Annotated in this window: 58 protein-coding genes (1 of these 58 cut by a window edge); 21 read left to right on the top strand and 37 right to left on the bottom strand. The window is 70.2% G+C overall.

The window, feature by feature from the left end; translation table 11 throughout:
- Window positions 1-124 carry the 5' portion of a hybrid sensor histidine kinase/response regulator gene (locus IE246_RS24060; protein WP_189994504.1) on the bottom strand. The gene continues 1,784 nt to the left of window position 1, outside the view, so only the first 124 of its 1,908 coding nucleotides appear in the window; its start codon is at window positions 122-124; its stop codon lies off the left edge, out of view.
- A gap of 214 nt (window positions 125-338) precedes the next feature.
- Here IE246_RS24060 and IE246_RS24055 point away from each other — a divergent pair, with 214 nt between their 5' ends.
- Together IE246_RS24055 and IE246_RS24050 are read left to right on the top strand one after the other, a co-directional pair.
- Window positions 339-1,988 carry a thiamine pyrophosphate-dependent enzyme gene (locus IE246_RS24055; RefSeq protein ID WP_189994502.1) on the top strand — a complete coding sequence of 550 codons (1,650 nt, stop codon included), beginning with the start codon at window positions 339-341 and terminating at the stop codon, window positions 1,986-1,988.
- A gap of 3 nt (window positions 1,989-1,991) precedes the next feature.
- The gene (locus IE246_RS24050; RefSeq protein WP_189994500.1) at window positions 1,992-2,690 is read left to right on the top strand and encodes an SDR family NAD(P)-dependent oxidoreductase; all 699 of its coding nucleotides are present in this window, start codon (window positions 1,992-1,994) and stop codon (window positions 2,688-2,690) included.
- 110 nt (window positions 2,691-2,800) lie between these two features.
- Here IE246_RS24050 and IE246_RS24045 read toward each other — a convergent pair whose 3' ends face one another.
- From IE246_RS24045 to dctP, 3 genes are all read right to left on the bottom strand, one after another.
- Window positions 2,801-3,835 carry an FkbM family methyltransferase gene (locus tag IE246_RS24045; protein ID WP_189994498.1) on the bottom strand — a complete coding sequence of 345 codons (1,035 nt, stop codon included), beginning with the start codon at window positions 3,833-3,835 and terminating at the stop codon, window positions 2,801-2,803.
- Between the two features lie 18 nt (window positions 3,836-3,853).
- Window positions 3,854-4,888, bottom strand: a complete 1,035-nt coding sequence (locus IE246_RS24040) for an FkbM family methyltransferase (protein WP_189994495.1) — start codon at window positions 4,886-4,888, stop codon at window positions 3,854-3,856.
- A gap of 70 nt (window positions 4,889-4,958) precedes the next feature.
- Complete coding sequence (gene dctP, locus IE246_RS24035) at window positions 4,959-5,864, bottom strand: TRAP transporter substrate-binding protein DctP (RefSeq protein WP_189994493.1); 906 nt, start codon at window positions 5,862-5,864, stop codon at window positions 4,959-4,961.
- A 328-nt stretch (window positions 5,865-6,192) separates the two neighbouring features.
- Between dctP and IE246_RS24030 the strand changes: the two genes are divergently transcribed.
- From IE246_RS24030 to IE246_RS24015, 4 genes are all read left to right on the top strand, one after another.
- Window positions 6,193-6,399, top strand: a complete 207-nt coding sequence (locus IE246_RS24030; RefSeq protein WP_189994491.1) for a cold-shock protein — start codon at window positions 6,193-6,195, stop codon at window positions 6,397-6,399.
- A 147-nt stretch (window positions 6,400-6,546) separates the two neighbouring features.
- Window positions 6,547-7,104 carry a PadR family transcriptional regulator gene (locus tag IE246_RS24025; protein WP_189994489.1) on the top strand — a complete coding sequence of 186 codons (558 nt, stop codon included), beginning with the start codon at window positions 6,547-6,549 and terminating at the stop codon, window positions 7,102-7,104.
- A gap of 22 nt (window positions 7,105-7,126) precedes the next feature.
- Complete coding sequence (locus tag IE246_RS24020) at window positions 7,127-8,224, top strand: efflux RND transporter periplasmic adaptor subunit (protein ID WP_189994487.1); 1,098 nt, start codon at window positions 7,127-7,129, stop codon at window positions 8,222-8,224.
- Window positions 8,221-11,427, top strand: coding sequence for an efflux RND transporter permease subunit (locus IE246_RS24015; RefSeq protein ID WP_189994485.1), 3,207 nt, complete (start codon window positions 8,221-8,223; stop codon window positions 11,425-11,427). The genes IE246_RS24020 and IE246_RS24015 overlap by 4 nt, the downstream gene beginning before the upstream one ends.
- Window positions 11,428-11,475: 48 nt before the next feature.
- Here IE246_RS24015 and IE246_RS24010 read toward each other — a convergent pair whose 3' ends face one another.
- A complete protein-coding gene (locus IE246_RS24010; RefSeq protein WP_189994483.1) occupies window positions 11,476-11,874 on the bottom strand; it encodes a MerR family transcriptional regulator in 399 nt (132 codons plus the stop codon).
- A 65-nt stretch (window positions 11,875-11,939) separates the two neighbouring features.
- On the opposite strand from IE246_RS24010, the gene IE246_RS24005 reads away from it, so the two are divergent.
- The gene (locus tag IE246_RS24005) at window positions 11,940-12,617 is read left to right on the top strand and encodes a cation efflux transmembrane domain-containing protein (protein WP_189994481.1); all 678 of its coding nucleotides are present in this window, start codon (window positions 11,940-11,942) and stop codon (window positions 12,615-12,617) included.
- 21 nt (window positions 12,618-12,638) lie between these two features.
- On the opposite strand, the gene IE246_RS24000 is transcribed toward IE246_RS24005, so the two are convergent.
- The 4 genes from IE246_RS24000 to IE246_RS23985 are packed head-to-tail and all read right to left on the bottom strand — an operon-like array spanning window position 12,639 to window position 16,580.
- Window positions 12,639-13,244: a CDP-alcohol phosphatidyltransferase family protein gene (locus IE246_RS24000; protein WP_189994479.1), complete on the bottom strand. Its 606-nt coding sequence runs from the start codon at window positions 13,242-13,244 to the stop codon at window positions 12,639-12,641.
- Between the two features lie 13 nt (window positions 13,245-13,257).
- Window positions 13,258-14,118, bottom strand: a complete 861-nt coding sequence (locus IE246_RS23995; RefSeq protein ID WP_189994477.1) for a CDP-alcohol phosphatidyltransferase family protein — start codon at window positions 14,116-14,118, stop codon at window positions 13,258-13,260.
- Entirely contained in the window at window positions 14,115-14,801 is a 687-nt protein-coding gene (locus tag IE246_RS23990; RefSeq protein WP_189994475.1) for a phosphatidylserine decarboxylase, read from the bottom strand. Before IE246_RS23990 ends, IE246_RS23995 begins: the two co-directional genes overlap by 4 nt.
- A 15-nt stretch (window positions 14,802-14,816) precedes the next feature.
- Window positions 14,817-16,580, bottom strand: a complete 1,764-nt coding sequence (locus IE246_RS23985) for a LysM peptidoglycan-binding domain-containing protein (protein ID WP_189994473.1) — start codon at window positions 16,578-16,580, stop codon at window positions 14,817-14,819.
- Between the two features lie 172 nt (window positions 16,581-16,752).
- Between IE246_RS23985 and IE246_RS23980 the strand changes: the two genes are divergently transcribed.
- The 4 genes from IE246_RS23980 (at window position 16,753) to IE246_RS23965 (ending at window position 19,992) form a co-directional block, all read left to right on the top strand.
- Entirely contained in the window at window positions 16,753-17,316 is a 564-nt protein-coding gene (locus IE246_RS23980; protein ID WP_229837467.1) for an LOG family protein, read from the top strand.
- Window positions 17,317-17,423: 107 nt separating this feature from the next.
- Window positions 17,424-18,638, top strand: a complete 1,215-nt coding sequence (locus IE246_RS23975; protein ID WP_189994469.1) for an NADP-dependent isocitrate dehydrogenase — start codon at window positions 17,424-17,426, stop codon at window positions 18,636-18,638.
- Window positions 18,639-18,651: 13 nt separating this feature from the next.
- Window positions 18,652-19,119, top strand: coding sequence for an RNase A-like domain-containing protein (locus tag IE246_RS23970; protein ID WP_189994467.1), 468 nt, complete (start codon window positions 18,652-18,654; stop codon window positions 19,117-19,119).
- Window positions 19,120-19,236: 117 nt separating this feature from the next.
- Window positions 19,237-19,992, top strand: coding sequence for a sulfite exporter TauE/SafE family protein (locus IE246_RS23965; RefSeq protein WP_189994465.1), 756 nt, complete (start codon window positions 19,237-19,239; stop codon window positions 19,990-19,992).
- A 21-nt stretch (window positions 19,993-20,013) separates the two neighbouring features.
- On the opposite strand, the gene IE246_RS23960 is transcribed toward IE246_RS23965, so the two are convergent.
- Both IE246_RS23960 and IE246_RS23955 read right to left on the bottom strand, forming a co-directional pair.
- Entirely contained in the window at window positions 20,014-20,283 is a 270-nt protein-coding gene (locus IE246_RS23960) for a hypothetical protein (protein WP_189994463.1), read from the bottom strand.
- Between the two features lie 176 nt (window positions 20,284-20,459).
- Window positions 20,460-21,656 (bottom strand): pyridoxal phosphate-dependent aminotransferase, encoded by a 1,197-nt coding sequence (locus tag IE246_RS23955; RefSeq protein ID WP_189994461.1) that lies wholly within the window; start codon window positions 21,654-21,656, stop codon window positions 20,460-20,462.
- Window positions 21,657-21,751: 95 nt separating this feature from the next.
- Between IE246_RS23955 and IE246_RS23950 the strand changes: the two genes are divergently transcribed.
- Complete coding sequence (locus IE246_RS23950) at window positions 21,752-22,384, top strand: histidine phosphatase family protein (RefSeq protein WP_189994459.1); 633 nt, start codon at window positions 21,752-21,754, stop codon at window positions 22,382-22,384.
- A gap of 7 nt (window positions 22,385-22,391) precedes the next feature.
- Here IE246_RS23950 and IE246_RS23945 read toward each other — a convergent pair whose 3' ends face one another.
- The 16 genes from IE246_RS23945 to flgB all read right to left on the bottom strand — a co-directional run bounded on the left by IE246_RS23945 (window position 22,392) and on the right by flgB (window position 38,281).
- Entirely contained in the window at window positions 22,392-23,249 is an 858-nt protein-coding gene (locus tag IE246_RS23945) for a hypothetical protein (protein ID WP_189994457.1), read from the bottom strand.
- Window positions 23,246-23,635 carry a DUF1841 domain-containing protein gene (locus IE246_RS23940; protein WP_189994455.1) on the bottom strand — a complete coding sequence of 130 codons (390 nt, stop codon included), beginning with the start codon at window positions 23,633-23,635 and terminating at the stop codon, window positions 23,246-23,248. Before IE246_RS23940 ends, IE246_RS23945 begins: the two co-directional genes overlap by 4 nt.
- Before the next feature lie 25 nt (window positions 23,636-23,660).
- Window positions 23,661-24,548 carry a C40 family peptidase gene (locus tag IE246_RS23935; protein ID WP_189994453.1) on the bottom strand — a complete coding sequence of 296 codons (888 nt, stop codon included), beginning with the start codon at window positions 24,546-24,548 and terminating at the stop codon, window positions 23,661-23,663.
- Window positions 24,545-25,723, bottom strand: coding sequence for a vWA domain-containing protein (locus IE246_RS23930; RefSeq protein WP_189994451.1), 1,179 nt, complete (start codon window positions 25,721-25,723; stop codon window positions 24,545-24,547). Before IE246_RS23930 ends, IE246_RS23935 begins: the two co-directional genes overlap by 4 nt.
- 206 nt (window positions 25,724-25,929) lie before the next feature.
- Window positions 25,930-26,307: a hypothetical protein gene (locus tag IE246_RS23925; RefSeq protein WP_189994449.1), complete on the bottom strand. Its 378-nt coding sequence runs from the start codon at window positions 26,305-26,307 to the stop codon at window positions 25,930-25,932.
- On the bottom strand, window positions 26,304-27,197 hold the full coding sequence (locus tag IE246_RS23920) for an AAA family ATPase (protein WP_189994447.1): 894 nt from the start codon (window positions 27,195-27,197) through the stop codon (window positions 26,304-26,306). The genes IE246_RS23925 and IE246_RS23920 overlap by 4 nt, the downstream gene beginning before the upstream one ends.
- Window positions 27,197-28,483, bottom strand: coding sequence for a M24 family metallopeptidase (locus tag IE246_RS23915; RefSeq protein WP_189994445.1), 1,287 nt, complete (start codon window positions 28,481-28,483; stop codon window positions 27,197-27,199). The genes IE246_RS23920 and IE246_RS23915 overlap by 1 nt, the downstream gene beginning before the upstream one ends.
- Before the next feature lie 121 nt (window positions 28,484-28,604).
- Window positions 28,605-31,265 carry an alanine--tRNA ligase gene (alaS, locus tag IE246_RS23910; RefSeq protein WP_189994443.1) on the bottom strand — a complete coding sequence of 887 codons (2,661 nt, stop codon included), beginning with the start codon at window positions 31,263-31,265 and terminating at the stop codon, window positions 28,605-28,607.
- Window positions 31,266-31,455: 190 nt separating this feature from the next.
- A complete protein-coding gene (gene recA / locus IE246_RS23905) occupies window positions 31,456-32,538 on the bottom strand; it encodes a recombinase RecA (RefSeq protein ID WP_189994441.1) in 1,083 nt (360 codons plus the stop codon).
- Window positions 32,539-32,728: 190 nt separating this feature from the next.
- Complete coding sequence (locus IE246_RS23900; RefSeq protein ID WP_189994439.1) at window positions 32,729-34,693, bottom strand: ATP-binding protein; 1,965 nt, start codon at window positions 34,691-34,693, stop codon at window positions 32,729-32,731.
- A 10-nt stretch (window positions 34,694-34,703) separates the two neighbouring features.
- Window positions 34,704-35,780: a flagellar biosynthesis protein FlhB gene (flhB, locus tag IE246_RS23895; RefSeq protein ID WP_189994437.1), complete on the bottom strand. Its 1,077-nt coding sequence runs from the start codon at window positions 35,778-35,780 to the stop codon at window positions 34,704-34,706.
- A 12-nt stretch (window positions 35,781-35,792) separates the two neighbouring features.
- A complete protein-coding gene (fliR, locus tag IE246_RS23890) occupies window positions 35,793-36,560 on the bottom strand; it encodes a flagellar biosynthetic protein FliR (RefSeq protein WP_189994435.1) in 768 nt (255 codons plus the stop codon).
- Between the two features lie 91 nt (window positions 36,561-36,651).
- Window positions 36,652-36,918 carry a flagellar biosynthesis protein FliQ gene (fliQ, locus tag IE246_RS23885; RefSeq protein WP_189994433.1) on the bottom strand — a complete coding sequence of 89 codons (267 nt, stop codon included), beginning with the start codon at window positions 36,916-36,918 and terminating at the stop codon, window positions 36,652-36,654.
- A 111-nt stretch (window positions 36,919-37,029) separates the two neighbouring features.
- Window positions 37,030-37,320, bottom strand: coding sequence for a flagellar hook-basal body complex protein FliE (fliE, locus tag IE246_RS23880; RefSeq protein ID WP_506054837.1), 291 nt, complete (start codon window positions 37,318-37,320; stop codon window positions 37,030-37,032).
- A 107-nt stretch (window positions 37,321-37,427) separates the two neighbouring features.
- On the bottom strand, window positions 37,428-37,838 hold the full coding sequence (gene flgC, locus IE246_RS23875; protein WP_189994430.1) for a flagellar basal body rod protein FlgC: 411 nt from the start codon (window positions 37,836-37,838) through the stop codon (window positions 37,428-37,430).
- A 29-nt stretch (window positions 37,839-37,867) separates the two neighbouring features.
- A complete protein-coding gene (flgB, locus tag IE246_RS23870) occupies window positions 37,868-38,281 on the bottom strand; it encodes a flagellar basal body rod protein FlgB (protein ID WP_189994428.1) in 414 nt (137 codons plus the stop codon).
- 186 nt (window positions 38,282-38,467) lie between these two features.
- Between flgB and IE246_RS23865 the strand changes: the two genes are divergently transcribed.
- The 4 genes from IE246_RS23865 to fliP all read left to right on the top strand — a co-directional run bounded on the left by IE246_RS23865 (window position 38,468) and on the right by fliP (window position 40,351).
- Window positions 38,468-38,815, top strand: coding sequence for an EscU/YscU/HrcU family type III secretion system export apparatus switch protein (locus IE246_RS23865; RefSeq protein ID WP_189994426.1), 348 nt, complete (start codon window positions 38,468-38,470; stop codon window positions 38,813-38,815).
- Entirely contained in the window at window positions 38,812-39,168 is a 357-nt protein-coding gene (locus tag IE246_RS23860; protein ID WP_189994423.1) for a hypothetical protein, read from the top strand. The genes IE246_RS23865 and IE246_RS23860 overlap by 4 nt, the downstream gene beginning before the upstream one ends.
- Before the next feature lie 53 nt (window positions 39,169-39,221).
- Window positions 39,222-39,542 carry a FliO/MopB family protein gene (locus IE246_RS23855; protein ID WP_189994420.1) on the top strand — a complete coding sequence of 107 codons (321 nt, stop codon included), beginning with the start codon at window positions 39,222-39,224 and terminating at the stop codon, window positions 39,540-39,542.
- Between the two features lie 71 nt (window positions 39,543-39,613).
- Window positions 39,614-40,351 (top strand): flagellar type III secretion system pore protein FliP, encoded by a 738-nt coding sequence (gene fliP / locus IE246_RS23850; RefSeq protein ID WP_189994569.1) that lies wholly within the window; start codon window positions 39,614-39,616, stop codon window positions 40,349-40,351.
- Between the two features lie 16 nt (window positions 40,352-40,367).
- On the opposite strand, the gene IE246_RS23845 is transcribed toward fliP, so the two are convergent.
- Complete coding sequence (locus IE246_RS23845) at window positions 40,368-40,751, bottom strand: RidA family protein (protein ID WP_189994418.1); 384 nt, start codon at window positions 40,749-40,751, stop codon at window positions 40,368-40,370.
- 81 nt (window positions 40,752-40,832) lie between these two features.
- Here IE246_RS23845 and IE246_RS23840 point away from each other — a divergent pair, with 81 nt between their 5' ends.
- On the top strand, window positions 40,833-41,576 hold the full coding sequence (locus IE246_RS23840; protein ID WP_189994416.1) for a GntR family transcriptional regulator: 744 nt from the start codon (window positions 40,833-40,835) through the stop codon (window positions 41,574-41,576).
- A 13-nt stretch (window positions 41,577-41,589) separates the two neighbouring features.
- Here the strand turns inward: IE246_RS23840 and IE246_RS23835 are convergent, their stop codons facing one another.
- The 9 genes from IE246_RS23835 to IE246_RS23795 form a co-directional block, all read right to left on the bottom strand.
- Window positions 41,590-45,201, bottom strand: a complete 3,612-nt coding sequence (locus IE246_RS23835) for a tetratricopeptide repeat protein (RefSeq protein WP_189994414.1) — start codon at window positions 45,199-45,201, stop codon at window positions 41,590-41,592.
- The gene (locus IE246_RS23830; RefSeq protein WP_189994413.1) at window positions 45,198-45,956 is read right to left on the bottom strand and encodes an OmpA/MotB family protein; all 759 of its coding nucleotides are present in this window, start codon (window positions 45,954-45,956) and stop codon (window positions 45,198-45,200) included. Before IE246_RS23830 ends, IE246_RS23835 begins: the two co-directional genes overlap by 4 nt.
- A 3-nt stretch (window positions 45,957-45,959) precedes the next feature.
- Window positions 45,960-46,613, bottom strand: a complete 654-nt coding sequence (locus tag IE246_RS23825; RefSeq protein ID WP_189994412.1) for a hypothetical protein — start codon at window positions 46,611-46,613, stop codon at window positions 45,960-45,962.
- Window positions 46,614-46,619: 6 nt separating this feature from the next.
- Window positions 46,620-47,051, bottom strand: coding sequence for a hypothetical protein (locus tag IE246_RS23820; protein ID WP_189994411.1), 432 nt, complete (start codon window positions 47,049-47,051; stop codon window positions 46,620-46,622).
- Between the two features lie 22 nt (window positions 47,052-47,073).
- Entirely contained in the window at window positions 47,074-47,460 is a 387-nt protein-coding gene (locus tag IE246_RS23815) for a response regulator (protein WP_189994410.1), read from the bottom strand.
- Window positions 47,461-47,571: 111 nt separating this feature from the next.
- Window positions 47,572-48,444 (bottom strand): MotE family protein, encoded by an 873-nt coding sequence (locus IE246_RS23810; RefSeq protein ID WP_189994409.1) that lies wholly within the window; start codon window positions 48,442-48,444, stop codon window positions 47,572-47,574.
- Between the two features lies 1 nt (window position 48,445).
- Window positions 48,446-48,955, bottom strand: coding sequence for a DUF6468 domain-containing protein (locus IE246_RS23805; protein WP_189994408.1), 510 nt, complete (start codon window positions 48,953-48,955; stop codon window positions 48,446-48,448).
- Window positions 48,956-49,000: 45 nt separating this feature from the next.
- On the bottom strand, window positions 49,001-50,026 hold the full coding sequence (gene fliM, locus IE246_RS23800) for a flagellar motor switch protein FliM (RefSeq protein WP_189994406.1): 1,026 nt from the start codon (window positions 50,024-50,026) through the stop codon (window positions 49,001-49,003).
- 10 nt (window positions 50,027-50,036) lie between these two features.
- Window positions 50,037-50,573: a flagellar basal body-associated FliL family protein gene (locus tag IE246_RS23795; protein WP_189994404.1), complete on the bottom strand. Its 537-nt coding sequence runs from the start codon at window positions 50,571-50,573 to the stop codon at window positions 50,037-50,039.
- A gap of 392 nt (window positions 50,574-50,965) precedes the next feature.
- On the opposite strand from IE246_RS23795, the gene flgF reads away from it, so the two are divergent.
- The 4 genes from flgF (at window position 50,966) to flgH (ending at window position 54,400) form a co-directional block, all read left to right on the top strand.
- A complete protein-coding gene (flgF, locus tag IE246_RS23790) occupies window positions 50,966-51,694 on the top strand; it encodes a flagellar basal-body rod protein FlgF (RefSeq protein ID WP_189994402.1) in 729 nt (242 codons plus the stop codon).
- A gap of 100 nt (window positions 51,695-51,794) precedes the next feature.
- Window positions 51,795-52,580: a flagellar basal-body rod protein FlgG gene (gene flgG / locus IE246_RS23785; RefSeq protein WP_189994400.1), complete on the top strand. Its 786-nt coding sequence runs from the start codon at window positions 51,795-51,797 to the stop codon at window positions 52,578-52,580.
- 40 nt (window positions 52,581-52,620) lie between these two features.
- On the top strand, window positions 52,621-53,589 hold the full coding sequence (gene flgA / locus IE246_RS23780) for a flagellar basal body P-ring formation chaperone FlgA (RefSeq protein WP_189994398.1): 969 nt from the start codon (window positions 52,621-52,623) through the stop codon (window positions 53,587-53,589).
- Between the two features lie 37 nt (window positions 53,590-53,626).
- Entirely contained in the window at window positions 53,627-54,400 is a 774-nt protein-coding gene (gene flgH, locus IE246_RS23775) for a flagellar basal body L-ring protein FlgH (protein WP_189994396.1), read from the top strand.
- Window positions 54,401-54,454 lie beyond the last annotated feature (54 nt).

Below are 54,454 nucleotides of genomic sequence, written 5' to 3'. Positions count from 1 at the left end.
TGGTCCAGATCAGGATCGTGCCGTCCGGCGCCCGGACGAACGCCGGGACGTAGTCGAGAGCATGCGCGTACTCCCGAAGCTTCTCGGAGGCGATCTCCAGCCGAATCTCGATATCTCTGTTCATCGGCGGGGTGCAGCGGCTCGATCGGAAGGACGGCGAGGACCAGTCCCGGTATTCAATCACACGCCGGCGGGCGGACCAACCCGTCGCCCGCCGCCTGCGGCGCTGGCCGCCCCCTGCCGATGGCCGAACGGTGTCGTGACGCATCGCCTCGGCTGGCTGCTTGCCCTCCCCGGTTCGGGGCGCCAGCATAGCGGTCCGTCCATCGGAGAGCGTCATGACATCAGCATCCAACATCACCGGCGGTGAAGCCGTCGTGCGATCCCTGATCGCCCACGGGATCGACACCGTCTTCGGCCTGCCGGGCATCCAGCTCGACCACTTCTTCAACGCCCTGCACGATCACGGAAACGAGGTTCGGGTGCTGAACGCCCGGCACGAGCAGGGCACTGCCTACATGGCGTTCGGCTGGGCCCAGTCGACCGGCCGCATCGGCGCGTATGCGGTGGTGCCGGGGCCGGGCATCCTGAACACCACGGCGGCGCTGTCCACCGCCTACGGCTGCAGCGCCCGGGTGCTCGCCCTGACCGGGCAGATCCCGTCCGACACCATCGGCCGCGGCCTCGGGATGCTGCACGAGATCCCCGACCAGCTCGGCATCCTGGAGCGGCTGACCAAGCACGCCGCCCGCATCAACCATCCGACAGAGGCGCCGCGTGCCGTCGCCGAGGCGTTCCGGCAGCTCCGGAGCGGCCGCCCCCGGCCGGTCGCTCTCGAGGTGCCGATGGACATCCTCGCGATGAAGGCGCCGGTCGGCGAGCCGATCCTCGGCGAGCCGGACCCGGCGCCGGCGCTCGACCCGGACCAGATCGAGGAGGCCGCGCGCATCCTGGGCGGCGCAGACCGGCCGATGATCTTCGTCGGCGGCGGCGCCTACGAGGCGGCGGAAGAGATCCGCGAGCTGTCGGCCATGCTGCAGGCGCCGGTGGTCTCGTACCAGAACGGCCGCGGCATCGTCGACGAGCGCGAACCCTATGCACTGAACCATCCCGCCGCCAACGAGTACTGGGGCGATTGCGACGCCGCCCTGGCGATCGGCTGCCGGATGCAGGTCGAGCGCACGTTCTGGGGCCTCGACGACAGCGTGAAGGTGGTGCACGTCGACCTCGACCCGACCGAGATCAACCGGGTCGCCAGACCGGCCGTCGGGATCGTCGCCGACGCCGCCCAGGCCGGCCGCGCGCTGATCGACGCTATCGCCAGGCACAACCGCAAGCGCACCTCCCGTGCCGATGAATTGGCCGACCTGCGGGCCCGGCATCAGGCCCGGGCCGAGAGCATCGTCGGGCCGCAGATGGCGTTCCTGGGCGCGTTGCGGCGGGCGCTGCCCGAGGACGGATTCTTCGTCGACGAATTCACCCAGGTCGCCTACGTCGCCCGCATCGGCTTCCCGGTCTATTCGCCGCGCACCATGGTGACCCCCGGCTACCAGGGCACGCTCGGCTACGGCTACGCGACGTCGCTCGGCGTGCAGGCCGCCAACCCGGACCGCCCGGTGCTGTCGGTCAACGGCGACGGCGGCTTCCTGTTCACCGCCAGCGAGATCGCCAGCGCGGTGCATCACAAGCTGCCGGTGGTGGCGGTGGTGTTCGCCGACGGCGCCTACGGCAACGTGCTGCGCATGCAGAAGGAGCTGCACGACGGCCGGGTGATCGGCTCGCAGTTCACCAACCCGGACTTCGCCAAGCTCGCCGAGGCCTACGGCGCCGACGGCCGCCGGGCCCGGACGCCCGACGAACTGGAGGTCCAGGTCCGCGAGGCGTTCACAGCCCGGCGGCCGACCGTCATCGAGGTGCCGGTCGGCGAGATGCCGGAGCCATGGCCGGTGATCCGCCCGGCGCCGAGCAAACCCAAGCGAAGGGAGTAGGCCATGCCCGAGGGGAAGGAGACCGCCCTGATCGTCGGTGCCGGCGCCGGCCTGAGCGCCTCGGTCGCCCGGCTGTTCGCGCGCGAGGGGATGGCCGTGGCGCTGGCCGGCCGTTCGCCCGACAAGCTCGACGCCCTGGTCGCCGAGATCGGGGCCCGGGCCTACCGCTGCGACGTCGCCGACCCGGCGAGCGTCGAAGGCCTGTTCGCGGCGGTCGATTCCGATCTCGGCGAACCCGACGTGGTGGTCTTCAACCCCTCGGCGCGGGTCCGCGGGCCGGTCCAGGACCTGGATCCGGCGGCGGTTCGCGACGCCCTGATGGTGGCGCCGTACGGCGGCTTCCTGGTCGCCCAGCAGGCGGTCCGCCGGATGCTGCCGAAGGGCCGCGGCACCATCCTGGTCACCGGCGCCTCGGCGTCGGTGAAGGGCTACGCCAACTCGTCGTGCTTCGCGATGGGCAAGTTCGGGCTGCGCGGCCTCTGCCAGTCGCTGGCGCGCGAGCTTCAACCGAAGGGCATCCACGTCGCGCACTTCGTGATCGACGGCGGCATCGCCGGGCCGCGTCGCGCCGAAGGGCCGCGGACCCCGGACGCGCTGCTGGAGCCGGATGCGATCGCCCAGACCTATCTGCACGTGCTTCGCCAGCACCGCAGCGCCTGGACCTGGGAGGTCGAGCTGCGGCCCTGGGTCGAGACGTTCTAGAGCCTGATCCGATCGCATCGAATCGATGCGATCGGTGAATCAGTCTCTAAAGCATTGAAGATAGAGCAGCTTCACGCGATCGGATGGTTCCATCCCGGTCGCGATCTGCTCTAGCCGCGCGGCTCGAACAGCACCGGCGCGTTGTGGACGTGGCCGGCGACCGGGCCCGCGGGGTCGAGAAACGCCTCGCGGGTCAGCGGCTCGCGACCGTCGGCGGTCAGCATCGCCATCGTCCAGCGGTCCGGATCGAACGGCGCCACCAGGTCGGCCAGCGAGTTGCCGAAGCCGGCCAGCTGCTGCGCGTGGACCTCGACGACGAAGCGGGTCTCGCCAGCCCGGATCATCTGGCCGGCTCCCGCCAGGACCCGACCCTCCGCCCCCTCGACGTCGACCTTGACGATCGCCGGCGGCGGCCGGCCGGTGAACAGCGCGTCGAGGGTCAGCCGGGGAATGCTGTCGTGATTGGGGCTGGTCGCCGGATACTCGCTCTCCGCCACCTCGCCGACGCTGCCGCGCATGCCGGGCGACGGGTTCACCCGCAGGGTCGTGGCGATGCCCATGCGGTCGCCGATCTCGACGCAGAACGGATGGACGGTCCACAGGTCGTTCAGCGCGGCGTTGAGCTGGATCATCGGGATCAGCGTCGGCTGGATCTCGGCCGCGAACACCACCGCCCCGAGCGCCGCCGCCACGCACGAGACGTAGCCGACATGGGCACCGATATCGACCAGCACGTCGCCGGGCTGCACGGTTTCCTTCAGATAGCGGACCAGTTCCGGCTCGTGCACCCCGACCTTCGGCAGCACCCGGCTCATGAACATCTCGGCCGCCGGCTGGTCGGCGGCGAACCGCAGGCTGAGGCCGTCGCCGAAATCGATCTCGCGGGTCCGCCCCGTCTTCGGCAGGACGCTGCGCCGGTACTCCCGGCCGAACTCCAGGCGCTTGCCGCGCGCGACCAGCTGCCGGGTCCGCGGCGACGGGTCGACGCAGGCCTGCCATCGCAGCAGCTTGAGCAGCGTGTCGGGCAGCAGGCCGGCGATCGCCTCGCGCAGGACCTCCCCGGTCACCGCCACGGCGGCCGGCGCGCCGAGCATCCGGCGCCGCATCGCCCGAAGCTCAGCCCCCGGGCCGGACGTCTCGGTCATGTCGAGCTCCCTGCAGGATCAGCCGGACCGCGGCTCGAACAGCACCGGCGCGTTGTGGGCGTGCCGGGCGATCGGTCCCTCGGGGTCCACGAAGGCCTCGCGCGTCAGCGGCCGCAGCCCGTCGGTCGTCAGCATCGACAGCGTCCAGCCATCCGCCTCGAACGGCGCCAACAGATCGGGCAGTCTGGTGCCGTATTTCGGCAGCAGGTGGGCGTGCACCTCGACCATGAAGCGGGTCTGCCGCTTCCGGATCAGGTCGCCGGCGCCGGCGAGCACACGGCCTTCGGCGCCCTCGACATCGACCTTGACCAGAGACGGCAGCTCCGGGCCGGGAAACAGGCTGTCGAGCGTCAGGCACGGAATGCAGTCGTGATTGACGCTGCCGAACGGGAATTTCGAGGTCTCCCAGTGCCAGACCGCCGACTGCGTGCCCGGGCTGGGGTTGATCCGGTAGGTCGGCACCATGCCGTTCCGGTCGCCGATCGCGGCACACAGCGGATGCACGCTCCACAGGTCGTTCAGCGCGGCGTTGAGCTGGATCATCGGGATCAGCGTCGGCTGCATCTCGACCGCGATCACGGTCGCGCCCAGGGCCGCGGCAACGCACGACACGTAGCCGGTGTGTGCGCCGATATCGACGACGACATCCCGGTGTCGCAGCGTGCGCTTGAGGTACTCGACCAGCTCCGGCTCGTGCACCCCGTCCTTCGGCAGGACTCGCGTCATGAAGTACTCGGCGGCCGGATGCCGGGCGAACCGCAGGGCCAGCCCGTCGCCGAAGTCGACGGTACGGGCCGACGGGGCCCGCGGCAGAACCCCGAGGCGGGCCCGGCGACCGTAGTCCAGGCGCCCCACGATCAACACCTGATGCTCGTTCTGCGGGGTCGGCCGGAAGCAGGCCTGCATCTTCGCCATCCGCGTGAGCACGCCGGGGGCAACGGCCTCCATCGCGTAGTCGAAGTTCGCCTTGTTCAGATCGACCGCCGCCGGATCGGCGAGCATGCGCCGCCACATGGCCTTGAAGGCCTGCTCGGCATCCCGTTGGTCGGTCATTCGGTGCTCCGCCACGTCGAGGAGACGGTCTCCTACCATCGTAGCGGCGGCAGCGGTAGCCCGGCCCGCGTCAGTCGCTCGCGGCGGGATAGACCCGAAGGACCGGCACGAACTCCGGAACCGAGCGCAGTTCGTCCCAGGCCCGCCGCAGCGCCGCGACCGTCGCCGGCGACGGGGCCGAGACCGAGACCCCCGCGGCGGCGATCCGATCCAGCGCCGCCGCGTTCGTCTCACGGTTGGCGCCCTCGGCGAACGCCGCCGTCGCCCGGCAGGCCTCCTCCAACGTGACGCGGGCCTCCGGCTCGAGCCGCTGCCAGCGGTCGCGGTTGATCACCACGTCGAGCAGCGTCGCCGGCTGCAGCGGGCTCGGATACAGGTAGATCGGCGCCACCTCGTGCAACCCATAGGCGAAGTCGGCGACCGGGACGCCGACCTCGGCGCCGTCGAACGCGCCGGTCGCCAGCCCGATCGTCAGGTCGGCGCCGAAGGCGAAGGCGGTGGTGGCCCCGAGACCGTCCAGGATGCGGGCGGCCAGGCCGAACGCGCGCATGCGCAGGCCGCGGAACGGCGCCGTGTCGTCGAGCGGTTGCCGCAGCCAGGCCAGCCCGTCCGGGCCGACCGCCGCACAAGGCACGCCGATCACCCCGAAGCGCGCGTACAGCGCGTTGTAGAGCGGCCGCCCGGCCCCGTCCCGGATCCATGCGAGATGCTCGACCGGGCCCAGGCCGAACGGCACGCCGGTGAACAGCACGGCTTCGGGGGCGCGGCCGGCCAGCACCGCCGGGGTACCCCAGGCCGCGTCGATCGCGCCCTGGGCGACCGCGTCGAGATACCCGAACCGCGGCACGATGGCGCCCGGCTCGTGCGGCCGCAGCCGCAGCCGGCCGGCCGAGCGCTCGCCGACCTCCGCCACGAAGCGCTCGGCAAGTGCCCCGTAGAGCGGCGTCCGTTGCCCGAATGCCAGATGCAGGTTCAATCGTTCGCGGGCGAATGCCGCATCAGAACACAGCAGCCCAACCACCAGAGCGAAAACAACAATCCGCATGTCTCGACTGTGCCGCGCAGGCGTGCCCGATGGACTCGTTAACGATCGTTACCATGAACCCCGTCGACATAGAACCCGAGTCGGCGTATGGGTTGTGATGCGGTTCCGACGTTCGGAACCGGCATCGTCTGAGGAGTCGGGCGAGACGTCGCCCTGCGCCGGAGTGGCCGAGTTCGCGAGCAGCGGCGGCACCCGAGCGTCCTGAGGAGGTGATATCTGCAATGTCCGGCGGACGCGTCGCGTTTGGAGTGCGTATCGAATGCCGACTGGTACGGTGAAGTGGTTCAACACCACGAAGGGTTACGGGTTCATCAAGCCGGATGACGGCGGTGCCGACGTGTTTGTTCACATCACTGCGGTGCAGCGCTCCGGACTGCAGGGCCTCAACGAAGGCCAGGCGATCATGTACGAGATGAAGCCGCAGCGGAACGGCAAGATGGCGGCCGAGGACCTGAAGCCGGTCTGACGCTTTCCTCGACCCCGGCGAAAGAACATATGAGCGGCGGCGCAGCACGGAGGCGCCGCCGCTTTTATTTCCGGGATCCCTTGAAGGCCTATATCGAATAGATATATATCGCGGCGATAGTGTCCCGATACGACGGGAAGTTCCGCGATGGACGTGAAGACGCTCTGCCTCGCCGTGCTGTCGCAAGGCGAGGCGACCGGCTACGAGATCAAGAAGGCGTTCGAGGAAGGGCCGTTCGCGCACTTCCAGCGCGCCAGCTTCGGGTCGATCTACCCGGCCCTGTCGAAGCTGCTGGCCGAGGGGCTGGCCGAAGCCGAGGCCCGCGAGCAGGACGGCCGCCCCGACAAGAAGGTCTACCGCCTGACCGCGGCCGGCCGGGCGGCGTTCCACCGGGCGATCGGCCAGGAGCCGGAACCCGACCAGCTGCGCTCCGACGTCCTGTTCCTGCTGTACTTCGCGCGCGAACTGCCGAAGGAGCGGGTCGAGGCGCTGATCGACGGATACATCGCCTCCTATCGCGCCCAGGCGGACCGCATCGAGGGTTGCCGGGCCGAGCGCGCGGCAGCGGGCGCCGAAATCGACCCCGGCAAATGGTTGGTCTCGGGATTCGGGGTCGCCGTATACCGGGCTGCGGCCGACTACCTTGCGAGCAATCGCGACGCCCTGCTCCGCGGCCTCGAGCGTCCCCTGGAGGCCGCCGAATGACCGCCGTTCGAGGAATGTGTCAATGCGCGTGAACCTGTCCGTCATCCTGGCCACCGCCATCGCCATCGGCGCTGCCGGCTGGATCCTTTCCGGCCAGGTCGCCGATCAGCCGGCGACTGCCGCCGTCGACGGCCCGCTCGCCCCGCAGGCGACGACCGCTCCGCAGCCGCCCCGGGTCCGGGTATTGACCTCCCAGGCCCGCGACTACGTCGCCGTGGTTCGGGCGTCCGGACAGACCCTCGCCAAGCGCTCGGTCGAGATCCGGGCGGAGACCGCCGGGCGGGTCGCCTCGGTGGGGGCGCCGCGCGGGTCCATGGTCGACGCCGGACAGTTGATCGTGCAACTGGACGAGGCCGACCGTCGCGCCCAGCTCGAGCGCGCCAAGGCCCGGGTCCAGCACCGCCGGATCGAATACGACGCCGCCCGGCAGCTGGCCGCCAAGGGCTACCAGGCAGAGACCAAGCGGGCGCAGGCGCTGGCCGATCTGGAAGAGGCGCGAGCCGATCAGGCGCACATCCAGGTCGACCTGGAGCGCACCCGCATCGTCGCCCCCTTCCGGGCGGTGCTCGACCGCCGTCCCATGGAAGTCGGCGACTATCTCCAGGTCGGCGATCCGGTCGCCACCCTGGTCGAGTTGGACCCGATGCGGGCGGTCGCCAACATCCCGGAACAGGAGGCCCCGGCCCTGGTCGAAGGCATGCCGGCGACCGTCCGCCTGTCGTCCGGCGCCGACTTCCCGGCCGTCGTCACCTACACCGCCGCGGCAGCCGACAGCGCGACCAGGACGTTCCGGATCGAGGCCGAGTTCGCCAATCCGGAGGGCCGCATCGGCGAGGGCATGACGGCCGAGCTGCAGATCCCGCTGCCGGCGACCCGCGCCCATCACGTGTCGCCGGCGGTGTTCCTGCTCGACGACCAGGGCAAGATCGGGGTCATGACCGTCGATTCCGGAGACGTCGCCCGTTTCCGGCGGATCGCGGTGCTGGGCTCCGACGACCGCGGCGCCTGGATCACCGGCCTGCCGGAGACCGCCCGGATCGTCACCGTGGGGCAGCAGCTGGTGACCGACGGCCAGGCCGTCACCCCGGTCGAGGTCGGGGCCGGAGCGCCGCAGTCATGAAGGCGCTGATCGACGCGGCTCTCGAACGCAGCCGGACGACGCTATCCGCCCTGCTGCTGATCCTGATCGCCGGGACGGTGGCGTATATCGAGATCCCGAAGGAGGCGGATCCCGACATCGCGATCCCCCTCGTCTACTCGGTGATCAAGTACGAGGGAATCTCGCCGGAGGACGCCGAGCGCCTGCTGCTGCGGCCGATCGAGCAGGAGGTGCGCTCGATCGAGGGCGTCAAGGAGATGCGGTCGCGGGCCTACGAGGGCGGCGCCTCGATCGTGCTCGAGTTCGACGCCGGGTTCGACGCCGACACCGCGCTCGCCGACGTGCGAGAGAAGATCGACACCGCCAAGGCCGATCTCCCCGACGGCACCGAGGAGCCGGAGGTCCACGAGGTCAACTTCTCGCTGTTCCCGGTCCTGATCGTTACCCTGTCGGGCGAGACGCCGGAGCGCCAGCTGCTGCACATGGCGCGCGACGTGCGGGACGCCATCAAGGGCCTGCCGGACGTGCTCGACGCCAAGCTGACCGGCGAGCGCGAGGAGCTGGTGGAGGTCGTGGTCGACCCGCTCAAGCTCGAGAGCTACGGCCTGCAGGCCGGCAACGTGCTGGAAGCGGTCAGCCGGTCCAACCAGCTGATCGCCGCCGGTACGCTCGACAACGGGACCGGCCGGTTCCCGATCAAGGTCCCGGGCCTGTACGAGGGCGTCCAGGACATCCTGGAGCAGCCGATCAAGGTGAACGGCGACGCGGTGGTGCGCATCCGCGACATCGCCAACGTCCAGCGCACCTTCAAGGACCGCTCCGGCTACGCCCGGCTCGACGGCCAGCCGGCGATCGGCATCGAGGTGACAAAGCGCACCGGCGCCAACATCATCGACACCATCGCCGACGTCCGCGCCACGGTCGCCGAGGCGACGCGGGGCTTCCCGGACAACATCCAGGTGACCTTCAGCCAGGACAAGTCCGACCAGATCGCGTTGATGCTGCTGGACCTGCAGAACAACGTCACCAGCGCCATCCTGCTGGTGATGATCGTGGTCGTCGGCGCCATGGGCATCCGGTCCGCCGGCCTGGTCGGCCTGGCGATTCCCGGCTCGTTCATGCTGGGCATGCTGGTGCTGTCGACGCTCGGGCTGACCATCAACATCGTGGTGCTGTTCAGCCTGATCCTGGCGGTCGGCATGATGGTCGACGGCGCGATCGTGGTCACCGAGTTCGCCGACCGCAAGATGGCCGAAGGCCGCTCCCGCAAGCAGGCCTACGCCGAGGCCGGCAAGCGCATGGCCTGGCCGATCATCGCTTCGACGGCGACGACCCTCGCGGCGTTCTTCCCGCTGCTGTTCTGGCCCGGCGTGGTCGGCGAGTTCATGAAGTTCCTGCCGATCACCCTGCTGATCACCCTGACCGCGTCGCTGCTGATGGCCCTGGTCTTCATTCCGGCGCTCGGGGCGCTGATCGGCAAGGCGAGCGCGCCGGACGAGCGGGCCCGCAGGCAGCTGGCCGCCGCCGAGACCGGCGACATCGACGAGGTCGGCGGATTCACGGGCGGCTATCTGCGCGTCCTGAAGGGGGCCCTGCGCCATCCCGGCCTGGTGCTCGCCACCGCCTTCGGGATCCTGTTCGGGGTGCAGTACTACTACGCGAACCACGGCAACGGGATCGAGTTCTTCCCGGACATCGAGCCGGACATCGCGCTGGTCTACGTCCACGCCCGCGGCGATCTCTCGGTCGAGGAGAAGCGGGCCCTGGTGCTGCCGGTCGAGCACGAGGTTCTCGCGGTCGGCGGGTTCGCGTCGGTCTACACCTTCATCGGCCAACGCTCCGACGGCTCGTCCTCCGGCGGCGGCGAAGAGGTCGCCGAGGACGTGATCGGCACCATCCAGGTCGAGTTCAAGGACTGGACCGAGCGCCGGCCGGCGAGCGAGATTCTCGCCGACATCGTCGAGCGGACCCGCGATTTCCCGGGCATCTACGTGGAGCCGCGCGAGGAGGAGGCCGGACCGCCGACCGGCAAGGCCGTGCAGATCCAGCTGCGCGGCCGCGACCGGGAGAAGCTGGATGCGGCGGCCGACGTGGTCATGGCGAAGTTCCGGGCGACTCCCGGCCTGAAGGACGTCGACGACACCCGCGACGTACCGGGCATCGAATGGCGGCTCAGCGTCGACCGCGCCCAGGCCGCGAAGTTCGGTGCCGACGTCAGCCTGATCGGCCGCTACGTCCAGCTGGTCACCAAGGGCATGAAGATCACCGACTACCGGCCGGACGACAGCGACGAGGAGGTCGACGTGGTGGTCCGCTACCCGGCCGCGCTGCGCACCCTGGCCCAGCTCGACCGGATCCGGATGGAGACGACCCAAGGGCTGGTGTCGATCGGCAATTTCGTCCGGATGACCCCGGAGCCTAAGACCGGTATCATCCGGCGGGTCGACGGGCTGCCGGCGATCACCGTCCGGGCCGACGTCGTCGAGGGCGTGCTGCCCGACAACAAGGTCCGCGAGCTGCGGGCCTGGCTGCCGGACGCCGGGCTGCCGAAGGACATCGAGGTCACGTTCAAGGGCGAGGACAAGGAGCAGCGCGAGGCCCAGGCGTTCCTGGTCAAGGCGTTCGGCGTCGCCCTGTTCATCATGGCGATCATCCTGGTGACCCAGTTCAACAGCTTCTACTCGGCGCTGCTGATCCTGTCGGCGGTGATCATGTCGACCATCGGCGTGATGATCGGCCTGATCGTGACCGGCAACCCGTTCGGGATCGTGATGACCGGGATCGGCGTGATCGCGCTGGCCGGCATCGTCGTGAACAACAACATCGTGCTGATCGACACCTTCGACACCCTGAAGAAGGAGTGCGCCGACGTCCGCGAGGCGATCCTGCGGACCGGCGCCCAGCGCCTGCGCCCGGTGATGCTCACGACCGTCACCACGATCCTCGGCCTGATGCCGATGGTGCTGCAGACCAACATCGACTTCGTCACCCGCGAGGTGAGCGTCGGCGCGCCGTCGACCCAGTGGTGGGTGTCGCTGTCGACCGCCATCGTGTTCGGCCTGGCGTTCGCGACCGTACTGACCCTGCTGGTCACGCCGGCGGCGTTGATGCTGAAGCACAACGTCGGTGCGGCGCTGCAGCGGCGGCGGGAACGGCGGGCCGAGCGCCGAGCCGGCAAGGCCGGCCCGGCCGCCGCACCCGAGGTGCCGCACGCCGCCGAGTGACGGCCCGCCGGCGCACCGTGCCGGCAGGCACCGGGCGGGGGGCCGCGGTCAGCCGGACAGCGCCTCGATGACCCGGCACTCGGCGACCCGGCCGCCGCGGCACTGCTCGAGAACGTGCGCCAGCTCGGCCTCGAGGCGCTGCAACGCGCGGATCCGGTCGCGAACCTCCTCCAGCTGCGCCGTGCACAGGCGGTCGGCCGCGGCGCAGTCCTGGTTCGGGCGATCGGCGAGCGCCAGAAGCTCTCGGATCGCCTCGAGCGGGAATCCGAGGGCTCGGCCCTGCCGCACGAACCGAAGGCGACGAACGTCGGCATCCCCGTAGCGCCGATAGCCCGAGGCACGGCGCGCGGCCGGCGGCAGCAGCCTGATCCGCTCGTAGTACCGGATCGTCTCGGCCTTGCAGCCGCTGGCCCGTGCCAGCTCGCCGATCGAATACCCGTCGCTCATGACCTTGACCTTGTAGTCGCTACAGGCCCCACCTTAGGGACTGGCGACAACGGAGGGAAACAGCGATGAGTGCCGCCTGCTGCGCGACGAAACCGGTCGAGGCCGCGCCGGATCCGCGGCTTCGCCGCATTCTGTGGACCGTGCTGGCAGTCAATGCCGGCGGCTTCCTGATCGAGATCGCCGCCGGTCTCGCCGCCGGGTCGGCCGCCCTGCAGGCCGATGCGCTGGATTTCCTGGCCGACGCCGGCAACTACGCGATCAGCCTGCTGGTGTTCGGGCTGGCGCTGCGCTGGCGGTCCCTGGCGGCGCTCGCCAAGGGAGCGTCGATGGGAGTCTTCGGCCTGTGGGTCGCCGGCAGCACCATCCGGTACGCCTGGCTCGGCGAAGTGCCGGCGGCGGAGGTGATGGGCGGCGTCGGGGTCGTGGCGCTGCTGCTGAACCTCGGCTGCCTGCTGCTGCTGACGGGCTTCCGGCGCGGCGACGCCAACATGCGCTCGGTCTGGGTCTGCAGCCGCAACGACGTCATCGGCAACCTGGCGGTTGTGGCCGCAGCCCTCGGGGTGTTCGGGACCGGCACCGGCTGGCCGGATCTCGCGGTGGCCGCGATCATGTCGACCCTGGCCGTCTGGGGTGCCGCGCAGGTGATCCGGCAGGCGCTGGCCGAGCTTCGGCCGGGCGTGGCGCCGGACGTGCCGGCAGGCGCCCCCGACCTGCGGCCCGATCCGGCCGCATCGGGTCGATGAGATCGGTGGATCGGTCCCGGGCTAGTCGCCGAACGCCCGCACCGCCTGCCCGATCCGGCTCGCCGTGGTGATCCAGCACATCGCGCCGAACACCCCGGCGATCCAGGGGAACGCGTCCGGCAGCAGGCAGATCAGGACGAAGGCGATCACGGTCTCGCTGCCCTCCGCCAGTCCGCCCAGGTAGTAGATGCTCTTGCGCCCGCGGGTGGCGGTCGTCACCCCGCGCTTGGCCGCCACGATGGCGTAGGCCAGGAACGACGAGCCGGTGCCGACGAAGCTGAAGATCAGGAACGCGGCCCAGACCGCGTGCTCCGGCCGGCCGAGGGCCACCCCGAACACCACTGCGCTGTAGAACAGGAAATCGAGCACGATGTCGAGGTAGCCGCCGAGGTCGCTCGGGCCGACGGCACGGGCGATGGCCCCGTCAAGCCCGTCGGCCAGCCGGTTCGCCAGGATCGCCGCCAGCGCCAGGTCGTGCCGGCCGGTCGCCAGCGCCGGGATCGCCAGCATCCCGACCGCGAACCCGGCGACGGTCACGGCGTTGGCGGCCACGCCGCGCCGCGCCAGCCATCGGCCGGCGGTGTCGAGCGGCGGATCGATCACCCGGCGCAGCGCGGCGTCGAGCATCGGCTGGTGCCGGCTAGTGGAGTTTGGCGGGCCGCCCGTCGGCGTCGGCCCCGGCCACCGGGCCGCCGGCCACTTCCTGCGGCTTGTCGCGTGCCGGCTCGGCGGCCGCCATCTGCTCGGCCTCGCGCAGCAGCCGGCGATAGGCGGCGACCGACAGCGGGATCGAGACCAGATAGGCGATGATCAGCAGCGCCAGCATGAACCACGGCGCGCTCACCACGCCGGTGATGATCAGCCCGGCGACGATCAGGATCGGCAGCACCATGCGGTGCGGAACCTTCATGCGCTTGAACGAGAAGGTCGGCAGCTGGCTGACCATCAGCAGGCCGACCATGACCAGCCAGATCGCCACCGCCGGCGGGAAGGCGTTGAGGTCGAAGCCGGTCTGGAAAGCCAGCATCATCGGCAGTAGGGCGAGCCCCGCCCCGGCGGGCGCCGGCACGCCGGTGAAATAGTTGTAGGCGAAGGACGGCTTCTCGTCGTCCAGCCGGCTGTTGAAGCGGGCCAGCCGCAGCATGCAGCAGGTGGCGAAGAACAGCGCGGCCATCCAGCCGAAACTGCCCATCGGCTGCAGCGCCCACAGGTACATGATGACGCCGGGGGCGACGCCGAAGCTGACGAAGTCGGACAGCGAGTCGAGCTCGGCGCCGAACTTCGACTGCGCCCGCAGCAGGCGCGCCATGCGGCCGTCGAGGGCGTCGAACACCGCCGCCAGGACGATCATGCCGACGGCGAACTCCCACTTGCCGTTCAGCGCGAAGCGCAGTCCCGACAGCCCGAAGCACACCGCCAGGACGGTGATCAGGTTCGGGATCAGCTTGTTGAACGACTGTCCGCTGAAGCGCGGACTGCGTCGCCGCCGGAATCGCCTCATCGCACCGCTCCGTTGCGCGCCGGCTCGGCGGAACTCAGGTCCGCCAGCACGGTCTCCGCCGCTACGCACCGCTGGCCCTCGACGACCAGCGGCGCCACCCCGGCCGGCAGGTAGACGTCGACCCGGCTGCCGAACCGGATCATCCCCATGCGCTCGCCGGCCAGCACGGGCTGTCCCTCGGTGAGGTGGCAAACGATCCGGCGGGCGACAAGGCCGGCGATCTGCACGAACGCGAGAGGCCGGCCGTCGCCGGTCTCCATCGCCACGCACTGCCGCTCGTTCTGCTCGCTGGCCTTGTCGAACGAGGCGTTGACGAACGCCCCCGGCACGTAGGCCAGCTTGGTCACGCGGCCGTCGACCGGGATCCGGTTCACGTGCACGTCGAATACGTTCATGAAGATGCCGATGCGCGTGGCCTCGCCCTCGCCCATCGCCAGTTCCTTCGGCCACGGCACCGACGCGATCGAGACGACGCGACCGTCTGCCGGGCTGATCACCAGCCCGTCGCGGGTCGGGGTGACGCGGTGCGGATCCCGGAAGAAATAGACACACCAGGCGGTCAGGACGACACCGGGCACCAGCAGCCAGTCGGCGAGCAGGCCGAGCAGCAGGGTGACGACGGCGAACGCGGCGATGAACGGTCGCCCCTCGCGGGCGATCGGAACCAGAACGGTGTCGAGCAATGAAGCCTCTTCGGATCAGTTCACGCGGGGCAGGCCGAATACCTGGCCCGGGTAGATGAGGTCCGGGTCGAGGATCTGATCCTTGTTGGCATCGAAGATCTCGACGTACCGGAAGCCCGAGCCGTAGACCCTGGTGGCGATCCGCCAGAGGTTGTTGCCCGGCTGGATGACGACAAGGCGGTTGTTCGGCAGGTCGGTCAGCGGATCGGCCCGGACGAACGGGAAGGCCACCCGGGCCTGTACCGTCCCGGACGGCGCCACCTTGTCGACCCGCAGCTGATACGACCCCGGCGCCACCGGCTCGGCCGGACGCATCGTCCACCGCCCCTCGGTGTCGGCCCCGGTGTCCCCGACCTTGCGGTCGTCGATGAACACCTCGACCCGCGAGCCCGGCTCGGCACGGCCGCTGAACACCACGTCGCCCTTGTCGTCATAGTCGATGACGTCGACCGCCACCGCCTTCCCGGCCTCCGCAGCGGCGTCGGCCGGAGCCGTCGGCCCGGCCTCGGGATAGGCCGAGACGACCGGCGCCGCCGAGGCGAGCTGCGACGGCTCGGCGGGCCCGGCGGTCGGCTCGGGGGCAGCCGCAGGCGCCGCCGATGGCGCCGTTGCCGGGCCCGGAACGACGGCTGCCGGGGCGGCGCCCGGCGACGGGGCCGCTTCGAGACGGACGGATCCCGGCGCGGATCGGGCAGCCGAGGAGGCGACGGCCGAGGCGGCCGATCCGGTCGCCGCCGGCCCGCCCGGCTGCCGGGACGGAGCGGCATCGCCGGCCACGCCCCCGGCGGCCGTGCCGCCGGTCTGAACGCCGGATGGGGAGCCGGATGCGACACCGGGCGATGGCTGGCCGGCCGGCGACGGGATCGTGGAGGCGATATCGGGCGGCGCGCCCGCCTTGCCGGTTCCCGGCGCTGCCGCCGCAGCGGTCGACGAAGCGGTGCCGGACGGCTGTAGCGCGGTCGGCGGCGGTGACGCGGTCGGCGGTGAAGCGGTCGGCGGTGACACGGTCGGCTCGGCCGCGGCAAGCCCGCCGGCGGACGCCTCGGTCCCGGCGCTGCGCGTCGCCGCGGGCCCGGCCGGCTGCGACGCCCCTGCCGACGCCGACGCCGGGGCCGCGGCGGTATCAAGCGGTCCGGCCGCCGGCGCCTGCAGCACCCGGGCTGCGACCCGCCGACCGTCGCCCTCCTCCTTTGGTACCACGACCGCCAGCGGCACGCCCGGTTCGGCCGCCGGGCGGCCGGCGATGTCCTTGCCCTTCTCGGGGATGACCAGCACCACGGCTTCCGAGGATTCCGCCTTGCCGTCGCCGAGTTCCCTGAGGGACAGGACCCGCTGCCCGGGCGACAGCTTGGAAGGCGGCACGAACACCCATTCGCCGCGGTCGTCGCTGGTGACACGGCCGATCTCCCGGTCGCCGTCGACGATGGCGATCTCGGTGTTGGGCGTGCCGCGGCCGGCGATCACGGTGTTGCCGTCGGGGTCGACGCGGACCACGTCGAAGCTCGGTCTCGGCGGCGTCTCCGCCACGGCGGGCGGCGCGGATGGCGCTGCCGATCCGGCCGGCTCCGCCGGTCCGGCGGCCTTGCCGGCATCTCCGGCGGCGGCCGGCCGCTCCACCTTGTCGGGCTGCCTGGGCGGGGCCGTCGGCGGTGCCACGGGGGCCGCGACCTTGGTCGCAGGCTCGGTCTCCTCGCCCGGCAGGACGAAGTAGTTCAGCACAAGGGCGGACGCCAGGACGATGACCCCGACGACGCCGACGGTGACCGGTTTCGCGACCATTGATCCGCAAGCCGTGACTTGATCGGCAGACCATAAACCCCCTGCGCTTCCGATACAATCGGACCGCCGGACCGGACACGCGTCCGCAGCCCTGTTGACCGGCCGCCCGGCCGGTGCGAAAGACGGCGCCATGACAACGCACCGTGCTTCCTCCGAACCGCGACGCATCTGTGTGTTCTGCGGATCCTCCTCGCGCGTCGACGCGCGCTACCGTGACGCCGCCGCCGAGTTCGGCCGCCTGATCGCCGAGCGCGGCGCCGAGCTGGTCTACGGCGGCGGCCGGGTCGGCCTGATGGGCCTGGTGGCCGACGCCGCGCTCGAGGGCGGCGCCCGGGTGACCGGCGTCATTCCGCGCTTCCTGATGGACCTCGAGGTCGGCCACGGCTCGGTCAGCGAGTTGGTGGTCACCGACAGCATGCACGAGCGCAAGGCCGAGATGTACGACCGGGCCGGCGCCTTCGTGGTGCTGCCGGGCGGCCTCGGCACCCTCGACGAGACCCTCGAGGTCCTGACCTGGTCGCAGCTCAAGCTCTCGACCAAGCCGGTGATCCTGGTCGACATCGACGGGTTCTGGCAGCCGCTGCTGGCGCTGATCGAGCACACCATCGAGCGCGGCTTCACCCGCCCTGCCAACCGGGACCTGTACCGGGTGGTGCCGTCGGTCGAGGCGGTGTTCGAGGCGATCGACGAATTCGAGATACCGGCCGGCGGCGACGTCTCTTCCAAGTGGCTGTGACGCGCCGGCCGCCGTGCCCTCGGGCGGCTTGCGTCGGCCGTCCCCGATGATATTGTGCCGCGCCCGCCGGTCCTGCGGGCGACTTCGTGTGTGACTGGGAGCTTTCGATGGCCAAGATCAAGGTGGCGAACCCGATCGTCGAGCTCGACGGCGACGAGATGACCCGCATCATCTGGCAGATGATCAAGGACAAGCTGATCCTGCCGTACCTCGACGTCGACCTGAAGTACTACGACCTCGGGATGGAGTCGCGCGACAAGACCGACGACCAGATCACCATCGACTCCGCCAACGCCATCAAGCAGTACGGCGTCGGCGTGAAGTGCGCGACCATCACGCCGGACGAGGCGCGGGTCGAGGAGTTCAAGCTCAAGAAGATGTGGAAGTCGCCGAACGGCACGATCCGCAACATCCTGGGCGGCACCGTCTTCCGCCAGCCGATCATCTGCAAGAACGTGCCGCGCCTGGTGCCGGGCTGGACCCAGCCGATCGTGATCGGCCGCCACGCCTTCGGCGACCAGTACCGCGCCACCGACTTCGTGGTCCCGGGCAAGGGCAAGCTGACCCTGACCTTCCAGCCGGAGGGCGGCGGCGAGCCGATGTCCTACGAGGTGTTCGACTTCCCGGGCGGCGGCGTGGCCATGGCCATGTACAACCTCGACGAGTCGATCATCGGCTTCGCGCGGGCCTGCTTCAACTACGGGCTCGACCTCGGCTGGCCGGTCTACCTGTCGACCAAGAACACGATCATGAAGGCCTATGACGGCCGCTTCAAAGACCTGTTCCAGCAGGTCTTCGAGGAGGAGTTCGCCGACAAGTTCAAGGCCAAGGGGATCGTCTACGAGCACCGGCTGATCGACGACATGGTCGCCTCGGCGCTGAAGTGGTCGGGCGCCTTCGTGTGGGCCTGCAAGAACTACGACGGCGACGTCCAGTCCGACACCGTGGCCCAGGGCTTCGGCTCGCTCGGCCTGATGACCTCGGTGCTGATGACCCCGGACGGCAAGACCGTCGAGGCCGAGGCCGCGCACGGCACGGTCACCCGCCACTACCGCCAGCACCAGGCCGGCAAGGAGACCTCGACCAACCCGATCGCGTCGATCTTCGCCTGGACCCGTGGCCTGGCCTATCGCGCCAAGTTCGACGACACCCCCGAGGTCGGCCGGTTCGCCGAGACCCTCGAGAAAGTCTGCATCGACACCGTCGAATCCGGCCACATGACCAAGGACCTCGCGCTGCTTATCAGCCCGGATCAACCGTGGCTGACAACCCAGCAGTTTCTTGGCAAACTGGACGAGAATTTGCAGAAGGCGATGAACTGACCGAGAGGGTTACATGCGGCGACGGGGTGGCGGCGCGCTGGTGATCGGCGCGCTGATGCTGGCGGCGGGGTCCGCCGACGCAAAATGCGTTCCCAGCACGTTCAAGGACGGCTGGCTGCAGGAACAGGAACGGCTCGGCGGCGACACCATGGACCGGCACGTCGGTCGCACCGCCACCGAGTTGGCCGCGCGCCTGGCGAAGGAGCCGGCCAGCAAGGCCTCCAGCTCGTTTCCGGACCGCCACACCGCGCGGCAGGTGATCTCGGCCGCCCTGCGCCCGGACGAGGATGCCTACGACAGCTGGGCCGCCGGCGCCAAGGCCGGCGAACGGGCCGAGGTGCGGATGGCGTTCGAACAGCCGATCGGCGTGTGGGTGGAACGCGGCAACGCCTCGGCGGTTCCCGCGCACGGCATCACCGTCGTCCTGGAGGCGATGGGAAAGGGTGCCTGCCGGCTGGTCACCGCCTTCCCGACCAAGTGATCCGAGACGGAGCCGGTTCGGCCGCGGCCAAGCCGGCTCCAGCCTCGGGTCGGCCCGGCGCGCGGCGCCGTTCGTCCGCCGGCCGGCCTGCTTCCCGCCCGATACGACGGTTCTGACGTGCCGGCCGACCCGCTGTTGTTGCTGGTCGTCGCCGGCGGCGCCCTGCTCGGTGCGACCGCCAGCGGCCTCGCCGGTTTCGCCTTCGCCGCCACGACCCTCGGGCTGTACGCCCATTTCCTGCCCCACACCGCGGTGTCGCCGCTGATCGTCGCCGCGTCGCTGACGGTGCAGTTGATCGTGATGCCGATGATCTGGCGCCGGCTCGACTGGCGGGCCGCCCTGCCGTTCCTGCTCGGCGGAGTGTGCGGCGTGCCGTTCGGCGCCGCCCTTCTGGCGGTGCTGTCGGCCGACACCTTCCGGCACTTCGCCGGCGCGTTGCTGGTTCTGTACGCCGGCTCGGTGCTGCTGACCGGACGGCTGCCGGCCCTGCGCTTCGAGAGCCGGCTGGCCGACGCGGCCGTCGGCTTCGGTGGCGGCGTGCTCGGTGGCTTCGCCGGCCTGTCGGGTGTCCTGCCGACCATCTGGTGCTCGCTGCGGCGCTGGCCGAAGGACCGGCAGCGCAGCGTGTTCCAGCTGTTCAACACCACCATGCACACCGTCACGCTCACGACCTACGCGGTGCAGGGTCGGCTGACGGCCGAGGTCGGCGGGCTGTTCCTGGCGGCCCTGCCGGCGGTCGGGTTGGGGGCGTGGCTCGGCTTCACCCTGTACCGCCGGATCGACGACAAGGCGTTCGCCCGGATCCTGCTGGTGCTGCTCGGGGTATCCGGGCTCGGCCTGCTGGCGCCGCTGGCCGGCGAACTGCTGGGCTGAGCCTCGGCGCTTCCCAAGCCTTCAGATCAGCATGTTCAGATAACTGCCCGGCGGCGCGTCGGGATCGATGTTGTCGTTGGCGATCAAGTTCATCAGCCGCTGGATCTGCCGCTCGATGTCGTGCGGCGAGGTGGCTGTCTTGAGCCTGAAGCCGCGGTCCGGGCGCGGCCTTGCCGGCGCCTCGGCCGGAACCGGGGTCGCGGCCGGGGTCGCCCGGGCCGGCGTTCCGGCCGGCCGGGTCCGGTTCGCCGGGACCCGCGGATCGCCGGGACCGGTCGGTGTCAGCGCCATGGCGAGGCTCCGTGCGTCATCCGGTCAGGATACACGGTTTCGCGAGCCGGGGCATCTCGGTCCCGGCTCGCCGCTTCGCTGAGGCCGGGATGAGGACATGGGGCATTGTCCTCCCCCCCTCATCCCGGCCGCAGCGGCAAAGCCGCGGAGAACCGGGGCCCACAACGCGAGAGACGTCAGGCCGACCGGCGCTGGTCGGCGCCGGCGCCGAGGATCGGCTCCAGGGCATCCAGGCCACGGGCCAGGGTCGCTTCGCTGGCCGCGAAGCACAGCCGCAGATAGCCCTCGCCGGCCGGCCCGAAGGCCGAGCCCGGCGCCAGCCCGACATTGGCCTCGTCGATGATCTTCTTGGCGAACTCGACGCTGTCGGTCATGCCGTCGACCGCGAAGAACGCGTAGAACGCCGCCTTCGGCCGGGCCAGCTTCAGCTTGGGCCAGGCTTCCAGCCGGTCGAACACCAGGTCGCGGCCGGCCTTGCAGCGCGCCCGCAGGTCGCGGATCACCCAGTCGCCGTCCTCGATCGCGGCGATCGCCGCGCGCTGCAGGAACTGCGGCACGCCGGAGGTGGTGATCTGCACCAGCTTGGCGATGGTCGGGGCCAGCGCCGCCGGATGGGTCAGCCAGCCGAGCCGCCAGCCGGTCATCAGCCAGGACTTGGAGAACGAGTTGACCACCAGCAGCTTGTCGTCGCGCTCGGCGACCTGCAGGAACGACGGCGCCACCTCGCGGTCGAACACCAGCTGGTGGTAGACCTCGTCGGCGATCACCCAGACGCCGCGGGCGCGCGCGAACTCCATCAGCGCCCGCTGCTCGTCGCTCTCCATCATCCAGCCGGTCGGATTGCCGGGCGAGTTCACGAAGATCGCCTTGGTCTTGTCGTTCGCCAGCGCGAACAGCCGGTCGAGGTCGAGGCGCCAATCGCCGTCGACCAGCTCGATCGAGGCGTGCCGGACGACCCCGCCGTGGATCTCGACCGTCGAGTAGATGTTCGGCCAGACCGGGCCGATCGCGATCACCTCGTCGCCCGGCTCGATCAGCATGTCCATGGCGAGGTACAGCGCCGACATGCCGGCGGTCACCAGGCTGACCTCGTCGGTGCCGACGTCGACGCCGAAGGTCCGCTTGGTGTACGCCGCCAGCGCCTGGCGCAGCGGCAGGATCCCGCGCTGGTCGGTGTAGAACGTCTCGCCCTTGCGCATCGCCTCGGCGGCGGCGTCGCAGATGAACGCCGGGGTCGGCTGGTCGCCCTCGCCGAACCACATCGGGATCAGCCCGGGCTTGTCCCAGCCGTGCTGGGCCACCTGGACGATGCCGGTCTCCGCCAGCTCCGCCACGTCGCGCCGCAGATCGTCGAGAATCGCGTTCCCGCTCATGCCGTCCTCCAGGTTCGGATGCCCCGGACATAACGGAAACAGGGCACTGGTGATAGGGCCTTTTTCCGGTTCCGGACTTGGGCTAATCGATGTCCATGTCCGCGACCATCTACCTCCTGCGACATGGCGAGACCACCTGGAACCGGGCCGGCCGGCTGCAGGGTCAGCTCGACGCGCCGCTGACCCGGCTCGGCCTGGCCCAGGTCGACGCCGCCGGCCGCACCTTGGCTTCGCTGCTGAACGGGACCGGCTTCCGGCTGGTGGCGAGCCCGCTGGGCCGCACCCGGCAGTCGGCCACGATCGTCGCCGAGCATCTCGGTGTCGACTACGACGCGATCGAGTGGGACGAGCGGCTGAAGGAGATCACGCTCGGCGACTGGGACGGCTATCACGGCTGGGGCGCCTTGGACCGCGACTTCCCGCACGAGGCCGAGCGCCGCAACGCCGATCCCTGGAACTACCGCTACCCGAACGGCGAGAGCAGCCAGGACGTGCAGGACCGGGTGCGGCCGTTCCTGGCCGAGTGCCACGCCGCCGGCGGCGTCCACGTGGTGGTGGCGCACGGCGTCGTCAACAAGGTGATGCGCGGCCTGTATCTCGGCCTGACGCGCGAGCAGACCTTCGCCCTCGACCGCCCGCAGGACGCCTTCCACCGCTTGGAGTCCGGCACCGAGGCCCGGATCGACGTCGCGGTGGCGGCGAGCGTGCAGGCGGAATGGGCGATGTGAGCCCCGGCTACGACGGCGCCGTCGGCGCACTCACCTTCCGCCAGGCCGCCACGCATTGCCGGCGGAACTCCAGGTCGCCCTGGCGGCCCTCCGTCACGTAGCCTTCGACGAACGCCACCGGGTCCCCGTCGCCGGCCAGCAGCGGCTCATCGCCGGCCCGACGCGCCAGCGCCTCCGCGACAGTCGCCGGCGCGTCCGGAAATGTCTCCAGCGCATCGAGCGACGGCCGGAACCCGGCCCGGCGGGTCAGCTCGGTGACCTGGTCGGAGCCCACCGCCGGTTCCGCCGCCCCGGTCGGGTAGACCACGATCAGCGGAAAGTACGCGGCCAGCCGCGGAAACACCGCGTTGCGGTAGACCTCGGCGCCCCAGTAGCGCCGCGCGACGTCGGCGAAATGCCGGTAGTCGCGGACCGCCACCATGCCGGCCTCGCCGGCCGGCAGCACCTCGACCGGCGGCTTGCTCGCCACCACGGTGTCGTTGGCCACGTCGACGTACCAGCCGCCGAACTGCAGGGCGTTCTGGAAGTAGCTGTCGCGCAGCACGCCCCAGGTCTTCTTGCCGATGCCGCCGCTGCGCAGGAACACCGAGAGCGCCGCGTCCATCGGCTCGCGCGGGGCGTTCACCCGTTCCAGGAGCAAAGCCAGCACGGCGTCGCGGATCTCCCGGCATCGCCCCAAGGGGTACGGCTTGCCGGCAAACTCGGGGAGACGGGCGAGCAGTCCGGGATCGACCGCGCGGCGCAGGCCCTCGAAGTAGCGGGTCAGGGCAACCGGGTCGCCGATGTGCTCCGCCGTCAGCGCCGCCTGGCGGTCGTCGACCGGCGCCGGCGCCTGCGGCAGCAGCGACGCCCCGGAGGCGTTCAATCCGGTTCTCCGAAGTCGCTCCGCCAGCTCTCGACAGTCAGGGTCTCGAGGCGGGCACAGTAGAGCGGCGTATTGAACTCGGCCGAAGAGCCGTCCTGCATGAGGGCGGAGAGTTGCTCCATCAGGATGCAGCCGACCGCATGCACGGCCTCGTGGCGATCCAGCCCTTCCCCGATCAGTCGCTCGATCGTGCGGCGGACCGGCAGTTCCTCGCCGAGTGCCGCCTGATTCTCGACGATGACGTGGGTGGCGGCATGCAGGTCCCGCTGCGGGACCCGAATGCGCTTCTGGCGGTGATAGTCGGCCACCATGGCCAGACGCTTCGCCTCGTCGAGGGCCAGCCAGCCCTCCGGATCAGGTGCAACGTTCGGATCGTATCGCTTCATCTGCGCACCTCCGATCGGCTGATAGTCACGCAGTCGGCCGTCGCACCGCCCTCACCTCGCCGACCTTCTCCAGGGTGCGGGCCCGGAAGTCGGCGAGCTTCTCCTCGGCGACCGCCATGTGGAAGCCGTTGGCGTGCAGGATCTTCGCACCGCCGACCAGGAACGCCACGTGGCCGGGCCAGCACAGCACGTCGCCCGGGCGCGCCGCCTCGACCCCGCCTTCGACCGCCTCGCCCAGCCCGGCCGCCTGCATGTCGCTGTCTCGCGGTGCGGCGATGCCGGCCCGCGCCAGCGCCAACTGGACCAGCGCCGAGCAGTCGAGCCCGATCGACGACCGCCCGCCCCAGGCATAGGGCGCGCCGAGGAACCGCCGGGCGGTGGCGATCCAGTCGCGGGCGGTGGCCCGCAGCGGTACCAGATGCCGGGCCCAGACGTAACCGCCCGGTCCCTCCGGAGTGTCGGCCAGCCGCGACCAGCCGTCGTCGCGGGTCTCGGCGACCGCGACCGGGCTGGTCAGGTGCAGCAGGTCGCGCGGCGCCAGTTTCAGGTCCGGCCCGTCGAACAGGTAGCTGCGCAGGGCCGCGACCCGGTGGGTCGGCTCGGTGCCCGGCAGGCCGAGCGCGGTGTCGCGCAGGTAGCCGACATAGCCGTCGGTGCGGTTGCGCACCCAGGCCCAGCCGTCGGCGCGCTCGAACACCTCGACCGCCTCGCCGAACAGCAGCTCGGTCGCCTGCCGGGAGTCGGCGCGCGGCTGCTCGCGGACCGACGCCGTGCCGGTGGCGATCCGTGCCGCGACCGGCTCGACGAACCGGGCCGCCTCGACCCGACCCTGCAGGCCGACGTCGGCGAGGTCGCTGCGGAACGCATGCAGGCGAATGTCCAGCCGCTCGGCAACCGCTTCCTCCGCCGTCACGAATTGAGCTCCTTGATGGCGTCGTCGAGGCCGCCGAGGGTCAGCGGGTACATCCGGTTCTCCATCAGCTCCTGCACCATCGCGACCGACTGGGTGTACTTCCAGAACCGCTCCTGCACCGGGTTCAGCCAGACCGAGCGCCGGAAGTGCGAGACCATGCGCTGGATCCACAGCCCGCCGGGCTCGGCGTTCATGTGCTCGACGCTGCCGCCCGCCACCGCGATCTCGTACGGGCTCATTGCGGCGTCGCCGACGAAGATCGCCTTGTAGTCGGGCCCGAAGGTGTGCAGCACCTCCAGGGTGTCGAGTCGCTCTATGTGGCGGCGCCGGTTGTCCTTCCACAGCCGCTCGTACGGGCAGTTGTGGAAGTAGAAGTACTCCAGGTGCTTGAACTCGCTGCGGGCGGCCGAGAACAGCTCCTCGCAGAGCTTGATGTAGGGGTCCATCGAGCCGCCGACGTCGAGGAACAGCACGACGTTGACCATGTTGCGGCGCTCCGCCTGCATCTGCAGGTCGAGCCAGCCGCCGTTCTTGGCGGTCTGCCGGATGGTGCCGTCCAGGTCGAGCTCGTCCGGCCGGCCCTGGCGCGCGAACTTGCGCAGCTTGCGCAGCGCCACCTTGATATTGCGGGTGCCGATCTCGACGGTGTCGTCGAGGTTGCGGTACTCGCGCTTGTCCCAGACCTTGACCGCCCGGTTGTTGCGGTTGCCGTCCTGGCCGATGCGCACGCCCTCGGGGTTGTAGCCGTAGGCGCCGTAGGGCGAGGTGCCGGCGGTGCCGACCCACTTCGAGCCGCCCTGGTGCCGGCCCTTCTGCTCCTCGAGGCGCTGCTTCAGGGTCTCCATCAGCTTGTCCCAGCCGCCCATGGCCTCGATCTGGGCCATCTCCTCGGGCGTCAGGTTCAGCTCCGCCATCTTGCGCAGCCACTCCTCCGGGATGTCCTTGCCGAACAGCTCGTCGAGCGCCTCCAGCCCCTGGAAGACGTGGCCGAACACCTTGTCGAAACGGTCCAGATGGCGCTCGTCCTTCACCAGCGCCGAGCGTGACAGGTAGTAGAAGGAATCGACCGACCACTCCGCGAGGCCGGCCTTCACCGCCTCCAGCAGGGTGAGGTACTCGGTCAGCGACACCGGCACCTGCGCGTCGCGCAGCGCATAGAAGAACCGCGTGAACATGGGAGTCTTGTGACCTCGTGCGGTGCGGGGGTCAAGGGCCCGGCGCCGCAGCGGCGGGTGGGTTCCAGATCGGCTTCGCCTACGGCGCACCCGTCTGGAATGACGGAAGGAGGAATGCGCCGGAAAGTCCCCTACCCGCCGTCATTCCGGACGGACGCGCCGCCCCGCGCGGCCGAGCCGGAACCCATGGAGCGACGGACAGACGGCTACTGCGCCTTCAGCGCCTTCTCGATGGCGGTGCGGTGACCGAACAGCTCGCCGGCCAGCGGCACCGCGCCCTCTTCCCGGCATTCCCGCTTCTTCGGCTTGGCGCTCGCCGCCGCCTCGGCCATGTAGTGGTCGAGGAAGCCGAGGTCGTCGTCGTCGGCGCCGATCTGCACCAGGTTGTCGCGGGCCAGCCGGCGGAAGTAGTCCTCCTCGGCCCTGTCGCCGCCGCACACCGGGATCGAGGCCAGGATGTAGCCGGCCTGGTCGGCGTAGTTCCGCATCTCCTTCGGCGCCGCGTCGAGCAGCTTGCCGGCCGCCGCCGGCCCGGCCGCGGCCAGCGCGATCACCGCCGCCAGCACCAGGGTCCGGCCGGTCATGCCCGGCCCTCCCGGCGTGCCAGGAACGCCAGCCGCTCGAACAGGTGCACGTCCTGCTCGTTCTTCAGCAGGGCGCCGTAGAGCGGCGGGATCAGGTCCTTCTTGTCGGTGACCTTCAGGGCCTCGGGCGGGATGTCCTCGACCACCAGCAGCTTGATCCAGTCCAGCAGCTCCGAGGTCGACGGCTTCTTCTTCAGCCCCGGCACCTCGCGGATCTCGTAGAAGGCGGTCAGCGCGGCGCGCAGCATCTCCTTCTTCAGGTCCGGGAAGTGCACGCCGACGATCCGCTCCATGGTCTCGGCGTCGGGGAAGCGGATGTAGTGGAAGAAGCAGCGGCGCAGGAAGGCGTCCGGCAGTTCCTTCTCGTTGTTCGAGGTGATCAGCACGATCGGCCGGTTGCGGGCGACCACCGTCTCGCGGGTCTCGTAGACGTGGAACTCCATGCGGTCGAGTTCGAGCAGCAGGTCGTTCGGGAACTCGATGTCGGCCTTGTCGATCTCGTCGATCAGCAGCACCGCCTGCTCGTCGGCCGCGAAGGCGTTCCACAGCTTGCCGCGGTGGATGTAGTTGGCGATGTCCTTGACCCGCTCGTCGCCGAGCTGGCCGTCGCGCAGCCGGGCCACCGCGTCGTACTCGTACAGTCCGTGCTGGGCCTTGGTGGTCGACTTGATGTGCCACTCGATCAGCGGCTTGCCCAGCGCCATGGCGATCTCGCGCGCCAGCACGGTCTTGCCGGTCCCGGGCTCGCCCTTGACCAGCAGCGGCCGGCCGAGCGCCACCGCGGCGTTGACCGCGACCATCAGGTCCTCGGTCGCGACATAGCGTTCGGTACCCTCGAAACGCCCGTTGCCGGGCTTCCCTCCAGTACCCCGGGAACTCGCCTCGCTCATCACACCTCTCGACTCAGCAGGTCATCCTCGAATGGAAACGCCGACAGCAGCTCGTATCCGTCGCGGGTGACCCGCACCTGCTGCTCCAGCTTGACGCCCTCGCCGCCACGCTCGCTGCCGATATAGGCCTCGACGCACAGCGTCATGTTCTCCTCGAGCACGCTGTCGTAGCCGTGCCCGTCCATGTCCCGGCCGTGCAGGATGTACGGATACTCGCCGGTCATCCCGACGCCGTGCATCAGCACGAAGTACCGCCGCTCCCAGAACTCGTCCGGCACCGGCCAGGCCGCCTCGGCGATCTCGCGGCTGCTGCGCCCGGCCTTCACGAGTTCGACGTCGTGATGGATCTGCTCCCAGGCCAGCCGGTACAGCCGGCGCTGCTCGTCGGACGGCTTGCCCGGCCCGGCGAAGAAGGTGCGCGAGAAGTCGGCGTAGATGCCGTACGGCCCGACCACGTCGGTATCGAGCGCCACCAGCTCGTCCGGCCGGATCACCCGCGACGACGATTCCTGGTACCACGGGTTGGTGCGCGGGCCGGAGTTCAGCAGCCGGGTCTCGACATAGTCGGCGTCGTCGGCGATCACGCTGCGGTGCATTTCCGCCCACACCGCGTTCTCCGTGACGCCCGGCCGGACGGCGTCGCGCAGCGCGTGCACGCCCTTCTCCACCGCCCGCAGCGACGCCTTCATCATGGCGATCTCGGCGTCGGTCTTGCGGGCGCGGGCGCGCTCCACCGGCTCCTGGGCGTCGGCCAGCACGAGGCCCTCGGCAGCCAGCGCCTCGGCCGCCAGGAACTGCACCGGCTCGATGCCGACCCGCCGGGCCTCGGGCACCGCCTCGCGGATCGCCGCCGCCAGTTCGCGCGCCCAGGCCCGCGCCTTGTCGTCCCGATGCTCGCCGGCGGCGACGTACGACACCGTCGTGCCCTCGCGCACGGCGTCGACCACCGGGCCGGCCGCCGCCAGATGCCCGGCGCCATGGAACTCGAACACCGTCACCGGACCGGCGATCGGCACCAGCGCGTAGCGCGCCGGGTTCCGGGCCGTGAAGATCTGCATGTTGCGGGTGCCGGTGGCGAACCGCAGGTTGACCGGGTCGACCAGCACGACCGCGTCGAGGTCGCGGGCCGCCATCTCCGCCCGCAGCCGGCCGAGCCGGTGGCGGGTCACCGCCGCCTCGTCGATCGCCACGCCGTCGACCGACTCCGGGACCGGCCGCTGCGGCAGCACGCGGTCGCCCCCGGCGGAGGCAAGCTTGTCGGAGCCGGTCAGACCGGCAGGGCTCATCGGCGAGTCTCCACGGTCGGGGAGGCCTTCGGGACGCCGAGGGAGAGTGGCGCGGCAGCCGGCACGCGGCAACCCCTCACCGGCCTCCCTCGCCCGCGCCACACTCGCCCGGCCGTCCGCCTCAAGCCGCCGCCGGGGCCTCGGCCAGGGCCGCCTCGATGGCGTCGAGAGCGGCCTGGGTGGCCGCCGCGTCGGGGCCGCCGGCCTGCGCCATGTCAGCCCGGCCGCCGCCGCCCTTGCCGCCGAGTGCGGCCGAGCCGACCCGCACCAGGTCGACCGCGCTGATCCGGCCGGTCAGGTCGTCGGTCACGCCGACCACCAGCGAGGCCTTACCGTCCTCGGCGCTGGCGACCGCGACGACGCCCGAACCGATCTCCTTCTTGAGGGCGTCGGCCAGGCCCTTGAGCTCGCGCGCCGGCACGCCTTCCAGCGCCCGGGCCGCATAGGTCAGTCCGGCCACCGTCTTGGACGCCCCGCCGCCGCCGCCGGAGGCCAGCTTCTTGCGGGTCTCGACCAGCTCGCGCTCGAGCCGGCGCCGCTCCTCCAGCAGCGCGTGGACCCGCGCCGGCACGTCCTCGACCGTGGTCTTGAGCTCGGCCGCCGCCTCCGCCAGCACCGCCTCGCGGCCGGCGATCCAGCCGAGCGCCCCGACGCCGGTGACCGCCTCGATACGGCGCACGCCGGCGGCAACCGCGCCCTCGCTGACGATCTTGAAGACGCCGATGTCGCCGGTGCGCCGGACATGGGTGCCGCCGCACAGCTCGATCGACCATGCCGCCCGGTTGGCGTTGACCGGTGCGCCGCCCATCGACACCACCCGGACCTCGTCGCCGTACTTCTCGCCGAACAGCGCCATTGCCCCCTTGTCGATGGCCGCCTGCGGGGTCATCAGCTGGGTCGTGACCTCGCTGTTGCCACGGACCCGGCGGTTCACCTCGGCCTCGACCCAGGCGAGGTCGTCGCGGTCGATGCCGGCCGGATGGCTGAAGTCGAAGCGCAGCCGGTCGGCCGCCACCATCGAGCCCTTCTGGGCGACGTGCTCGCCGAGCCGCTGCCGCAGCGCCTCGTGCATCAGGTGGGTGGCCGAGTGGTTGGCACGGATGCTGTCGCGGCGCTCGGCGTCGACCTTCAGCTCGACCGCGTCGCCGACCGCGAGCGCCCCCACGGACAGGGTACCGCGGTGAACGAACACGTCGCCGAGCTTGCGCTGGGCATCGGCCACCTCGACGGTCGCCCCGTCGGCCGAGCGGATGGTGCCGGTGTCGCCGACCTGGCCGCCGGACTCGCCGTAGAACGGCGTCTGGTTGACGACGACCAGAACCTCGCGGCCCGGCTCCGCCCGGTCCACCGGCTTGCCGTCGACCAGGAGGGCGGTCACCACGCCCTCGGCCCGGGTGGTGTCGTAACCGAGGAACTCGGTGGCGCCGGTCTTCTCGCGCACGCCGAACCAGACCGCGTCGGTGGCGGCCTCGCCGGACCCGGCCCAGGCCTTGCGGGCGGTGGCGCGCTGGCGCTCCATCGCCGCCTCGAAGCCGTCATGGTCGAGACTGCGGCCCTGACCGCGCAGGATGTCGGCGGTCAGGTCGACCGGGAAGCCATAGGTGTCGTACAGCTTGAACGCCACCTCGCCGGACAGCGCCTCGCCGCTGCCGAGCCTGTCGGTCGCCTCCTCCAGATGCTTGAGGCCGCGGCCGAGAGTCTCCTTGAAGCGGGTCTCCTCGAGCTGCAGCGTGCCCTCGATCAGCGCCTGGGCGCGGCCGAGTTCGGGATAGGCCTCGCCCATGGCCCGCACCAGCGACGGCACCAGCCGGTACATCAGCGGGTCGGTGCAGCCCATCATGTGGGCGTGCCGCATGGCGCGGCGCATGATCCGGCGCAGCACGTAGCCGCGGCCCTCGTTCGACGGCAGCACGCCGTCGGCGATCAGGAACGAGCTGGCCCTGAGGTGGTCGGCGACCACCCGGTGCGACACCTTGAACGGCCCGTCGGGGTCGGTGCTGGAGGCGTGCGCCGAGGCCTCGATCAGGCCGCGCATGGTGTCGGTGTCGTAGTTGTCGTGCTTGCCCTGCAGCACCGCGGCGATGCGCTCGAGCCCCATGCCGGTGTCGATCGACGGCCGCGGCAGCGGGCGCCGCTCTTCCCTGGTGACCTGCTCGAACTGCATGAACACCAGGTTCCAGATCTCGATGAACCGGTCGCCGTCCTCGTCCGGCGAGCCCGGCGGCCCCCCGGGGATGTCCGGCCCGTGGTCGTAGAAGATCTCGGAGCACGGGCCGCACGGTCCGGTGTCGCCCATCGCCCAGAAATTGTCGGAGGTCGGGATCCGGATGATCCGCTCGTCCGGCAGGCCGGCGATCTTGCGCCACAGCGCGGCGGCCTCGTCGTCCTCGCTGTAGACGGTGACCAGCAGCTTGTCCCTGGCCAGCCCGAACTCGCCCGTCACCAGGTTCCAGGCGTAGTCGATGGCGTTCTCCTTGAAGTAGTCCCCGAAGGAGAAGTTGCCGAGCATCTCGAAGAACGTGTGGTGGCGGGCGGTGTACCCGACGTTCTCCAGGTCGTTGTGCTTGCCGCCGGCGCGGACGCACTTCTGGGCGGTGGTAGCTCGGCTGTACTCGCGGGTCTCGGCGCCGGTGAACAGGTTCTTGAACTGAACCATCCCGGAATTCGCGAACATCAGGGTGGGGTCGTTGCGCGGAACCAGCGGCGAGGACTCCACGACCATGTGGCCGCGGTCCGCGAAGTAGTCCAGGAACGCCCGTCGGATTTGGTTCGTCGTCGCCATGGCGAATCTCCAGCCAGCCCAGCCCCGGCAGCGCAGCCGCGGCAGCCATGCTTCCGGCGCGCGAAAGCGCGGCCCGACCGGACCGCGCCCCCGCTGGGAAAGCCCCCGCTTTTAGCGACGCGCCGGCCGGCTGTCCAGGGAGCGGAACGTCGCTCCCGAGGCGGCCGCCAGGCCTCGGCTGACGCCCCCCTCAGGCGTCGTCGCCGTCGTCGCCCTCGCCCGGGTCGGGATCGCCGATCAGCATGGCGTCGGCGACCAGCCCGGCATTGGCCCGGATCTTGGCCTCGATCCCCTTGGCGACGTCGGGGTTCTGCTTCAGGAAGTTCTTGGCGTTCTCCCGGCCCTGGCCGATGCGGTTGCCGTCGTAGGAGAACCACGCACCCGACTTCTCGACGATCCCGGCGTTGACCCCGAGGTCCAGCAGCTCGCCGGTCTTCGACACGCCCTCGCCGTACATGATGTCGAACTCGATCACCCGGAACGGGGGCGCCAGCTTGTTCTTGACCACCTTGACCCGGGTCTGGTTGCCGACCACCTCGTCGCGGTCCTTGATGGCGCCGATCCGGCGGATGTCGAGGCGGATCGAGGCGTAGAACTTCAGCGCGTTGCCGCCGGTGGTGGTCTCCGGGTTGCCGAACATCACGCCGATCTTCTGGCGGATCTGGTTGATGAAGATCACCATGCAGCGCGACTTCGAGATCGAGCCGGTCAGCTTGCGCAGCGCCTGGCTCATCAGCCGGGCCTGCAGGCCGACATGGCTGTCGCCCATCTCGCCCTCGAGCTCGGCCCGCGGCACCAGGGCGGCGACCGAGTCGACCACCAGCACGTCGATCGCGCCGGAGCGCACCAGGGTGTCGGCGATCTCCAGCGCCTGCTCGCCGGCGTCCGGCTGCGAGATCAGCAGCTCGTCGACGTCGACTCCGAGCTTGCGGGCGTAGACCGGGTCGAGCGCGTGCTCGGCATCGATGAACGCGCAGGTGCCGCCGGTCTTCTGGGCCTCGGCCACCACGTGCAGCGCCAGAGTGGTCTTGCCCGAGCTCTCCGGCCCGTAGATCTCGACGATCCGGCCGCGCGGCAGGCCGCCGATGCCGAGCCCGATGTCGAGGCCGAGCGAACCGGTCGACACCGTCTCGATCTCGACCGCGCCCTCGCGCTGGCCGAGCTTCATCACCGAGCCCTTGCCGAACGCACGCTCGATCTGGCCGAGCGCGGCCTCCAGTGCCTTGGACTTGTCCATCCCGTCCTTCTCGATCAGTCGCAGCGCCGCGGTCATCGGCTCGCCTCCTTCTATCGCGGGGCACCCGGCGCGGCAACGGGGGGGGAGTCCGGGGGTCGGACCGTGGCTCCTCGGAGCGGCTCACGGCCGCCGCGCCCGACAGATCGTACCTATTTTGTTCTCGTCCGCAAGTGGATTTTCGCGGTTTGTTCACGCCCAGATCGTGGATTCCGGGGCGATGGTTAACTCAAGATATGGGAGGCGGCGGGCCGACAGCCCGTTTCACCGCCACCGCGAGCTGCTTCAGCGAGAACGGCTTCGGCAGGAACGCGACACCGTCGGCGCCGACGATTCGCTGGCGCAGCGCGTCCTCGGAGTACCCGGAAATGCAGACCACCGGTAGCCCAGGCCGGGTCTCGCGCACGGTGCGGAACAGGGTCGGCCCGTCGATCCCCGGCATCACCACGTCGGTGATCAGCAGGTCGAGATCCGGCGCCTCGCGCTCGAGCAGCTCGAGCGCCGCCTCGCCGGACCGCGCCTCGATGACCTGGTAGCCCTTGCTGCGCAGCGCCCGGGCGGCGAACAGCCGGACCGGATCCTCGTCCTCGACCAGCAGCACGGTGCCGGTGCCGGACAGGTCGGAGTCGAGGCGGCCGTCGGCCACCTCGGTCATGGTCGCGACCTCGCCGGACCAGGCCGGCAGGTAGATCGAGAAGGTCGTGCCGACCCCCATCGTGCTGTCCACGAACAGGTGGCCGCCGAACTGCTTCACGATGCCGAACGCGGTCGACAGCCCGAGCCCGGTCCCCTGCCCGACTTCCTTGGTGGTGAAGAACGGCTCGAAGATGCGCGCCATGTTCTCCGCCGGAATGCCGGTGCCGGTGTCGACCACCTCGATCAGCACGTACTCGCCGGGCGGCATCGCCTCCTCGCCCTGGCGAAGCGGCTTGACGGTGGTGACCAGCGAGGTGCTCATCCGGATCGTTCCGCCGGCCGGCATGGCGTCGCGCGCGTTTACCACCAGGTTGATGATCACCTGCTCGAGCTGGCCCGGATCGGCCTTCACCGGCTTCAGGTCGCGACCGTGCACCAGCTCCAGGGTGACGGTCTCGCCGATCAGCCGCCGCAGCAGGTGCGACAGGTCGGCCAGCGTCTCGGTGACGTCGATGACCCGCGGGATCAGGGTCTGCTGCCGCGAGAACGCCAGCAGCTGGCGGACCAGGTTGGCGGCCCGGTTGGCGTTCTGCTTGATCTGCATGACATCGGCGAACGACTGGTCGCCGGGGCGGTGACGCTGCAGCAGCAGGTCGCAGAACCCGGTCATGGCGGTCAGCAGGTTGTTGAAGTCGTGGGCGACGCCGCCGGCCAGCTGTCCGACGGCCTGCATCTTCTGGGACTGCACGAACTGGGTCTCCAGGATGCGGCGCTGGGTGATGTCGATCGCGAACACGATCGACCCCGGCGCGGCACCGTCCGTCTGTCGCCCGAGGAACAGCGACACGTAGGCGTCGGCGTCCGGGCCGAGCCCGGCCTCGACCGGGTCGTCCCCGGCATCCGGCTGCATGGCGGCCGCCACCCTGTCGCGGTCGACCGCGCCGATGCAGTCGAGGAAGGCGGTTCCGGCGAGCGCGTCGGCGCGATCGTTTCCGGCCAGCCGGCCGAAGAACCGGTTGTGGGCGGTGATCCGGCCGGCCCGGTCGAGCTGGACCACCCCGATCGGCGCGTCGCGCATGACCGAGGCGATCCACGGCTCCGACCCGCCGCCGCCCGGGTCGTCGGCGACCGGCCCGGACACCGGCGACAGCACGACCTGGAACCCGCTCTCCAGCACCGTGAACGAAGGCACCACCGTACGGGCGCCGTCGGCGATCGGATCGCCCTCGATCGGACCCGCCGCCGGGCTCGCCTCCGCCCGCACCTTGAGCGCCTGCAGGCGCAGCCGCGCGAGCGCCCGGCCACCGCCGGCCTCGGCCTCGACCCCGAGCCACTCCGCCAGCGGCCCGTCGAACGATTCGAGCCGCCCGTCCGCGTCGAGCCGGATCCGGGCCGTCTCGCCGGGTCCCTCGCCGGCTCCCTCGCCCGCGGCCGCGCCCCGGCCCTCGTCGGCGGGCGGCGGCCGGACGACGGGCACCGGCGGCCGCCGGAACCACCAGACGGCCCCGCCCCCGGCGGCGAGGCCGAGCGCGGCGGCGGCAAGGGCAGCGGTGTCCATCACGCCCTCCTCACCCGGCCATCTTCCGGCCTTTGAGCCGATAGACGTAGGAAATCACCTGGGCGACCGCCTTGTAGTGGGTCTCGGGGATCTGCTGGTCCAGCTCGACGCTGGCGAACAGCGCGCGGGCCAGCGGCGGGTTCTCGACGATCGGCACGTCGTTCTCGTTGGCGACCTCGCGGATCCGCAGCGCCACCGCGTCGGTCCCTTTCGCGACCACCGTCGGGGCCGCCATGGTGTCGGTATCGTACTTCAGCGCGACCGCGAAGTGGGTCGGGTTGGTGACCACCACGTCGGCCTGCGGCACCGCCGCCATCATCCGGCGGCGGGCCCGGTCCATGCGGATCTGCCGCAGCCGCGCCTTGACCTGCGGATCGCCCTCGGACTGCTTGTGCTCGTCGCGGATCTCCTGCCGCGACATCCGCATCTGCTTCATGAACTCGAAGCGCTGGTACAGGTAGTCCGTGACCGCCACCAGGAACATGAAGGCGAGGACGCCGATCATCAGCTGGATCACCAGCGTCTGCACCTCGCGCAGGATGTCCACGAGGTCCATGTCCAGGAGGTTCTCGGCGCGCTCCAGCTCCGGCGAGACCAGGACGTAGGCGATCATCGCGACGATCGACAGCTTCACGATGCCCTTGAGGAACTCGACGATCGACTTCAGCGAGAGCAGCCGTTTCGCGCCGGAGATCGGGGAGAGCTTCTCCAGTTTCGGGATGATCGGCTCGGTCGTGAGCAGCCACCCCGACTGGCTGAGGTTGGCGATCACCGCCAGCAGCATGAACAGGCCGAATACCGGCGACAGCGTCAGCAGCGTGTCGAACGTCAGGTCGAACAGGATGTCGCCGGTGGTGCCGGCGTCGATGGTCACCATGGCGGCATGGTCGATCACCCGCGACAGCGAGCTGTAGAACTGCCCCACCATGAACGGCGCCAGGATCGCCACCATGAAGGTCATGCCGAGCAGCGAAGCGAAGTTGCTGACCTCCTTGCTCTGGGCGATCTGGCCCTTCTTGCGGGCCTCCGAGAGCTTTCGGGCGGTCGGTTCCTCGGTTTTTTGGGAGTCGTCCTGGCTGTCCGACATCGCCTGTTTCTGTCAATTGGGGATCAGATAGGTCGCCGCGGTATCGGCATAGTACGTCAGAAACGCCGTCATCATCGCGCCCAGAATGGTCGCCAGCACCAGCATGCCCACGTAGATCTGCACCGGCAGGCCGATGAAGAAGATCTGCAGCTGCGGCATCAGCCGGGCGAGCACGCCGAGGCAGACGAAGAACAGCAGGCTGAAGACGTAGAACGGCGCCGACAGCTGGACCGCCACCTTGAAGCTGCCGGCGACCAGCTCGGTGACCGCCTCCGACAGGTCGCCGAACATCAGCTCGCCGCCCGGCCGGAACACCGCATAGCTCTCGACCACCGCCCGGATCACCAGGTGATGGAGGTCGGTGATGAACAGCAGCAGGATCCCCAGCATGGTGAGGATCAGGCCGATCGCCGTGCCCTGCTCGGTGATCGACGGGTTGAAGATCGTCGCCGACGCCAGGCCGCTGGAGAACGAGATGATGCGGCCGGCGGTGTCGAGGGTCAGCAGCAGGATCCGCGCGACCAGTCCGAAATAGATGCCGATCAGGACCTCGCCGGCGATCAGCGCCAGCAGCCCGGCTGCGCTCGTCGGTTCCGGCGGCAGCTGCGGCGCGATCGCCGGGGCGACCGCCAGTGCCAGCACGGCCGAGAGGAGCAGGCGGACCCGGACCGGCACGAAGGTCTCGCCGATGCCCGGCAGCATCAGCATGGCCGAGCCGGCCCTGGCGAACACCATCAGGATCTCGAAGACCCTGAGGGGAAGAAACTCCTCGAGGTTCAAGCGCCTCCCCCGACTCCGCGACGGGCCGGCCCCCGAAGGTGCCGTCCCCGAAGGCGCCATCCCCGAAGGCCCCATCCCCGAGGGGGCGGGATCACGGCAACCCGATGATCTTGTCGGCCACGCCTTCGAAGAACGTCTTCATCTGGGCCAGCATGAACGGCAGGAACAGCAGCAGCGAGGCGAACACCACGGCGATCTTCGGGACGAACACCAGGGTCATCTCCTGGAGCTGGGTCAGCGCCTGGAACAGCGCGATGATCAGGCCGACGGTGAGCGCAACGCCCATGATCGGCCCGGCGATCGAGAGCAGCGTCAGCACCGTCTCGCGGGCCATCGCGAGCGCGTCCTCCTCGGTCACGGCCGTCCCCCGCCGACGCCGGCACGTCCGTCCGCCCGGCAAGAACTGCCGGACGGGCAAGTGTTGCCCGACAAGCAAAGAATGCCGGACGGACCGGGGCGCCGTGCCCGGTCAGATCGGCATGCGCAGGATCTCCTGATAGGCCGTGACAAGCTTGTCCCTCAGAGTCGTGACGGTCTGCAGCGTCAGTTCGGCGTCGTTCACCGCGGCCACGACGTCGTTCAGATCGGCCTTGCCGGCGACGCCCTGCTTCGACAGGGCCTCGCCGCGATGCATGGTATCGACGGCCGTGGTCGCGGCCTCCTGGACATAGCTCGCGAAGTCCTTGGCCCCGGCCGCCGGCCCGGCGGCGGCACCGCCGCCCAGCCCCGGAACCGGGGGCATCAGGTCGCCTACCTTCATCACCATGCCGCGTCCTCCTGGAAGTCAATCTAGCAAAACCGCCGGGACATCGGAAGCCGACCGCCGCCGCATCACGCCGTCAGGCCCGCCCGTTCAGGCCCACCCGTTCAGGCCCGCAGAAGATCGATGGTGCGCTGGATCAGCGACTTCGACGACTCGATGACGCTGAGATTCGCCTCGTAGCTGCGCTCCGCCTCGCGCATGTCCGTGAGTTCCACCAGCGAGTTCACGTTCGGCATCTTCACGTAGCCGTTGTCGTCGGCCAGCGGGTGATGCGGCTCGTACACCGTGTTGAAATCGCTGGTGTCCCGGCCGATCTTCGCCACCTTGACCAAATCGGCGTTCAGGTTGCGGTCGAGCACGTTGTCGAAGGTGATGGTCTTGCGGCGATACGGGGAATCGCCCGGATTGTTGCCGACCGACTCGGCGTTCGCCACGTTCTCCGCCACGACCCGCAGGCGCGTGCCCTGGGCCCGCATGCCGGAAGCCGAGATCTTGATTGCGTTGACCAGGTCCATGGGGGCTCTCCCGTCAGCGTTCGGTGGCGTCAGCCTTGGCTCTGATTGCCAAGCGCGAGGCGGAACATCTTGACGTGCTTCTGGTAGATGTTGGTGGCGAGCTGGTACTGCAGCTGGTTGTCGGACAGCTTCATCAGCTGCTCCTCCATCACCACCGAGTTGCCGTCCGGGTTGACCTCGTAGACGTCGCGCAGCTTGACCTTGTCGACGCGGTATTCCGGCGGCGTGACGGTGCCGGCGAGGTGCCTGCCCGCGGTCGCCGCCATGCGGACCGGCGCCAGGCGCTTGAGTTCGCGACCGAAGTCGAGGGCCTCGAGTTCCTTGGAGCGGTAGTCGGGCGTGTTGGCGTTCGCGATGTTCTGGGCGAGAACCGCCTGGCGCTGGCCGAGCCACGACATCTTCTGCCGGGCCATCTTGAACAGCGTCATCTGAGAGAGTTCCATCGCCCTGCTCCGCAATTTGAGAAGCAATTTATCTAAAATTGCTTCTTTTGTCGATTCCGTCGTGGCACTTTGGCGATGCCCGGCGGCCTCGCTGGAACAGAAGCAACGACCGTGCCAACCGGGACATCAAGCGGTCGTGCGAAGGCCGGCGTCACGCGATATAGTCGGGCAGCACCGGAGTCGACGATGACCGACCGCCCCGCCGGACCCCGTCTTGCCCAGGATCGAGCGAACCGCCGCGCGCCGGCGGACGATCGCAAGGTGGCGATCGCGCTCAGCCACGACATCGGCTCCGACCAGGCGCCGACCGTCGTCGCCAAGGGATATGGCGCGGTCGCCGAGCAGATCCTGCGCCTGGCCTTCGACAACGACGTCAAGGTCCGCACCGACCCGGACCTCGCCCAGATCCTCGAGGTGGTGGAGGTCGACTGCGAGATCCCGGTCCAGGCGTTCGCCGCGGTCGCCGAGATCCTGACCTACGTCTACCGCATGAACGGCACGTTGCCGGCCGGCGACGCCGGGGGCACTTCGTGACCGGCCGGCCGACCGAACCGGGCCGCGACGCCCTGTTCGCCGAAGCCCAGGCCCTGGAGGCCGAGGTCCGGCGCCTCGCGGGACCGGGCAGCGGCGAGGACCACAGGGCCGAGATCGAACGGCGGGTCGTCGAACTGTGCGCCGCCGCCCAGGCGCTGCCCGGCGCCGAGGCGCGCAGCCTGGCCGAACCGCTGGCCCGGCTGATCGCCGCTCTCGACGAGGCGGCCGAGCTGCTTCGGGCCGCCGGCACCGGCGACCTGGCAGGCGGCGATTCGGGCCCCGATGCCGGGACCGCCCGGCGGGCCGCCGCCGCCTATGGCAGCGCCGCCAGCCGACGCCGCCGCGGTTTCTGACGCGCGCGACCGGCGGACTTGGCAGCGAAACCGGGGCAACGGACAATCGAGCGATGGATCTCGGCGACTACTTCCGCACCGTCTTCGCCCTGCTGTTCGTCCTGGGCCTCATCGGGCTGCTGTACGTCCTCGCCCGGCAGTACGGCAGCCAGCGGCTCGGGCTCGGCCGCATGGGCCCCGGCGGCCGGCTGGCGGTCGTCGAAGCCCGGTCGCTCGGCGCCCGCCACCGGCTCGTGCTGGTCCGGCGCGACGACGTCGAGCACCTGCTGCTGATCGGCCCCGACCGCGACACGGTCGTGGAGAGCGGCATGCCGGCTCGGCCGTCATTCGATTCGGCACTCGCCTCCACCGACGACCGGGGAGCCGCTCCGTGACCGCACGCTCCGTCCTCTCGCGCGTCCGCCCGGTCCGTCCCGGCCGGCGGCGGCTGGTGCTGGCGGCCGCCATGTTCGCTGCCGGCTTCGCCGGCCTGGCTGCCGCGCTGCTGTGGGGCGGGCCGGCGCTGGCCCAGTCGCTCACCCTCGACCTCGGCCAGGAGGGCGGCTCGACCACCGCGCGGCTGATCCAGCTGGTGATGCTGATCACCGTGCTGTCGCTGGCGCCCGGCCTGCTGGTGATGGTGACGTCGTTCACCCGGATCGTGGTGGTGCTGTCGCTGCTGCGGACCGCGCTCGGCACCCAGCAGTCACCGCCGAACGTGGTGGTGATCAGCCTGGCGCTGTTCCTGACCGGCTTCATCATGACGCCGACCCTGCGGGAGGCGTGGACCAACGGCGTTCAGCCGCTGATCGAGGAACGGATCGACGAGTTCGAGGCGTTCGACGCGGTCGCCCAGCCGTTCCGCGGCTTCATGCTGCGCACGGTGCGCGACAAGGATCTGCGGCTGTTCGAGGACATGGCCCAGGTCGGGCCGGCCGAGACCGGGCTGAACGCCCCGCTGCACGTGCTGATCCCGGCCTTCATGATCAGCGAACTGCGCCGCGCCTTCGAGATCGGCTTCCTGCTCTACCTGCCGTTCGTGATCATCGACATGGTGATCGCGTCGGTGCTGATGTCGATGGGCATGATGATGGTGCCGCCGGTCGTCATCTCGCTGCCGTTCAAGCTGATCTTCTTCGTGCTGGTCGACGGCTGGTACATGGTGGCCGGCAGCCTGGTGCGGAGCTTCGGGGTCGGTCCCTAGCGGGGCGCCGCCAAGCCTACCCCTGCCGCTTTCCAGTCACCTCGATCTCGACCTTCATCCGCGGGTCGGCCAGCCCCGCGGCCATCATGGTGGCGGCTGGCGCCGCCGGCCCGAAGCACTCGCGCAGCACCGGCCAGCAGGGCTCGAAATCGTCGGGGTCGGGGAACAGGTACCGGACCCGGACCACGTCGGCCAGCGAGAACCCGGCCTGCTCCATGGCCGCGCGGATGTTGGCGATGCACTGCCGCGTCTGCTCCACCACGTCGTCGGAGATGGTGCCGGCCCGGTAGTCGAAGCCGGTGGTCCCGGAGACGAAGATCCAGTCGCCGTCGACCACCGCCCGGGCGTAGCCGATGTTCTCTTCGAAGACCGATCCCGAGAAGATCCGCGTGCGGGGCATGGCTGGCTCCTGTTGCGATACGGCGCTGGATAAGCCAGAATTGAAATTGCATTCAGCACTGAGTCAAGAGTGAATTCACTAATGACTTCATCCTCTGTGTCGATCCCCTCCGAGGCCGCCCCGCCCCCCTCCGGCGAGTTCGCCGAATCCGGCAGCCTGGTCGAGCACGCCTACCAGGCGCTCCGCGCCCGGGCGATCGACTTCGCGTTCCGGCCGGGCGAGACCGTCAGGGTCCTGGCCCTGTCGAAGCAGCTCGGGCTGAGCCGCACCCCGGTCAAGGAAGCGCTCAACCGCCTGGTCACGGAAGGCCTGTTCGAGGCCGCGCCGCACGGGTTCGTGGCCCGCAGCCCCGACGTCGACGAGATCGTCGACCTCTGCGAGCTCCGCTCGGTGCTGGAGACCGCCGGTTTCCGGCTCGCCTGCGCGCGCGCCGACGACGCCGGCATCGCGGCCCTGGCGGACTGGTGGTCGACAGTCAGCCCCGGCTACGCCGACCTGTCGGTGAGCGAGACGACCCGGGTCGACGAGGCGTTCCACGAACGCTTCGTGGCGATGGCCGGAAACCGCGAGATGATCCGGCAACTGCGCCTGGTGTGCGCCCGGCTCCGGTTCTTCCGGACGATCGATCTCGACCGCCCGGACTTCCGGGTCCCGTACTACGACGACCACCTGGCGATCATCGACGCACTGCGCCGGCGCGACGCCGAAGCCGGCACGGCGGTCATCGGCCGTCACATCGCGATCAGCCGGGAACGCGCCGTCGAGATGATCAAGGAAGCCCTGGCGCGGATCTTCGCGCGCAAGCCGGCCGCACCGGCCCGCTGACCCGTGCCGCCGGTCAGTTGGTCGCGCTGAGCGAACCTTCCTTCAGCTTTTCGCGGTAGCTCGACAGGAACGCCTGGAACCGGCCGATTTCCTCGAACCGCTCGGTGAGCTTCATGAAGTCGCCCGGCTGGCTGCTGGTGCTGTTGGTGATCAGCCGGAACGCCTCGCGGTAGGGAGTGTTGTCCATCTGCGAGGCGTACAGCTGGCGCAGGCGGTTCAGGCCCTCGGCGTTGTCGCTCAACGACAGCGACACCGCCCAGTTGAGGATGAACTGCGCGACGTCCGGCTTGATCCGCGAGCCGTCGAGCCCGGCATTGCCGACCAGCCGCCGGAACACCTTGGCCGCCTCCACCCAGTTCTGGGTCCGCCAGTAGATGTCCGACAGCAGCAGGTCGGCCTCGCGCGAGTCGTCGCCTTCCAGCAGCTTCAGCGCCCCCTGGGCATCGCCGAGCTCGAAGATCGCGCGGGCCCGCAACCGCCGCCGCTCCTGCGCGAGGTCGCTGCCGAGGCCCGGCGCGACACTCTCGTCGAGCGCCTTGATCGCGGAGTCCGGCTGCCGGTCGAGCAGGTGGATGACCGCCAGCCGGGCCCCGACCCGGGCCTTCTCGACCCCCTGCAGCCGGAACTTCACCTGCCGGTCGAGCAGCCGGGCCGCCCGGTCGAGCAGGTCGACGCGCACCAGCCGGTCGGCCAGTCCCTCGATGATCCTGTCGCCGGCCTGCCCGACCGGCGTCAGTTCCCGGAACTCGTCGTACAGCGCCAGGGCCTGCAGCGGCGTCATGCCCTCGATCGCACCGTTCGTGAAGATGTCGCTGAACGCCTTGGTGAGTTCCTGGGCCGCCTCCCGGGTCTCCGGGTTGTTCGGGAAGAACGTCACCGCCTGCCGCAGCGCATCCAGCCCGGCCTCGTACTCGTTCTCGTTCAGCCGCAGCCGGCCGAGCTCGCGCAGCAGTTCGAACTCCAGGCGGTCGCCGCGCCAGGCGTATCGCAGCTGGTCGAGCCGGTCGGCGGCCTCCTGGCTGGAGATCCTGCCCTCGGACAGGTCGAGCTCGATCAGGGCACGCTCGGAACGGACCCGCGCCCACCGGTCCTCGCCGTCGGCGAGCCGGCGCCAGATCTCGACCGCGGTCTCCACATCCCCCGACGCCTGCAGGACGCGGGCCCGCAGGAAGTCGAGCCGGGCCTTCTCGCCCGGCGTCGGCGCCCCTTCCGCGACCACGTCGAGGAACGATCCGGCCCCCCGATAGTCGCCGGCCCGGATCGCCGCCTCGGCGGCCAGCAGCGCGAGTTCGGTGGTGTAGTTCCGCGGATACCCGCCGGGAATCTCGCCGGCACGGGCGAAATGCTCGACCGCCTCGTTCCACTTGCCCTGCGCCGCCGACGCCGCTCCGCGCCAGAGCTCGGCCTCCGAATAGCCGTTGAGCGCGGGATCCGCCAGGCTCGCTTCGGCTTCCTCGTAGCGTCCGAGCATGAAGTCCGAGGCGCCCCGCAGGGCCTTGACGTCGGGACGCTTGGCGAGGTCCTCGTCCGACTGCTCGATCGTACGCAGCAGGCCGATCGCCTCGGCCGCCAGGCCGCGGGCGAAATAGAACTGCGCCAGTTCGAGCCGGGGCCCGCTGCGCGAGATGCTGGTCGCCTCCGAAATCCGCAGCTGCATCGCCTGGCGCTGGTTGAGGAAATCGTTCTCGTCGCCGAGCCGCCAGTTGCTCATGTCGAAGATCCGGCCGGGCGGGAGACCGGCCGGCAGGCCGTCGAACCGCCGTCCGGAAAACGCGTCCTCGGTGGCCCGCTGCGACGGGCCCGACAGCAACAGCCCGCCCTCCACCGTCACCGCGACGCCGTCGGGAAGCACGCGAACCTCGACCCCGTCGAGCCTGGGCCGGACCACGACGCCCTGAACCGACGGCAGGATCGACAGTTCCGGATAGGTCCGCTCGCCGTCGACGCCGCGCGACAACGGAATGATCGGAACCATGAACAGGCTGTCGCCGACCTCCGGATCGCGGACCACGACCGGCCGGCCGACCCCTTCCACCGGGACGAACAGCCGCGGGCCCTGCGGGCTGACCATCTGCGCGTCGATCCGCAGCGGCACGTCCGGCCGCGACGCCTGCGGCTGCAGGTCGAGCACCCAGGCACTGCCGTCGCGCCAGACCCGGGGGTTCACGCCCTCGACCACCGGGATGCGCAGGACCGACCCGCCGTCCACCGGAACCTGCTCCGGGCGCCCGACGATCTGATTGCCGGGGCCGCCGACCGCCGACACGTCGAAAGTCACCTCGCGGTCGAACGCCGCCCAGACGTGCCCGGCCCGCGGGAACACCGCGGCCGCGACCGCCTCGCCCCATTCGAAGCGCAGCGACAGGGCTTCGTTGGCGACCGAGGGCACGACCTTCAGGGGCGGCCCGGAAATGGTGGTGGGTGCGGGTCGCCCGACGCTGACGGCGCCGCTCCCGGCCGGCGACGGCTCGACGGCCGGGCCATGGGTCGCCTCCCCGGCGCCCGGCCCGCCCGGTGGCAGCGGTGCCGGAGCCGCCGCGACGGGTGGGGTCGGCGCCGTCCTCGGAACGTCGCCGCCCCCGACAGCTGTCGCCGGAACCGCAGGCGGCGAGGCGGCGGGCGGAACGGCGGCAGGCGGTACCGTGGCAGGCGGGGCAGCGGCAGGTGGGGCAGCAGCAGGCGGAGCAGCGGCGGGCGGTGCCTGCGAGGCGGTCCCGGCGGTCTCGGCCCGGGCCGGCGGAACGCCGCCGGCGGCGGCCGGCCGCGATGGCTGCGGCGCTTCGGCGGGCGTCGGCGCGGCCGCGGTCACCCGTCCCCTGCCGTCGCGCCGGATGTCGACCACGACCTTGGGGCCGGACCGGAAGGCATCGACCGACCGGCCGGCGGCCAGCGGCACGGTCACGACCAGGGAGTCGGCGGCGGTCTGCGATGCGAAGCCCCGAAGATCCGCCGGCAGTCTTCGGCGAACCTCTGCGTCGTCGATCCGGGCCGGCCGGTCGAAGCGGATCCGAGCCTCGCCGTCGCCGGCCTCGGCCTGGAACTCCACCGGCCGCGGCCAGTCGAACACGATACGGTCGTAGTCCGGATGCCGTCCGGTCCGGATTCCCAGCGTAGGCACCCGGTCGGCCGCCGCGGCGGCCGGGGGCGCCGTGGACGGCGCCCCGGCAGGTTGCGCCGGGGCGGCCGGCGCCGGGGCGGGAGACGGCTCGGCGACCGGTGTCGGCGACGGGTCGGTGCCCCGGGCCATCAGGTCGACCACGACCTGGTTGCCGGCCCGGTCGGTGCGCATCCGGTGGTTGCCGGTCAACTCGACCACCACGCTGCGGCCGTCGCTGCCGATCCGGGCGGCCCGAACGAACGTCCCGAGCCCGGATGCGGCTTCCGCGACCGGGCCCTCGATCGGTCGCGAGAACCGGATGACGAGGGCGTCGCCGAACCGCTCGGCCGAATACTGCACCGGGGACGGCCAGGAAAAGATCAGCCGGTCGAAGCCGTTCTGGGCCGAGCCGATCACCCCGACCGGGTCGGCGACGGCAGGCCGGACGGCCGGCCCGCCGGCCAGCAGCAGCCCCGCCAGCAGCAGCGCCGCGGCGGCGGATCGTCCCGGACCTCGCCGGACCGTCACGGCGCGCGCTCCGGCAGCACCACGACGTCGACCCGCCTGGCCAGCGTGTAGCGTTGCTCCAGGGGTGCGGTCGGCGCGACGGCGTAGAACCGGCTGTCGCCCAGGCCGGCGGCAATCGGCATGCGCGGCAACCCGGAGTCGACCAGGCCGACCGCGACGGAGTCGGCCCGTGCCAGCGACAACGCCCGGTTCGAGCCGTACTGTCCGGTCCCGGCCATCGGCCGCGGATCGGCGTGCCCCAACACCTCGATGCGGTTGGGCAGGTTGGCCAGGGCGGTCGCCAGCTCGGCGACCGCGGCCCGCGCACCGGGGGTCAGGTCCGCCCGACCGGAGACGAACAGGAGGTCCGAGGGCAGCGCGATCACCAGCCGGTCGCCGGCACGCTCGATCCGCGCCGCCCGCAGCACCGGGTCGCGCGCCAGCTTGGCCTCGAGCAGCGGCTCCAGGTAGCTGAGCCGGAAGCCGGCGCCGCGGCGCTCGGTCTCCACCCCGAGCGGCTCCGGCGGGGTCGCCTCCTGCTGGGCCACCGAGACGGTCTTGCCGAGCGCCAGGGCGATCGACGCGGCGGTCGCGTCGAAACCGGGCGACTCCAGCGTGGTCATGGCAAACCGCATCACGAAGAACGCCAGCATCAGCGATACCAGATCGACCAGCGTGACCAGCCAGCTCGGCCCGCCGCCGTACTTGCGGCCGGCGCGCCGGCCGAGCATCCGTTCGGGTGCCGCCACGGTCCTGCGGATATCGGTCAGGGGCACCGGTCAGCCTCCCCCGGCGGCGGGCCCCCCCGGCCGGGTCCGGAATACGAACCGGACGGTATCCGACTGGCCCGGCTCCAGCCCCGCGGATACGAGGGCGGGCTCGATGCCGGCCGCCACGAACCGATCCACCAGATCGGAGACCGCCTGGCCGCGCGCCTCGCGGACGGTGCCGCGCGCGTCGTCGGCGACCGTGAACAGCACGTCGAGCTCGAGCACCGAACCGGCCGGCGGCGTCGCCAACAGCGGAGCCAGACGGGTCGCGAGCTGCTCGCCGACCGGGGTCATCCCGCCGGTCGCGGACGAGTAGACCCGGGCCACCGGCGCCGAGACGTAGATCGGGTTGCCGTCGGGCTCGACGGTGACCCGGGCCACCGGCAGGACCTGGCGGAAGATCGTGCCGATGCCGGCGCGCACGGTCTCGCCGATCACCTGACCGGGGTCCGCTTCCAGCACGCCGTCGCCGAGCCTGGTGCGGAACTGCGAGGGAAACGCCCGCTGGACGCTCTCGAGAACCCGGTTGCTGCGTCCGGGCTCGATGGTCGACAGGCTGTTCAGGAGGATGAAGAACGCCAGCAGCAGCAGGAACAGGCTGAGGAACAGGGGCTGGCTGGCCCCCTTATCGGGCTCCCGAGGCGTTGGCCGGGACAGGGACATGCGCGCCTAGTCGAGTTTGTCGAACAGCGCGTCGACCTCCGACTGGGTCTTTGCTGCTCCGGGCAGCTGGGGACCGTTGAGCAACCCGCTTTCCGAGGACGACCCGTGATCCTGTTTTTCCTCTATTTTCGCGGATTTGTCACGGTTTCTTTCAAGCCCGCCTTCAGTCGGGCGATGAATGGTCTCGGAGAGGTGGTCGACGGCGTCGCGAACCGCCGTGAGGCGCTGGCCGGCGATGTCGCGGACACTCGCCGCCTCCAGGATCTCGGTCACCGCGACCAGGATTCCCTCGGCCACCTCGGGGGCCATCGATTCGGCGGCGGTGGCGACGCGTTCGACCGCATCGAGGATGCGGTCGAACGCCCGGTCCAGCTCAAGGTCGATGGTCTCGATCTCGGCGCGAGCGCGGCCGGACGGGCTGGCGGCGTCGACCGTCATGACCCGCCTCGCGCCGCCACGCTCAGAACTCGCCCAGGACGGCGGTCATCTTGCTCTTCAGCGTGGCCGCGTTGAACGGCTTCACGATGTAGTTGTTCACGCCGGCCTTCTTGGCGGCGATGACGTTCTCCGTCTTGCTCTCCGCCGTCACCATGATGAACGGCGTGCCCCGGAGCTTCTCGTCCGCCCGCACCTCCTTGAGGAGCTGCAGGCCGGTCATCGGCTCCATGTTCCAGTCGGAAATCACCAAACCGAAATTGTCGCGCCGCAGCTTCTGGAGCGCGGTCGCGCCGTCGGACGCTTCGTCGACATTGTTGAAGCCGATCTGGCGAAGCAGGTTGCGAATAATCCGCAGCATCGTCTTGTAATCGTCGACGATGAGCACCGCCATATTCTTGTCGACCGCCATAGACCCATTCCTCCAATCGAACCCTTTGCCCCGGGGGGAATCGCTGACCCGCCCGTATCGGACACGACGCTATGCTACACCGGTTAATTCGCGGTAAACGCCGGAGTTTCGTCAATTGATGTCCGGCATCTTCTTGCGTTCGGCGATTCGCGTGGTGATCTCCTTGGCTCGGATCGGATCCATGTCGGCGAGCACCGGCGCGGTCTTCGAAGCTTTCATACGCTCGAAAACCTCAAGAAGCACGTCCATGTCAAGCTCATTGAAGATCCGCGCGGCGTCCTTCGGCTTCATGGTTTCGTAGATCTTCACGAGCCCGGCGATCTGCTGCTCCTCCTGCTCGTCGTACTTCTTGATGAGCCCCTCGATCTCCGCCTTGATCGTCTTCAGCTCGTCGATCTTGCTTTCGATCCGGTGCTCGGCAGCGGCCAGCAGCCCCTCGCGCTGCTCGATCGCCCGCTCGCGCGCGTCCAGTTCCTTGCGGCGTTCCGCCAGGCTCTGCAGCAGCTCGATCTGCGACTTGCCCAGGGCGAAGGGATCCACCTTGCCGTCGGCCGATTCGGCGGTCGTTCCGCTCTGCGCCTGGGCGATCTGCCGGTCCGCCGGAACCGCCCCGCCACCGGCCTCGGCCGGTGCCCCGACCGAAACGTCCATGTCGAAGGACAGCAGGGAGGGCACCTCGGCGCGACGCTCCCACACCGCGCCGACCTTGATCGTCAGCACCAGCGCCGCGACCAGCGCCGTGAGCGGCAGCAGGCGCGGCGTGACGCTGCGCCGCCGCGCGGCCTTGCCGCCGTCGCCGCGGCCGTCCGGCTTGGCGGCGGCGCGCCGGCCCTGCGCCAGACGGGCGGCGTTCGGGGTCGCCGCGGCTGCGGCGGCCGGGGCGGCGGCTGCTGTCCGCGCCGGCGCGGCGGCCCTCGCCCGCGGCGGCACCTCGGCGGTCTCGTCCAGTTTCGGAGCGGGGCGTCCCCGTCGATCGTAGGTCATGTCACCGCACGTTTCTGAGGGCGTTGATGAGGTCCCGTTCGGCCTGCGACCGAACCTCGTCGGTCTCCGGGGCGGCCGCCGGTTCGGCCGAGCCGTTGCCGGTCCCGCCGCCGGCCGTCCGCCGCTCGTTCGCCGGCTTCGCCCGGCGCGGGCGCTCGGCCGCCGGCGCGGCCGCCGTCGCACCGCCGGCACCGGCGCTGGACAGCCCGCCCGCCAGCCGCTCGCCGGCGGCGTCCGCCCGCTGCACCAGGAAGCTCAGCTCGTCGCGCAGAGCCTGGGCGCGCGTCACCGGCTCGTCCAGCGTCACCTTGGCCTGCTCGGCGGCCTGCCGGATGCCCTTGAGACTGGCCTCGGCCCGGCGGGTCGCCTCGTTCATCCGCTCGATGACCGACTCGACGGCCTCCCGGTCGGCCCGCAGCGACGCCAGGCGCCGCTGCAGCAGCGCGACGTAGACGACCGTCGGCAGCAGGAGCAGGACCAGCAGGATATTGAGCCCGAGCTCGAGGTTCATCCGCCGATCGCCCTCCCTCTCTCCGGCCGCGTCACGTCCCGCCCGTCACATCTTGCGCAGGCGGTTGCTGATCCGCACCGCGATGTTGCCGCTCTTGCGTCCCATCTTGCCGCTGAACAGCGAGACGTTGCCGCACCGCATGTCGATGGTGGACGACGGCATGGCGTTCAGCAGGATCCGGCTGCCCGGCTTCAGGTTCAGCACGTCGTTGAGCGGCATGACGATCTCGTCGAGCACCGCCTCCAGCTCGACGTCGGTGTTCCAGAGCTCGTTGGCGAGGTGGGTTTCCCAGATCGAGTCACGCCCGAACTTCTCGCCCATGAACATCTGCAGCAGCAGCTCGCGGACCGGCTCCAGCGTGGCGTAGGGCAGCATCAGCTCGAGCCGGCCGCCGCGGTCCTCCATGTCGATCCGCAGCCGCGCCAGGACCGCCGCGTTCGCCGGCCGGGCGATGGTCGCGAAGCGCGGGTTGGTCTCCAGCCGGTCGAACCGGAAGGTGACCGGGCTCAGCGGGTCGAACGCGGCCGACAGGTCGCTCAGCACCACGTTGACCATGCGCTCGACCAGGTTGCGCTCGATCGTGGTGTAGGGCCGGCCTTCGATACGCATCGCCGCGGTGCCGCGGCGACCGCCGAGCAGCACGTCCACGATCGAGTAGATCAGCGCGGAATCGACCACCAGCAGGCCGAAATTGTCCCATTCCTCGGCCTTGAACACCGACAGCATGGCCGGCAGCGGGATCGAGTTCAGGTAGTCGCCGAACCGGATCGAGGTGATGTTGTCGAGCGAGACCTCGACGTTGTCGGAAGTGAAGTTGCGCAGGCTGGTCGACATCATGCGAACGAGGCGGTCGAACACCACCTCGAGCATCGGCAGGCGCTCGTAGGAGACCAGCGCCGAGTTGACGATGGCGTGGATGCCCGAGGTGTCGGCCTCGCCGGCACCGGCCTCGTCGAACCCGAGAAGACTGTCGATCTCGTCCTGATTGAGAACCCGGGCGGAACCGACGTCGCCGTCTTCCTCGTCCGACATCGACTCCCATTCGGCCGCGAGATCGTCGTTGGTCGCCATCGTCGTTGCCTTACTGGACCAGCATTTCCTTGAACAGCACGTCCCGGACCCTCACCGGACGCGCCGCGATGTTCACCCGTCGCAACAGCTCCTCCCGCAGCCTGTACATCCCGGCCGAGCCGTTCAGGTCGTCGACCCGCAACTCCCGCAGATAGACCTGAAAGTTGTCCACAATGCGGGGAAGCACCTCGTTGATGCGATCGACATCCTGCGGGCTCTCGAGCTCGAGCGCGATCTTGATCTTCAGGAAGGTCGACTTCCGGCCGCTGGTGTTCAGGTTCACGATCAGGTCCGGCACCTCGAAGAAGAACGCCCGCTGCTGGGTCGGCTGCGGTGGCGCCGGTGCGGCATGGCCGTCCTGCGTGGCCTCGGCCGGCGGCGGCTCGCCGCCGCCGAACAGACCGAGCATGAACGCGGCGCCGACTCCGCCGCCGATCAGCACCAGCAGCAGGATCGCCGCGAAGATGATCAGCCGCTTTCCGCTGATCCGCTTCTTTTCCGGTTCCTCGCCGACACCTTCCATGTCGTCGAGTGCGTCTTCGGCCATTCCGCTCTCCGTCCGCCCCGGTCGCCCGGGACATTGCCAGTGTGCCGGACCGTGTCCTGCAAGGCCGATGCCGACTCGGGAATCTTACCGGATCGGCCGGGACTTCGAAAGCTCGCCAGCCGGCGCTGCGACCGGCGGCGCCCCCGCGGCCCTGCATATGGGGCGGACGCCGCCGAAGCGAAGCCCCGCTCGCCGCCGCCCGTCCGACGGGGCTGCCGACCGGCCGGCGGTAACTTCTGCCCGGCAGAGGATGCCGAACCGGACCCCGGACCGGGGAAATCCGCGGATCAGGGCCTCGTCGACGACTGGCACGCCCCCTGCATGGGAAGCGGCGAGCCAAGCCGGATCAACCGGCGCGACGTGAACGAAACACCGAGGGTACGGAGCGAGTCATGGAAAACCCGATCTACATCGCCCTGTCGCGGCAGACCGCGTTGCGCCGGCAGATGGCCGTGGTCGCGAACAACGTCGCGAACCTGAACACCACGGGGTTCAAGCGCGAGATGATGGTGTACCAGGCCTATTCGCAGAAGGTCCCGTTCACGACCAAGATGGACTTCGTGATCGACCAGGGAACCGCCACCGACCACAACCAGGGCGGCCTGATCGTCACGCACAACACCTTCGACCTGGCGATCAACGGCCCGGGCTACTTCCAGGTCGACGACGGCAACGGCACGAAGTACACGCGCAACGGCACCTTCACCCTCGACGAGCGCAACCGCCTCGTCACCCAGCAGGGCTATCCGGTCCTCGACAACGGCGGCAACCCGATCGTCATCCCCGGCGGCGGCACCGACCTGACCATCAGCCAGGATGGGCTCGTGCGTCTCGGCGCCAACCCGGTCGGCCAGATCGGGGTGGTCGAGTTCGACGACATGCGCTCGGTCCGCAAGGTGCGCGACAGCCTGTTCGAGACGAGCCAGGCCGCCAATCCCGCCGAGAACAGCAAGGTCATGCAGGGCATGGTCGAGGGCTCGAACGTCAGCGGGATCGGCGAGATGACCTCGCTGATCGAGGTCCAGCGCGCCTACGAGGCGGTCAAGGGCCTGATCGACCGCGAGGACAAGCGCCAGGAGACCATCATCCAGAAACTGGCACGCCCCATGCAAAGCGTCTGATCGTCCGATCGACGCCGTTCGATCGACGGGTATCGACCGGGCCGCCGGTCCAGAACGGAATGGAAGTACGGGCGCGCGGCGCCGGTGAAGGGAGAACACAATGCAGTCCTTGAGCATCGCGACGACGGGCATGGCCGCCCAGCAGCTCAATGTCGAGGTCATCTCGAACAACATCGCCAACATGAACACCACCGGCTACAAGCGGCAGCGGGCGGAGTTCCAGGACCTGCTCTACCAGGACCAGCGCCGGGTCGGCACCAACTCCTCGGACGCCGGCACGATCGTACCGTCCGGCATCCAGCTCGGCGTCGGCGTGAAGACCGCGGCGACCTACCGGATCAACGAGCAGGGCGCCCTCACCCTCACCGAGAACAACCTCGACGTGGCGATCCGCGGTTCCGGCTATTTCCAGATCGAGATGCCGAACGGCGAGACCGCCTACACCCGCGCCGGCTCGTTCCAGACCAGCCAGGACGGCACGATCGTGACTCCCGACGGCTACACCGTGCTGCCCGGGATCACGCTGCCCGCCGCGACGCTGAACGTAACGATCAACGAATCCGGGCAGATCTTCGCGCAGATCGACGGCCAGGTGCAGGAGCAGAACGTCGGGCAGATCCAGCTCGCGACCTTCCAGAACCCGGCCGGCCTCGAGAACATCGGCAACAACCTGCTGCTGGAGACCGAGGCGTCCGGCGCCGCCACCACCGGCGTCCCCGGCGCCAACGGCTTCGGCCGGCTGCAGCAGGGCTTCGTCGAGGCCTCGAACGTCGACCCGGTGCAGGAGATCACCAACCTGATCACCGCCCAGCGCGCCTACGAGCTCAACTCGAAGGTCATCGAGACGTCCGACCAGATGATGTCGACGGTCAACAACGTCCGCTGACGCCGTCTGACGGCACACTCCGGGACCAGGGAGACATCCGATGAACCGCACCGTCCGCATGATCGCCGCCGCCGCCCTCGGGCTCGGCTGCCTGCTCGGCGCCGGCGCCGCGCCGGCCGCGACCGACGCGCTGCCGCTGATCCTGAAGCAGCGCACGCTGGTCGGCGGCGACGGGATAAGGCTGTCGGACGTGTTCGCCAACGTGCCCGCCGAGAACGACGGCCGGATCGCCGACTCCCCGGCCCCCGGCGACCGGCTGGTGTTCAGTGCCCGGCAACTTTTTCACTACGCAAAATCGTTCGGGCTGAGCTGGCGCCCCAACGACATGCGGGAGTATGCCGAGGTGACGCGCGACAGCATGCCGATCCCGGTCGAGATGGTGCGCGAGGCCCTGGCGACCGCGCTGGAGCGCGAGAACATCGGCGACGATTTCGACGTCGAGATCTACAACCGCGACGTTCCGCTGTTCGTGGCCACCGGCGACCGCCCGACCGTGATCGTCCGCACCCTGGTGTTCGATCCGCGGTCCCGCCGGTTCGACGCCTCGGTGGCGCTCGCCGGGGCGGAGGCCAAGTCCGTGGTCGTCAACGGCCGGGTCGCCGCCATGGTCAGCGTTCCGGTGCTGCGCAACCACGCGATGCCCGGCGACGTGATCACCGAGAACGACGTCCGCTGGTCGCGGGTCGAGGCGCGCCGGGCCGGGCCGAACACGGTCAGCCAGCTGGCGGACCTGGTCGGCCGCACGCCGCGTCGCCCGATCACCGCCGGCCAGACCGTTCGCCTGAGCGACCTCCGGCCGAACTACGTCATCGGCAAGGGCGACCTCGTCACGGTGGTGCTGAAGGCCGGCACGATGACGCTCACCGCCCGGGCCGAGGCCCTCGAGAAGGGCGCCGTCGGCGACGTCATCCGGGTGCGCAACAACCACAGCCGCAAGGTGCTCGAGACCCGCGTGATCGCCGCCGACACGGTCACCGTGACCGCCGCCCAGATCGCGTCCATCAACTGACGACCCCCGCGCACAACGCGCCCAGGAGGATCCAGAAATGATCGCCCGCCAAACCGCCCTCCGCCGCAAGCCGACCCTCACCGTGCTCGCGGCCCTGGCCGCCGCCACCGCCCTGTCCGGATGCGGCGCCGTCGACCGGCTCGCCAGCATCGGCCAGGCGCCGGAGATGTCGCGGATCGAAGACCCGACCCGCAGCGCCGGATACAAGCCGGTGACCATGCCGATGCCGGCCCCGGTGGTGGCGACCCGGCAGGCCAACTCGCTGTGGCAGGAAGGCAGCCGCGCGTTCTTCAAGGACCAGCGCGCCAGCGACATCGGCGACATCATCACCGTCGTGGTGTCGATCGACGACAAGGCCGAGGTGGACAATTCCACGTCGCGCTCCCGGACCAATACCGATGCGGCGCAGCTCAACGGCCTGTTCGGCTACGAGAACGAGCTGTCCAAGGTGTTCCCCGAGGGCGTCACCGGCGGCAACCTGCTGGACCTCGGCTCGAACACCAGCAATGTCGGCACCGGCAGCGTCGACCGGACCGAGGCCATCGACCTCCGGGTCGCGGCGGTGATCACGCAGAAACTGCCGAACGGCAACATGGTGGTGTACGGCCGGCAGGAAGTGCGCGTGAACTTCGAGGTCCGCGAGGTCGTCGTCGGCGGCGTCATCCGGGCGGCCGACATCACCTCGTCCAACACCATCAGCTACGACCAGATGGCGGAGGCCCGGATCTCCTACGGCGGCCGCGGCCAGATAACCGACGTCCAGCAGCCGCGCTACGGTTCGCAGGTCCTGGACGTGATCATGCCGTTCTGAGCGATCACCGAGGTTCGCCGGCCCCCACAATACCCGCGTCTCCCCCCCAGTGGG

This window comes from Thalassobaculum fulvum, assembly GCF_014652915.1.
Classification (GTDB): Bacteria; Pseudomonadota; Alphaproteobacteria; order Thalassobaculales; family Thalassobaculaceae; genus Thalassobaculum_A; species Thalassobaculum_A fulvum.
The sequence above is the reverse complement of the archived record's forward strand: the minus strand, read 5'-3'. Positions and strand labels throughout refer to the sequence as shown.

What these genes read in the sequence shown, in the direction of transcription:
- IE246_RS24055 (WP_189994502.1), top strand. Translation starts at nt 339, where the DNA reads ATGACATCAGCATCCAACATCACCGGCGGTGAAGCCGTCGTGCGATCC.
- flgG (WP_189994400.1), top strand. Translation starts at nt 51,795, where the DNA reads ATGCAGTCCTTGAGCATCGCGACGACGGGCATGGCCGCCCAGCAGCTC.
- IE246_RS24030 (WP_189994491.1), top strand. Translation starts at nt 6,193, where the DNA reads ATGCCGACTGGTACGGTGAAGTGGTTCAACACCACGAAGGGTTACGGG.
- IE246_RS24045 (WP_189994498.1), bottom strand. Translation starts at nt 3,835, where the DNA reads ATGACCGAGACGTCCGGCCCGGGGGCTGAGCTTCGGGCGATGCGGCGC.
- fliE (WP_506054837.1), bottom strand. Translation starts at nt 37,320, where the DNA reads ATGAAGGTAGGCGACCTGATGCCCCCGGTTCCGGGGCTGGGCGGCGGT.
- IE246_RS23810 (WP_189994409.1), bottom strand. Translation starts at nt 48,444, where the DNA reads ATGACCTACGATCGACGGGGACGCCCCGCTCCGAAACTGGACGAGACC.
- IE246_RS23920 (WP_189994447.1), bottom strand. Translation starts at nt 27,197, where the DNA reads ATGAGCGAGGCGAGTTCCCGGGGTACTGGAGGGAAGCCCGGCAACGGG.
- IE246_RS23795 (WP_189994404.1), bottom strand. Translation starts at nt 50,573, where the DNA reads ATGGCCGAAGACGCACTCGACGACATGGAAGGTGTCGGCGAGGAACCG.
- IE246_RS24005 (WP_189994481.1), top strand. Translation starts at nt 11,940, where the DNA reads ATGAGTGCCGCCTGCTGCGCGACGAAACCGGTCGAGGCCGCGCCGGAT.
- fliP (WP_189994569.1), top strand. Translation starts at nt 39,614, where the DNA reads ATGTTCGCTGCCGGCTTCGCCGGCCTGGCTGCCGCGCTGCTGTGGGGC.
- IE246_RS23950 (WP_189994459.1), top strand. Translation starts at nt 21,752, where the DNA reads ATGTCCGCGACCATCTACCTCCTGCGACATGGCGAGACCACCTGGAAC.
- IE246_RS23855 (WP_189994420.1), top strand. Translation starts at nt 39,222, where the DNA reads ATGGATCTCGGCGACTACTTCCGCACCGTCTTCGCCCTGCTGTTCGTC.
- fliM (WP_189994406.1), bottom strand. Translation starts at nt 50,026, where the DNA reads ATGGCGACCAACGACGATCTCGCGGCCGAATGGGAGTCGATGTCGGAC.
- IE246_RS23845 (WP_189994418.1), bottom strand. Translation starts at nt 40,751, where the DNA reads ATGCCCCGCACGCGGATCTTCTCGGGATCGGTCTTCGAAGAGAACATC.
- IE246_RS24025 (WP_189994489.1), top strand. Translation starts at nt 6,547, where the DNA reads ATGGACGTGAAGACGCTCTGCCTCGCCGTGCTGTCGCAAGGCGAGGCG.
- IE246_RS24015 (WP_189994485.1), top strand. Translation starts at nt 8,221, where the DNA reads ATGAAGGCGCTGATCGACGCGGCTCTCGAACGCAGCCGGACGACGCTA.
- IE246_RS23865 (WP_189994426.1), top strand. Translation starts at nt 38,468, where the DNA reads ATGACCGACCGCCCCGCCGGACCCCGTCTTGCCCAGGATCGAGCGAAC.
- IE246_RS23960 (WP_189994463.1), bottom strand. Translation starts at nt 20,283, where the DNA reads ATGGCGCTGACACCGACCGGTCCCGGCGATCCGCGGGTCCCGGCGAAC.
- IE246_RS23915 (WP_189994445.1), bottom strand. Translation starts at nt 28,483, where the DNA reads ATGAGCCCTGCCGGTCTGACCGGCTCCGACAAGCTTGCCTCCGCCGGG.
- alaS (WP_189994443.1), bottom strand. Translation starts at nt 31,265, where the DNA reads ATGGCGACGACGAACCAAATCCGACGGGCGTTCCTGGACTACTTCGCG.
- IE246_RS23815 (WP_189994410.1), bottom strand. Translation starts at nt 47,460, where the DNA reads ATGGCGGTCGACAAGAATATGGCGGTGCTCATCGTCGACGATTACAAG.
- IE246_RS23940 (WP_189994455.1), bottom strand. Translation starts at nt 23,635, where the DNA reads ATGAAGCGATACGATCCGAACGTTGCACCTGATCCGGAGGGCTGGCTG.
- IE246_RS23970 (WP_189994467.1), top strand. Translation starts at nt 18,652, where the DNA reads ATGCGGCGACGGGGTGGCGGCGCGCTGGTGATCGGCGCGCTGATGCTG.
- IE246_RS23995 (WP_189994477.1), bottom strand. Translation starts at nt 14,118, where the DNA reads ATGAGGCGATTCCGGCGGCGACGCAGTCCGCGCTTCAGCGGACAGTCG.
- IE246_RS24050 (WP_189994500.1), top strand. Translation starts at nt 1,992, where the DNA reads ATGCCCGAGGGGAAGGAGACCGCCCTGATCGTCGGTGCCGGCGCCGGC.
- flhB (WP_189994437.1), bottom strand. Translation starts at nt 35,780, where the DNA reads ATGTCGGACAGCCAGGACGACTCCCAAAAAACCGAGGAACCGACCGCC.
- IE246_RS23985 (WP_189994473.1), bottom strand. Translation starts at nt 16,580, where the DNA reads ATGGTCGCGAAACCGGTCACCGTCGGCGTCGTCGGGGTCATCGTCCTG.
- IE246_RS24020 (WP_189994487.1), top strand. Translation starts at nt 7,127, where the DNA reads ATGCGCGTGAACCTGTCCGTCATCCTGGCCACCGCCATCGCCATCGGC.
- IE246_RS23820 (WP_189994411.1), bottom strand. Translation starts at nt 47,051, where the DNA reads ATGACGGTCGACGCCGCCAGCCCGTCCGGCCGCGCTCGCGCCGAGATC.
- recA (WP_189994441.1), bottom strand. Translation starts at nt 32,538, where the DNA reads ATGACCGCGGCGCTGCGACTGATCGAGAAGGACGGGATGGACAAGTCC.
- IE246_RS23955 (WP_189994461.1), bottom strand. Translation starts at nt 21,656, where the DNA reads ATGAGCGGGAACGCGATTCTCGACGATCTGCGGCGCGACGTGGCGGAG.
- IE246_RS23930 (WP_189994451.1), bottom strand. Translation starts at nt 25,723, where the DNA reads ATGTTCACGCGGTTCTTCTATGCGCTGCGCGACGCGCAGGTGCCGGTG.
- IE246_RS23840 (WP_189994416.1), top strand. Translation starts at nt 40,833, where the DNA reads ATGACTTCATCCTCTGTGTCGATCCCCTCCGAGGCCGCCCCGCCCCCC.
- IE246_RS23900 (WP_189994439.1), bottom strand. Translation starts at nt 34,693, where the DNA reads ATGGACACCGCTGCCCTTGCCGCCGCCGCGCTCGGCCTCGCCGCCGGG.
- IE246_RS23975 (WP_189994469.1), top strand. Translation starts at nt 17,424, where the DNA reads ATGGCCAAGATCAAGGTGGCGAACCCGATCGTCGAGCTCGACGGCGAC.
- IE246_RS23825 (WP_189994412.1), bottom strand. Translation starts at nt 46,613, where the DNA reads ATGTCCCTGTCCCGGCCAACGCCTCGGGAGCCCGATAAGGGGGCCAGC.
- flgB (WP_189994428.1), bottom strand. Translation starts at nt 38,281, where the DNA reads ATGGAACTCTCTCAGATGACGCTGTTCAAGATGGCCCGGCAGAAGATG.
- flgC (WP_189994430.1), bottom strand. Translation starts at nt 37,838, where the DNA reads ATGGACCTGGTCAACGCAATCAAGATCTCGGCTTCCGGCATGCGGGCC.
- IE246_RS24010 (WP_189994483.1), bottom strand. Translation starts at nt 11,874, where the DNA reads ATGAGCGACGGGTATTCGATCGGCGAGCTGGCACGGGCCAGCGGCTGC.
- flgH (WP_189994396.1), top strand. Translation starts at nt 53,627, where the DNA reads ATGATCGCCCGCCAAACCGCCCTCCGCCGCAAGCCGACCCTCACCGTG.
- IE246_RS23805 (WP_189994408.1), bottom strand. Translation starts at nt 48,955, where the DNA reads ATGAACCTCGAGCTCGGGCTCAATATCCTGCTGGTCCTGCTCCTGCTG.
- flgF (WP_189994402.1), top strand. Translation starts at nt 50,966, where the DNA reads ATGGAAAACCCGATCTACATCGCCCTGTCGCGGCAGACCGCGTTGCGC.
- IE246_RS24040 (WP_189994495.1), bottom strand. Translation starts at nt 4,888, where the DNA reads ATGACCGACCAACGGGATGCCGAGCAGGCCTTCAAGGCCATGTGGCGG.
- flgA (WP_189994398.1), top strand. Translation starts at nt 52,621, where the DNA reads ATGAACCGCACCGTCCGCATGATCGCCGCCGCCGCCCTCGGGCTCGGC.
- IE246_RS24000 (WP_189994479.1), bottom strand. Translation starts at nt 13,244, where the DNA reads ATGCTCGACGCCGCGCTGCGCCGGGTGATCGATCCGCCGCTCGACACC.
- IE246_RS23925 (WP_189994449.1), bottom strand. Translation starts at nt 26,307, where the DNA reads ATGACCGGCCGGACCCTGGTGCTGGCGGCGGTGATCGCGCTGGCCGCG.